Origin of the sequence: Herbidospora cretacea (genome assembly GCF_001570605.1) — a bacterium.
Classification (GTDB): domain Bacteria; phylum Actinomycetota; class Actinomycetes; order Streptosporangiales; family Streptosporangiaceae; genus Herbidospora; species Herbidospora cretacea.
This window is the reverse complement of record NZ_BBXG01000007.1, coordinates 56042-112910: the sequence shown is the minus strand read 5'-3', so window position 1 is coordinate 112910 and position 56869 is coordinate 56042. Positions and strand designations below refer to the sequence as shown.

At 70.2% G+C, this 56869-nt stretch carries 55 protein-coding genes (1 of these 55 only partly in view); 22 read left to right on the top strand and 33 right to left on the bottom strand.

Annotated features, from left to right (window positions below; translation table 11 throughout):
- From AW270_RS15000 to AW270_RS14985, 5 genes are all read right to left on the bottom strand, one after another.
- Positions 1-136, bottom strand: partial view of a response regulator transcription factor gene (locus AW270_RS15000; RefSeq protein WP_061294946.1) — the beginning only. Its footprint begins 470 nt before the window's first position; only the first 136 of its 606 coding nucleotides appear in the window; it begins with the start codon at positions 134-136; its stop codon lies beyond the left edge, outside the window.
- 7 nt (positions 137-143) lie between these two features.
- On the bottom strand, positions 144-713 hold the full coding sequence (locus AW270_RS41195; protein ID WP_245674719.1) for a sensor histidine kinase: 570 nt from the start codon (positions 711-713) through the stop codon (positions 144-146).
- 129 nt (positions 714-842) lie between these two features.
- Positions 843-1304, bottom strand: a complete 462-nt coding sequence (locus AW270_RS41190; protein WP_157521985.1) for a hypothetical protein — start codon at positions 1302-1304, stop codon at positions 843-845.
- 26 nt (positions 1305-1330) lie between these two features.
- Entirely contained in the window at positions 1331-2068 is a 738-nt protein-coding gene (locus tag AW270_RS14990) for an ABC transporter permease (RefSeq protein ID WP_061294945.1), read from the bottom strand.
- On the bottom strand, positions 2068-2982 hold the full coding sequence (locus tag AW270_RS14985; protein ID WP_061294944.1) for an ABC transporter ATP-binding protein: 915 nt from the start codon (positions 2980-2982) through the stop codon (positions 2068-2070). Before AW270_RS14985 ends, AW270_RS14990 begins: the two co-directional genes overlap by 1 nt.
- Before the next feature lie 172 nt (positions 2983-3154).
- Here AW270_RS14985 and AW270_RS38725 point away from each other — a divergent pair, with 172 nt between their 5' ends.
- The 3 genes from AW270_RS38725 (at position 3155) to AW270_RS14975 (ending at position 5025) form a co-directional block, all read left to right on the top strand.
- Entirely contained in the window at positions 3155-3319 is a 165-nt protein-coding gene (locus AW270_RS38725; RefSeq protein WP_157521983.1) for a hypothetical protein, read from the top strand.
- Positions 3320-3458: 139 nt separating this feature from the next.
- On the top strand, positions 3459-4430 hold the full coding sequence (locus tag AW270_RS14980) for a TolB-like translocation protein (RefSeq protein WP_157521981.1): 972 nt from the start codon (positions 3459-3461) through the stop codon (positions 4428-4430).
- A 19-nt stretch (positions 4431-4449) separates the two neighbouring features.
- Positions 4450-5025 (top strand): pyridoxamine 5'-phosphate oxidase family protein, encoded by a 576-nt coding sequence (locus AW270_RS14975; RefSeq protein WP_061294942.1) that lies wholly within the window; start codon positions 4450-4452, stop codon positions 5023-5025.
- Here the strand turns inward: AW270_RS14975 and AW270_RS14970 are convergent.
- The 7 genes from AW270_RS14970 to AW270_RS14940 all read right to left on the bottom strand — a co-directional run bounded on the left by AW270_RS14970 (position 5022) and on the right by AW270_RS14940 (position 12317).
- Positions 5022-5837, bottom strand: coding sequence for a M48 family metalloprotease (locus tag AW270_RS14970; RefSeq protein WP_061294941.1), 816 nt, complete (start codon positions 5835-5837; stop codon positions 5022-5024). The two genes, AW270_RS14975 and AW270_RS14970, sit on opposite strands and share 4 nt — an antisense overlap.
- Positions 5838-5903: 66 nt before the next feature.
- Entirely contained in the window at positions 5904-7319 is a 1416-nt protein-coding gene (locus AW270_RS14965; RefSeq protein WP_061294940.1) for an NADH-quinone oxidoreductase subunit N, read from the bottom strand.
- The gene (locus AW270_RS14960; RefSeq protein WP_061294939.1) at positions 7316-8797 is read right to left on the bottom strand and encodes a complex I subunit 4 family protein; all 1482 of its coding nucleotides are present in this window, start codon (positions 8795-8797) and stop codon (positions 7316-7318) included. The genes AW270_RS14965 and AW270_RS14960 overlap by 4 nt, the downstream gene beginning before the upstream one ends.
- Complete coding sequence (locus AW270_RS14955; RefSeq protein WP_063819220.1) at positions 8794-10620, bottom strand: NADH-quinone oxidoreductase subunit 5 family protein; 1827 nt, start codon at positions 10618-10620, stop codon at positions 8794-8796. Before AW270_RS14955 ends, AW270_RS14960 begins: the two co-directional genes overlap by 4 nt.
- A complete protein-coding gene (gene nuoK / locus AW270_RS14950) occupies positions 10617-10925 on the bottom strand; it encodes an NADH-quinone oxidoreductase subunit NuoK (RefSeq protein WP_061294938.1) in 309 nt (102 codons plus the stop codon). The genes AW270_RS14955 and nuoK overlap by 4 nt, the downstream gene beginning before the upstream one ends.
- Positions 10926-10929: 4 nt before the next feature.
- Positions 10930-11379, bottom strand: a complete 450-nt coding sequence (locus AW270_RS14945; RefSeq protein WP_157522128.1) for an NADH-quinone oxidoreductase subunit J family protein — start codon at positions 11377-11379, stop codon at positions 10930-10932.
- Between the two features lie 80 nt (positions 11380-11459).
- Entirely contained in the window at positions 11460-12317 is an 858-nt protein-coding gene (locus AW270_RS14940; RefSeq protein ID WP_245674718.1) for a NuoI/complex I 23 kDa subunit family protein, read from the bottom strand.
- Between the two features lie 141 nt (positions 12318-12458).
- Here AW270_RS14940 and AW270_RS14935 point away from each other — a divergent pair, with 141 nt between their 5' ends.
- Together AW270_RS14935 and AW270_RS14930 are read left to right on the top strand one after the other, a co-directional pair.
- Positions 12459-13079, top strand: coding sequence for a type II secretion system protein GspK (locus tag AW270_RS14935; RefSeq protein WP_061294935.1), 621 nt, complete (start codon positions 12459-12461; stop codon positions 13077-13079).
- Between the two features lie 39 nt (positions 13080-13118).
- The gene (locus AW270_RS14930) at positions 13119-14462 is read left to right on the top strand and encodes a serine/threonine-protein kinase (RefSeq protein WP_061294934.1); all 1344 of its coding nucleotides are present in this window, start codon (positions 13119-13121) and stop codon (positions 14460-14462) included.
- On the opposite strand, the gene nuoH is transcribed toward AW270_RS14930, so the two are convergent.
- The 4 genes from nuoH to AW270_RS14910 are packed head-to-tail and all read right to left on the bottom strand — an operon-like array spanning position 14459 to position 16798.
- On the bottom strand, positions 14459-15406 hold the full coding sequence (gene nuoH, locus AW270_RS14925) for an NADH-quinone oxidoreductase subunit NuoH (protein WP_061294933.1): 948 nt from the start codon (positions 15404-15406) through the stop codon (positions 14459-14461). The two genes, AW270_RS14930 and nuoH, sit on opposite strands and share 4 nt — an antisense overlap.
- Positions 15399-15929 carry an NADH-quinone oxidoreductase subunit C gene (locus tag AW270_RS14920; RefSeq protein ID WP_061294932.1) on the bottom strand — a complete coding sequence of 177 codons (531 nt, stop codon included), beginning with the start codon at positions 15927-15929 and terminating at the stop codon, positions 15399-15401. Before AW270_RS14920 ends, nuoH begins: the two co-directional genes overlap by 8 nt.
- The gene (locus AW270_RS14915) at positions 15926-16423 is read right to left on the bottom strand and encodes an NADH-quinone oxidoreductase subunit B (RefSeq protein WP_082801566.1); all 498 of its coding nucleotides are present in this window, start codon (positions 16421-16423) and stop codon (positions 15926-15928) included. The genes AW270_RS14920 and AW270_RS14915 overlap by 4 nt, the downstream gene beginning before the upstream one ends.
- A gap of 3 nt (positions 16424-16426) precedes the next feature.
- Positions 16427-16798 (bottom strand): NADH-quinone oxidoreductase subunit A, encoded by a 372-nt coding sequence (locus tag AW270_RS14910; protein ID WP_061294930.1) that lies wholly within the window; start codon positions 16796-16798, stop codon positions 16427-16429.
- Positions 16799-16895: 97 nt separating this feature from the next.
- Between AW270_RS14910 and AW270_RS14905 the strand changes: the two genes are divergently transcribed.
- The 4 genes from AW270_RS14905 to AW270_RS14895 all read left to right on the top strand — a co-directional run bounded on the left by AW270_RS14905 (position 16896) and on the right by AW270_RS14895 (position 21476).
- On the top strand, positions 16896-18341 hold the full coding sequence (locus tag AW270_RS14905) for a polysaccharide deacetylase family protein (protein ID WP_082801565.1): 1446 nt from the start codon (positions 16896-16898) through the stop codon (positions 18339-18341).
- Positions 18342-18369: 28 nt separating this feature from the next.
- Positions 18370-18453 (top strand): putative leader peptide, encoded by an 84-nt coding sequence (locus AW270_RS42120; protein ID WP_369408990.1) that lies wholly within the window; start codon positions 18370-18372, stop codon positions 18451-18453.
- A gap of 136 nt (positions 18454-18589) precedes the next feature.
- Positions 18590-20437 carry a 2-oxoacid:acceptor oxidoreductase subunit alpha gene (locus AW270_RS14900; RefSeq protein ID WP_061294928.1) on the top strand — a complete coding sequence of 616 codons (1848 nt, stop codon included), beginning with the start codon at positions 18590-18592 and terminating at the stop codon, positions 20435-20437.
- A complete protein-coding gene (locus AW270_RS14895) occupies positions 20430-21476 on the top strand; it encodes a 2-oxoacid:ferredoxin oxidoreductase subunit beta (protein WP_061294927.1) in 1047 nt (348 codons plus the stop codon). Before AW270_RS14900 ends, AW270_RS14895 begins: the two co-directional genes overlap by 8 nt.
- On the opposite strand, the gene rfbC is transcribed toward AW270_RS14895, so the two are convergent.
- From rfbC to AW270_RS14870, 5 genes are all read right to left on the bottom strand, one after another.
- Positions 21469-22065 (bottom strand): dTDP-4-dehydrorhamnose 3,5-epimerase, encoded by a 597-nt coding sequence (gene rfbC / locus AW270_RS14890; RefSeq protein ID WP_061294926.1) that lies wholly within the window; start codon positions 22063-22065, stop codon positions 21469-21471. The genes AW270_RS14895 and rfbC overlap by 8 nt on opposite strands.
- Positions 22066-22127: 62 nt before the next feature.
- On the bottom strand, positions 22128-26297 hold the full coding sequence (locus AW270_RS14885) for a LamG-like jellyroll fold domain-containing protein (RefSeq protein WP_061294925.1): 4170 nt from the start codon (positions 26295-26297) through the stop codon (positions 22128-22130).
- A gap of 118 nt (positions 26298-26415) precedes the next feature.
- Positions 26416-28092: a right-handed parallel beta-helix repeat-containing protein gene (locus tag AW270_RS14880; protein ID WP_061294924.1), complete on the bottom strand. Its 1677-nt coding sequence runs from the start codon at positions 28090-28092 to the stop codon at positions 26416-26418.
- Entirely contained in the window at positions 28089-29720 is a 1632-nt protein-coding gene (locus AW270_RS41780; RefSeq protein ID WP_061294923.1) for a hypothetical protein, read from the bottom strand. The genes AW270_RS14880 and AW270_RS41780 overlap by 4 nt, the downstream gene beginning before the upstream one ends.
- A gap of 10 nt (positions 29721-29730) precedes the next feature.
- Positions 29731-30942: an O-antigen ligase family protein gene (locus tag AW270_RS14870; RefSeq protein WP_061294922.1), complete on the bottom strand. Its 1212-nt coding sequence runs from the start codon at positions 30940-30942 to the stop codon at positions 29731-29733.
- Between the two features lie 160 nt (positions 30943-31102).
- On the opposite strand from AW270_RS14870, the gene AW270_RS14865 reads away from it, so the two are divergent.
- Positions 31103-31999, top strand: a complete 897-nt coding sequence (locus AW270_RS14865; RefSeq protein WP_061294921.1) for a sulfotransferase domain-containing protein — start codon at positions 31103-31105, stop codon at positions 31997-31999.
- Here the strand turns inward: AW270_RS14865 and AW270_RS14860 are convergent.
- Together AW270_RS14860 and AW270_RS14855 are read right to left on the bottom strand one after the other, a co-directional pair.
- Positions 31977-32834, bottom strand: a complete 858-nt coding sequence (locus AW270_RS14860) for a phosphotransferase (RefSeq protein WP_061294920.1) — start codon at positions 32832-32834, stop codon at positions 31977-31979. The two genes, AW270_RS14865 and AW270_RS14860, sit on opposite strands and share 23 nt — an antisense overlap.
- Positions 32831-33922: a DUF1972 domain-containing protein gene (locus tag AW270_RS14855; RefSeq protein ID WP_061294919.1), complete on the bottom strand. Its 1092-nt coding sequence runs from the start codon at positions 33920-33922 to the stop codon at positions 32831-32833. Before AW270_RS14855 ends, AW270_RS14860 begins: the two co-directional genes overlap by 4 nt.
- 72 nt (positions 33923-33994) lie before the next feature.
- Here AW270_RS14855 and AW270_RS14850 point away from each other — a divergent pair, with 72 nt between their 5' ends.
- The 6 genes from AW270_RS14850 to AW270_RS14825 all read left to right on the top strand — a co-directional run bounded on the left by AW270_RS14850 (position 33995) and on the right by AW270_RS14825 (position 41289).
- Positions 33995-35104: a glycosyltransferase gene (locus tag AW270_RS14850; RefSeq protein WP_061294918.1), complete on the top strand. Its 1110-nt coding sequence runs from the start codon at positions 33995-33997 to the stop codon at positions 35102-35104.
- 61 nt (positions 35105-35165) lie between these two features.
- On the top strand, positions 35166-36290 hold the full coding sequence (locus AW270_RS14845) for a GumC domain-containing protein (RefSeq protein ID WP_061294917.1): 1125 nt from the start codon (positions 35166-35168) through the stop codon (positions 36288-36290).
- On the top strand, positions 36290-37558 hold the full coding sequence (locus AW270_RS14840) for an MATE family efflux transporter (protein ID WP_061294916.1): 1269 nt from the start codon (positions 36290-36292) through the stop codon (positions 37556-37558). The genes AW270_RS14845 and AW270_RS14840 overlap by 1 nt, the downstream gene beginning before the upstream one ends.
- Complete coding sequence (locus AW270_RS14835; protein ID WP_157521979.1) at positions 37533-38549, top strand: YncE family protein; 1017 nt, start codon at positions 37533-37535, stop codon at positions 38547-38549. Before AW270_RS14840 ends, AW270_RS14835 begins: the two co-directional genes overlap by 26 nt.
- A gap of 19 nt (positions 38550-38568) precedes the next feature.
- Positions 38569-40188 carry a PQQ-binding-like beta-propeller repeat protein gene (locus AW270_RS14830; RefSeq protein WP_061294914.1) on the top strand — a complete coding sequence of 540 codons (1620 nt, stop codon included), beginning with the start codon at positions 38569-38571 and terminating at the stop codon, positions 40186-40188.
- A gap of 129 nt (positions 40189-40317) precedes the next feature.
- On the top strand, positions 40318-41289 hold the full coding sequence (locus AW270_RS14825; protein ID WP_061294913.1) for an FkbM family methyltransferase: 972 nt from the start codon (positions 40318-40320) through the stop codon (positions 41287-41289).
- On the opposite strand, the gene rfbD is transcribed toward AW270_RS14825, so the two are convergent.
- From rfbD to AW270_RS14805, 4 genes are read right to left on the bottom strand one after another with little or no spacing between them, the layout of a single operon-like run.
- Positions 41246-42085 carry a dTDP-4-dehydrorhamnose reductase gene (gene rfbD, locus AW270_RS14820; protein WP_061294912.1) on the bottom strand — a complete coding sequence of 280 codons (840 nt, stop codon included), beginning with the start codon at positions 42083-42085 and terminating at the stop codon, positions 41246-41248. The two genes, AW270_RS14825 and rfbD, sit on opposite strands and share 44 nt — an antisense overlap.
- Positions 42082-43023: a dTDP-glucose 4,6-dehydratase gene (gene rfbB / locus AW270_RS14815; protein WP_061294911.1), complete on the bottom strand. Its 942-nt coding sequence runs from the start codon at positions 43021-43023 to the stop codon at positions 42082-42084. The genes rfbD and rfbB overlap by 4 nt, the downstream gene beginning before the upstream one ends.
- Positions 43020-44087 carry a glucose-1-phosphate thymidylyltransferase gene (locus AW270_RS14810; RefSeq protein ID WP_061294910.1) on the bottom strand — a complete coding sequence of 356 codons (1068 nt, stop codon included), beginning with the start codon at positions 44085-44087 and terminating at the stop codon, positions 43020-43022. Before AW270_RS14810 ends, rfbB begins: the two co-directional genes overlap by 4 nt.
- Before the next feature lie 3 nt (positions 44088-44090).
- Complete coding sequence (locus AW270_RS14805) at positions 44091-45536, bottom strand: sugar transferase (RefSeq protein WP_061294909.1); 1446 nt, start codon at positions 45534-45536, stop codon at positions 44091-44093.
- 354 nt (positions 45537-45890) lie between these two features.
- Between AW270_RS14805 and AW270_RS14800 the strand changes: the two genes are divergently transcribed.
- Complete coding sequence (locus AW270_RS14800) at positions 45891-46826, top strand: LCP family protein (RefSeq protein WP_061294908.1); 936 nt, start codon at positions 45891-45893, stop codon at positions 46824-46826.
- Here AW270_RS14800 and AW270_RS14795 read toward each other — a convergent pair.
- Positions 46819-47721, bottom strand: a complete 903-nt coding sequence (locus tag AW270_RS14795) for an NmrA family NAD(P)-binding protein (protein WP_061294907.1) — start codon at positions 47719-47721, stop codon at positions 46819-46821. The genes AW270_RS14800 and AW270_RS14795 overlap by 8 nt on opposite strands.
- Positions 47722-47772: 51 nt before the next feature.
- On the opposite strand from AW270_RS14795, the gene AW270_RS14790 reads away from it, so the two are divergent.
- Positions 47773-47973: a hypothetical protein gene (locus AW270_RS14790; protein WP_061294906.1), complete on the top strand. Its 201-nt coding sequence runs from the start codon at positions 47773-47775 to the stop codon at positions 47971-47973.
- Here the strand turns inward: AW270_RS14790 and AW270_RS14785 are convergent.
- The 4 genes from AW270_RS14785 to AW270_RS14770 form a co-directional block, all read right to left on the bottom strand.
- The gene (locus tag AW270_RS14785) at positions 47958-49022 is read right to left on the bottom strand and encodes an aminoglycoside phosphotransferase/kinase family protein (RefSeq protein ID WP_061294905.1); all 1065 of its coding nucleotides are present in this window, start codon (positions 49020-49022) and stop codon (positions 47958-47960) included. The genes AW270_RS14790 and AW270_RS14785 overlap by 16 nt on opposite strands.
- A gap of 71 nt (positions 49023-49093) precedes the next feature.
- Positions 49094-49435, bottom strand: a complete 342-nt coding sequence (locus tag AW270_RS14780) for a hypothetical protein (protein WP_061294904.1) — start codon at positions 49433-49435, stop codon at positions 49094-49096.
- A 45-nt stretch (positions 49436-49480) separates the two neighbouring features.
- On the bottom strand, positions 49481-50089 hold the full coding sequence (locus AW270_RS14775) for a GntR family transcriptional regulator (RefSeq protein WP_061294903.1): 609 nt from the start codon (positions 50087-50089) through the stop codon (positions 49481-49483).
- Positions 50086-51048 (bottom strand): DMT family transporter, encoded by a 963-nt coding sequence (locus tag AW270_RS14770; protein WP_082801561.1) that lies wholly within the window; start codon positions 51046-51048, stop codon positions 50086-50088. The genes AW270_RS14775 and AW270_RS14770 overlap by 4 nt, the downstream gene beginning before the upstream one ends.
- A 221-nt stretch (positions 51049-51269) precedes the next feature.
- Between AW270_RS14770 and AW270_RS14765 the strand changes: the two genes are divergently transcribed.
- From AW270_RS14765 to AW270_RS14755, 3 genes are all read left to right on the top strand, one after another.
- Positions 51270-51644 (top strand): barstar family protein, encoded by a 375-nt coding sequence (locus tag AW270_RS14765; RefSeq protein ID WP_061294901.1) that lies wholly within the window; start codon positions 51270-51272, stop codon positions 51642-51644.
- A 660-nt stretch (positions 51645-52304) separates the two neighbouring features.
- Complete coding sequence (locus tag AW270_RS14760; protein WP_169807318.1) at positions 52305-54254, top strand: sensor histidine kinase; 1950 nt, start codon at positions 52305-52307, stop codon at positions 54252-54254.
- Complete coding sequence (locus tag AW270_RS14755; protein WP_061294899.1) at positions 54251-54592, top strand: DUF742 domain-containing protein; 342 nt, start codon at positions 54251-54253, stop codon at positions 54590-54592. The genes AW270_RS14760 and AW270_RS14755 overlap by 4 nt, the downstream gene beginning before the upstream one ends.
- Here the strand turns inward: AW270_RS14755 and AW270_RS14750 are convergent.
- Positions 54567-54932, bottom strand: coding sequence for a hypothetical protein (locus AW270_RS14750; RefSeq protein WP_061294898.1), 366 nt, complete (start codon positions 54930-54932; stop codon positions 54567-54569). The two genes, AW270_RS14755 and AW270_RS14750, sit on opposite strands and share 26 nt — an antisense overlap.
- A gap of 175 nt (positions 54933-55107) precedes the next feature.
- On the opposite strand from AW270_RS14750, the gene AW270_RS39530 reads away from it, so the two are divergent.
- A partial coding sequence (locus AW270_RS39530) for a right-handed parallel beta-helix repeat-containing protein (protein ID WP_061294897.1) occupies positions 55108-56869 on the top strand: 1762 nt, incomplete at its 3' end.

The following is a 56869-nucleotide window of genomic DNA, read 5'->3' as shown; positions in this document are numbered from 1 at the left end:
TCGCGCGGGCCGCGGCGAGGACCTCGTCACCGGAGCCGACCTGCGCCACCACGGTGATGTCCGGCTCCAGGTTGAGCATCGCCGCCAGCGCGCCGCGCACCAGTGCCTGGTCGTCGGCGAGAAGCACCCTGATCATCCCTGCATCATCCCTGTCGGCTCGGGACGGTGGCCCGTACGACGAATCCGCCCCGCTCGCGGGGACTCGCCTCCAATGTGCCCCCTGCGGCGCGTACGCGCTCGGCGAGCCCGCGCAGCCCGTTCCCCCACCGCCCGCCGGCGCCGGTCCCGTCGTCGCTCACCTCCAGCCAGTTTCCCCCCAGGCCGACGGTCACCTCCCTGGCTGAGGAGTGCCTGACCACGTTGGTCACCGCCTCGCGGAGCACGTGGCCGAAGACTTCATGCAGCTCAGGATGGACGTCGTCGACGGCACGGGGCATTCGCGCCCTGATTCCGGCGACACGCAGCGCCTCCTTCGCCGTGACCAGTTCTCCGGACAGCGTGACCTGCCGGTATCCGGAGACCGTGGCGCGCACGTCGGCCAGCGCCTGACTCGACAACCGCTCCACGTCGCCGGCCTCGCGGGCGGCCGTGCCGAGGTCACCGGAGACCTCCAGCAGCCGGCGCACCAGGCCGGCCTTCAGCCTGATGGTGGTGAGGCTGTGGCCGAGGATGTCGTGCAGGTCTCTGGCGAGGCGCTCCCTCTCCTGGTCCACCGCGAACGCGGCGATCTGGTCGCGGGTCCGCCGCAGTTCCTCGTTCGTGTCGACCAGCCAGGCCAGGAGGGTGATCGCGCTGCTGACCGCGCCGAGGATGACGATGTTGGTGAGTTGCTCGGCGAAACCTCAGGCCAGCAGCGCGCCCACGGCCAGACCGACGAGCGCCAGCGACGTGGCGACGGCGGCGACCTCGCGCCGGACCATCACCGCGATGACGCAGAGGGCGAACATCAGCACCCACGAGTTGTCCAGGCCCAGGAGGACGACGAGGGCGGCGCCCAGTCCCATGAGGATCAGGCACAGCACCGCCCGTATGATCCAGGCCTCCCACCGGCCGATCGCCACGAAGAGCAGATAGGCGATCGTGTACGCGACTCCCAACCCGATCGCCCAGGACTTCTCATGGGGGCCGAGTGAGGCGAGGGCGTGCAGCCAGGCCGGGAGCATGAGTGCGCTGAACAGCAGGGTCAGCCCCATGGAGAGCACGATGGCCCGCCCGCTCCAGAGCGACGACGCGGGCAGGAAGAGGGACTTCCCCCTCTCGCCGACGGACCTGCGCGGGGGGACGTGGTCATCGTTCTCGGCCACTTTCGACTCTCCCCCCGTCGAAAGACTCAACTCCGGCCGGAGTCATGACGGTAGCGCCACGTCACGGCACTCCCGAGCACCAGCGTCCATGCTACGAGGACGCCGCCCGCCGGCAGGACGTCCTGGTCCGGCAGCACCGCCGAACGGGCGATCTCGGTCAGCCAGTAGCTCGGTGTGAAGTGGCCGACGGAGGTGAACCACGCCGGAAGGGTGTCGAGGGGCATGAACATGCCCCCGAAGATCGCCAGCACCAGCATCCCGACGATCGTGACCTGCTGGACGTTGTCCTTGCCGGTCGTCTGGCCGATCAACAGTCCCAGCAGCGCGAAGGGCAGCCCGCCGAGCCAGACGAGGAGGAGCAGGACGAGCCAGGAGCCGGGCTCCAGCCGCACGCCTCTCACCAGGCCCGCGACGAGCGCGACCACCATCGGGGGGAACAGCGCGACGAGCATGCCCACCGCCCCCTTCCCCATGAGGTAGCCGACTCCCGAAAGCGGTGTCAGCCGGAGTTGCCGTTGCCAGCCCGCGGCCCGCTCGTTCACGACCGATGTGCCGATGAGCATCCCGGCCAGCAGCACACCCCAGGCGGTCATGGCCGGCAGGACGATGACCGGGGCCGGGTAGGGGCCGTCGCCCGGGATCTGCGTCTCGAAGATCAGCGTTTCGAGGAGGTAGAACGCGCCGGGGAACCCCACGACGAACAGGAGCGTGCCGGGCTGCCGCAGCGCCCTGCGGAGTTCCAGGGCCAGATATCCGGATTTCATCACTTCGCGCTCCCATCGGCCGTCAGCGCGAAGAAGACCTCGTCGAGACCGACACCGGCGACCTCGATGCCGTGCGCCTCCGGGAAGGCGGCCAGCAACGCGCGCAGGGTCTCGTCGGAATTCGAACTGACCACCTCCACCTTCTCGCCGAAGACCTCGGCCCGGTCCACCGAGGGCAGGGCGAGCACGGTCTCCCTGACGACGCCGGGGATGACGGCGCGCAGCGTGCGGCTCGCCGCCAGGGTCCGCACCTGGTCGATCGAGCCGTCGGCGACCACCACCCCCTTCTTCAGGAAGACGACCTTGTCGGCGTGCTCCTCGGCCTCCTCCAGGTGGTGGGTCGCGAAGATGACCGTGCGGCCCAGGGCGGTGAAACTCCGCATCGACTTCCAGAACTCGCGGCGCGTGGTCACGTCCATCCCGGCCGTCGGCTCGTCGAGCAGCAGAAGGTCGGGGTCGGAGACCATGGCGACGGCGAATCGCACCCGCTGCTTCTGACCGCCGGAGAGCTTGGTCGACCTCCGCCGCCGAAGGTCCTCGACCCCCGCCCTGCGGAGGGCCTCCTCGACGGTCAGCGGCTTGCGGTGCAGGGACGCCACCATGCCGACGATCTCACCGACCGTGGCGTCCTCCAGCAACGCGCCTTCCTGAAGCACCGCGCCGATGCGGCCCTCCTTGACGGCCTGGGCGGGTGATCGCCCGAACACGGCGACCTCGCCGCTGTCCGGTCTGGTCAGCCCGAGGATCATGTTGACCGTCGTGGATTTCCCCGCGCCGTTCGGTCCGAGGATGGTGACGACCTCCCCCGGAGCGATCGACAGATCGACGCCGTTGACGGCGTGGACGTCCCCGTATCTCTTGCGCAGGCCGACGGCGCGCAGGGCCGTCGGTTCGGTGGAAGGCGTGGTTCCCATGGAGTCAAGATTGGCCAGTGCGGGCCACCACCTGCGTAGTCTCTCTGTCACGAATCGTCCGTGACAGCTGTCATCGAAAGACCGTGACAGATTCTCTACGTTCCTCGCGATTCCGGCCGCCATTCTTCGAATTCAGACATCGTCTTCTTTCGAAAAGAATTGAGTGTGCGGCATGGCGAACAACTCTCGGCACATCACTTACATGACCGTCTGCTCGATTCTGGGCGGCGTGATCGGCGGCCTGGCGGGGATGTACTGGCTCCAGCCGCAGACCCTCATCCCGATCGGCGTCGTGGTCGGCCTCAGCATCGGCCTCGCCCTCGGCCGGAGGCGATAGTCCCGACCTCACGAGGCGGGGTGCCTCCCCTACTGGTTGTGGACCTGGCGCAGCATCTGGGTCATCTCATGCCGGATACCGATTCGCTGCCAACTTCCGCCCCGGTTCCCGCATCTACTCCGGTGACGAAAGGAAGCAGATGAAGACTCGCGCATTCGTGGCCGCCGCCCTGACGGCGCTCGCGGTCATGTCGCCGGCGACGGTCGCGGAGGCGCGGACGGGAGCCGCGGCCCGGTACGTCTGGCTCAAGTCGTGCCCGAAGAAGGACTACACGGTGCCCTGCGGCCAGTGGATGATCACTCGCCGGGACGGCACCACGACGCCGCTCGCCGACGCGCAGGTTCACCGGGTCACGGCGTCGGGGGGCGTCGACCGGGAGGGCGCGCTGCAGCCGGCGCTGAGCGGGGACGGCAGGCGGCTGGCCTATTTCACTGCGAAGACCAGGAAACTGGTCGTCCGCGACCTCACCACGGGGAAGGTGCAGGCGGTGAAGGCCACGCTGCCGAAGGGGATCACGATCAACGACGTGGACACCCTGCTGTCGAAGGACGGCAGGCACCTCGCGATCGACTACCTCGACGAGGCAGGCGCGCTGCCCACGAGGATCGTCGAGGTCGCGTCGGGGCGCTCCTACACGCTGCCGGCCGACGCGGCGCTCCACGGGTTCAGCGGCGACGGCTCCAAGGTCATGGTGACCAGCGCGTCCGACCAGAACACCACGCTGTTCTCCTCGGTCGACGCCGACGGCGTGCTGAACACGCAGGAGGTGCCGCAGGTCGTCGACGACAACTATCCGCTGGCCCTGGCCGACGACGGCCGCGGCATCGCGGTGTTCATCGACGGCCGCCGGCCGGCGCTGCGGATCTACGACCTGTCGTCCGACTCGGTCGGGCCGCCGGTCAGGCTGACGATGCCGAAGGGCGAGCGGGCCAACAGGCTGGCCTGGGACACCTCCGACCGGCTGCTGCTCTGGACGTACCGGAACAACGCAGACGACGTCGTTGTCGGCGGGAGCCTGCGGTCGATCGACGTGAACACCGGCGAGATGAAGAAGATCGACACGTGGACCCTGAAGTCCAACCTGTGGATATGGTGGCTGCCCGGCGAATGATGGGCGTTATCGTCCGGTCATGGGCAAACAATATGACGTGATCACCGACCGGCTGCGGACCTTCATCACCTCACAGCCGGTCTATTTCGTCGCCACCGCCCCCGAGTCCGGCGGGCATGTCAACGTGTCCCCCAAGGGCTACGCCGACACCTTCGCCGTCCTCGACGACACCACCGTCGCCTACCTCGACCTCGACGGCAGCGGCGTCGAGACCATCTCCCACCTGCGCGACAACGGCCGCGTCACGCTCATGTTCGCGGCGTTCTCCGGGCCGCCGAACATCGTCCGCCTGTACGGCACGGGCACCGTCGTCACCCCCCGCGACGCCGGGTTCGACGACCTGCTGAAGAACTTCGGCCCGCATCCGGCCGTCCGGTCGGTGATTGTGGTCAGGTGTGACCGCATCTCCGACTCCTGCGGCTACGCGGTGCCGTTCATGGAGTTCGAGCAGGATCGCACCCTCCTCGACCAGCACCACGAGCTCGACAGCTCGAAGAAGCGCCAGGCCGAGCGCTCCGGCGCGCCCCGCAACAGCATCGACGGCCTGTTCGGCCTGCACGCCGGGGAGACCGACCCGGCGAACCGGCGCAGCTAACGCAGCCGTTCGAGGTTGGCGACCCGCTCGGCGGTGGTCGGGCGGGTGGCGGACGGCCCGGCGAAGAACATGTGGCTGGCGCTGGCGATCCGCCCGTTGCGGGGCAGCGGGCGGGCCCTGTTGCTGGCGTCGATCCGGCGCAGCGCGGAGGCGAGGGCGAGCGGGTCGCCCGTCATCCGGGCCGAGGCCTCGTCGGCGGCGAACTCGCGGTCGGGCGGCAGCGCGAGCCTGACCAGCGCGGTCGTGATGGGCTGGAGGACCGCGCCGACGACCCGGGTCAGCGTGGCCGGGGTCTCGTCGTCGGTCCGCCGGACGCCGAAGATCGGGCCGAGGTAGCCCGACGTGGTGAACATCGTGGCCAGCGCGCCGGCGACCGAGGCGAGCAAGGTGTCATGGTTGTGCACGTGGGCCAGCTCGTGGCCGATCACCCCGCGCAGCTCACGTTCGTCGAGCAGCGCCAGCAACCCCTGGGTGACGATGACGGCGGACTTGCGGGGCGTGCGGCCGGTGGCGTAGGCGTTGGGCTGGGCCAGCGGGGAGACGTAGAGCCTGGGCATCGGGCGGCGGGCCTGGGTGCAGAGTTCGCGCACGATGCCGTAGAGGACGGCGTGTTCGACCTCCCCCACGGGCCGCGCGCGCAGCGCGGCCACGGCGAACCGGTCGGAGAAGAAGTAGGCCACCCAGACGGTGACGGCGGCCAGCGGCAGCCCCGCGACCAGCCCGGTGATCCCCCCGATCAGACCGGCCACCACGACGATCAGCACAGCCGACGCGCCCAGGATCCCGAGCGTCCGCGCCCCGTTGCTCCGCATCGCCCACCTCCTCCCACTCCCTCCCCTGACCAACGCGGGCGGCGGTTTGGGCGTTCCCGCCCCGACTCAGCCCAAGGTGGCCAAGACCAGTTGCGGCGCGATCGAGAAGGCCACCGCCACCACCGCGGCCACGCCCACCGCCATCCAGGCGGGCCCGGCCACGACGGGTCTCACCGCGTCGGCGGGGGTGAAGAGACGGGCCGTCCAGGCGATGTAGTAGTAGAGGCCGATCACCGTGTTGACCGCCATCACCACCGCCAGCCAGCCGAGGCCGCCCGCCACGACCTCACGGAACACGACCACCTTGGCGAACAGCCCGGCGAGGCCGGGAGGGAGCCCGGCCAGGCAGATGAGCGCGAAGCCCAGCGCCAGCCCGGCCCCCGGACGGCCGAAGGCCAGCCCCCGGTAACCGTCGAGCGTGTCGTGGGGCACGGCCATGACGACCGCGAACGCCGTCAGGTTCATGGCGGCGTAGAAGACCAAATAGGCGGTGGCCGCCTGGGTGTCAGTGGTCGCGACGGGCGCCAGCACGTATCCCGACTGCGCCACCGACGACCAGGCCAGCAGCCTGACGGGGTGGGTCTGCCGGAGCGCCAGCACGTTGCCCACGGTCATGGTCAGCGCGGCCAGGACCGCCACGATGGGCGTCCAGGTGGCCGACTCGCTCGGCAGGGCCTGGGTGAGCACGAGCATGAGCCCGGCGAACCCGGCCGCCTTCGACACGACCGACAGCAGCGCCGCGACCGGGATCGGCGCGCCCTGGTAGACGTCGCCCGCCCAGAAGTGGAACGGCACGGCGGCGATCTTGAACCCGAACCCGGCGATGACCATGACGGCCCCGACCGCCACGACCGGCCCGGCCCCCGGCCGCTCCGGCTGCGCGAGGGCCGCCGCGATCGCGTCGAGGTGGACGGCGCCCGTGACGCCGTAGAGGAGACTGACGCCGAACAGCATCACCGCCGTGGAGACGACGGAGACGACGAACAGCTTCAGGGCGGCCTCGGCTCCCAGCCCGTCGTAGCGGCGCAGCGCGGTCAGCGCGAACACCGGCAGCGAGACCAGTTCGAGCGCCACGACCAGCATGATGAGATCCCGCGAGGCGGGCAGCGTGACGGCGCCGGTGAGGGCCGCGAGCAGCAGGAAATACCACTCCCCGACCGGGATGTCACCGTCGGCGAGCTGCGCCGTCGACAGCAGGACCACCACGATCCCGGCCCCGACGGCCAGCCCCGCGAACACCACGGTGAGGGGGTCGACGACGTAGGAACATCCGACGGACGGGACGCAGAACGTCTCCTTCACGCCCCGCTGGGCCACCACCACCGAGAACGCCGCCACCAGCGCGGCCAGGGTGACACCGCCGAGAGCGGTGCGGATCCCCCGCCGGGCGGGCAGGAAGGCGTCGAGCAGCAGCACGAGCCCGGCGGTCAGCGCCAGGATCAGAGGCGCGGCGATCGCCCCGTAGTCGATCGACTGGGTCACGGCACCCCCAGAAGCGTCTGTACAGCAGGTGTGGTCAGCCCGAGCAGCGCCGACGGCCACACCCCGAAGACCAGGATGAGCACCACCAGCGGCACCCAGGCGGTCAGCTCGACCCGGGTGGCGTCGTGGATCGACGGCCCAGGCCCGCCCCACGGGCCGTGCGTGAGCCGCGACAGCATGACCAGGAAATAGGCCGCCGTCAGCACCGCCCCGAGCCCGCCGATCACCATGAACGTGACGAACAGCGGCCGGGACAGCCCGGCGGCCGGTTCGTAGGCGCCCTGGAGGGCGAGCATCTCGCCCCAGAACCCCGCCAGGCCGGGCAGCCCGAGCGAGGCGACGCAGGCGAAGGTCAGCAGCGACCCGACATAGGGCAGCCGCCCGAGCAGCCCCGACCCGAGCTGATCGAGGTCCGATGTGCGGTAGCGCTCCTTCACCGCACCCACCAAGAAGAACAGCAGGCCGGTGATCAGCCCGTGGGCGACGTTGCCGTAGAGGGCGGCGTTGATCCCGACCGGCGTGAGCGTCGCGAAGCCGAGCAGCACGAACCCCATGTGCCCCACGGACGAGTAGGCGATCAGCCGCTTCAGATCCCGCTGCGCCAGGCAGGCCAGCGCGCCGTAGACGATCCCGACGACGGCCAGCGCGCCCAGCCACGGCGCGACGGCGGCGGCCCCCTCGGGCAGGACCGGGATGGCCACCCGGGCGAACCCGTAGGTGCCCATCTTCAGCAGCACCCCCGCGAGCAGCACCGATCCCACGGTCGGGGCCTCGGTGTGGGCGTCGGGCAGCCAGGTGTGCAGCGGCCACATCGGCGTCTTGACGGCCAGCCCGAGCCCGATCGCCACGAACGCGAGGATCTGCGCCGACCGGCTCATCGGGTGTTCGGCCGCGAGGCGCACCATGTCGAGCGTGCCGGTCTGCGCCCAGACGTAGAGCAGCCCGACGAGCAGCACCGCCGACCCGAGCAGCGTGTAGAGGATGAACTTGTACGCCGCCCGCCGCCGCCCCTCGCCACCCCAGCCGGCGATGACGAAGTACATGGGGATCAGCACGACCTCGAAGAACACGAAGAACAGCAGCAGGTCGAGCGAGAGGAACGTGCCGATCATGCCGAGTTCCAGCACGAGCAGCGCGAAGACCAGCTCCCTGGCCCGCTCGGGCTCGTGACCGGCCAGGTAGATCAGGCACAGCAGGGTCAGCAGCGCTGTCAGCACGACGAGCGGCAGCGAGATCCCGTCGATCCCGAGATGGAACCGCACCCCGAGCCACGGGATCCACGCGAAGTCGACGGTCCCCTGGATGGTCCCGGCGTCGGAGTAGTCGAACGCGGAGGCTGCCGCGACGGCGACCGCGAACACCGCCCCGGACACCGTCAGCCCGAACCGCACCGCCACCCTGCCGAGCGGCCCCGGGACGAGCAGCGCCGCGGCCCCCAGCAGGGGAACCACGAGCAGCGCGACCAGCAGAACGCTCATCCGAGCACCACCGCCCCGACCGCGATCAGCAGCACCCCGGCGAGCACGCCGGTCACGTAGAGCTGCGCGTTGCCGTTCTGGAGGTGCCGGGTCAGGCCCGAGAGGCCGACGGTCGCCCGGCCGGAGCCGCGCACCGCCCCGTCGACCACCTCGTCGTCGGTCCGCACGACGCCCCGGGCCAGCGCGAGCACCGGGCGGACGAGCACCGCCGCGTACAGCCGGTCGACGTAGAAGGCCTGCTCGCACGGGTCGCGGAACGCGCCCAGCAGCCGGGCCGGGTCGCGTTCGGGGGAGCCGCGCCAGATCACGTAGACGAACGCCACCCCCAGCAGGGCCACGACCAGCGCCGTCACCGCCGGGGCGAGGTGGAACTCGCCGGCGTCGGTGAAGCCGAGGAGCAGGGCGGGGACGGCCAGGATGCCCATCGGCCACAGCATCGTCGCCGGGGCCTCGCGGCCGTCGAAGACGTGGGCGGTGCCGGGGACGGGCTCGGGGAGGGCCTGGATCTTGCCGGTGCCGAAGAAGGTCATCAGCCACGCCCGGGTCGCGTAGGCGCCGGTCACGCCGACGGTGAGCAGGGCCGAGCCGTAGAGGAGGAGCTGGATGGGGCTGTCCGAGCGCTCCAGGCCGTAGAGGACGGCGTCCTTGCTGAAGAAGCCGCTGGCCGGGGGCAGGCCGATCAGGGCGGCGTAGCCGACGGTCATGGTCCAGAACGTGACCGGCATCGCGCGGCGCAGGCCGCCCATGTGGTGGAGCAGGTTGGAGCCCACGTGGTGGATGACCGCGCCCGCGCACAGGAACAGCAGGGCCTTGAAGGCGCCGTGGGTGACCAGGTGGAAGACGGCCGCGTCGCGCGCGCCACCGGCCAGGGCGGCGGCCATGTAGGCGAGCTGGCTGATCGTCGAGTAGGCCAGGACCCGTTTCAGGTCGTTTTGGGCGAAGGCCGCCAGCGCCGCGCCGAGCATGCCGATCGCCGCGACCACACCGAGCACGTCGAGGGTGGGCTGCGGGAACAGCACGTAGAGGCGGGCCACCACGAAGATGCCCGCCGCCACCATCGTCGCGGCGTGGATCAGGGCGCTGATCGGGGTCGGGCCGGCCATCGCGTCGGGCAGCCAGGTGTGCAGCGGCACCTGCGCGCTCTTGCCCGCCACACCCGCCAGCAGCAGGAGCGTCGCCAGGACCAGGGTCGGGGTGGGGATGTCGGCGGCCAGGACGTCGGAGATCCGGAACGACCCGGCCGCGAAGCCCAGCACGAAGATGCCGAACAGGAAGCCGACGTCACCCAGCCGCGTCACCAGGAAGGCCTTGATCGCGGCGCGCGAGTTGGCCCGCTCCTCCCACCAGTGCCCCACCAGGAGGTAGGAGCACAGGCCCATGATCTCCCAGCCGACATAGAGGACCATGAGGTCGGCGGCGAACACGACCAGCAGCATCGCGCTGGTGAACAGGCTGATGAAGGCGCTGAAGGAGGGATAGCGGATCTCGCCCCGCATGTATCCCACTGAGTAGACCTGCACCGCCAGCGCCACCACGCCGACGAGCATCGCCGTCAGCACCGACAGTTCGGCGACCTCCAGGCCGACGGTGATCGCGACCCCGCCGGTGTCGATCACGGTCAGCACGTTGGTGGACGGCGTGTTCTCCCAGACCAGCCACCCGGTGAGCCCCGCCGACAGGGCGGTCGGCACCACCCCGAACAGGCCCGCGCGTTTGTTGGCGGCCAGGTTCCCCGCCGGGTCGCGGCCATGGGGATGGCGCGAGAGCAGCAGCCCGAGCACGGCCCCCGCGAACGGCAGGACCACGATGAGCGAGACGATCACGGCTCCCCCAGATCGCGCAGCCGGTCGAGCTCGATCGCCCGCCGGGTCCGGAAGACGGCCAGCACGATGGCCAGCCCGATCCCGACCTCGGCGGCGGCGATGACGATCACGAACAGGGTCAGGACCTGGCCCGAGTGGAGGGCGTCGCGCAGCCAGACGTCGAAGGCGATCAGGTTGAGGTTGACCGCGTTGAGCATGAGCTCGACCGACATCAGCACGAGGATGGTGTTGCGCCGGGCGAGGACGCCGTACACGCCGATGGAGAACAGGAGCGCGGCCACGACGGCGGGATAGACGACGTGCACCCCCTCACCCCCGGCCCTTGATGTCGGTACGCGACAGCACGATCGCCCCGATCAGCGCCGCCAGCAGCAGGACCGACAGCGCCTCGAACGGCAGCACCCAGTTGCGGAAGATGCTCGCCCCGAGCGTCTCCGCCGACCCCGCCCCCGGCTGGAGCTCGGCGTATGCGTGCTGGAACCCGCCCACGACGACGCCGACCAGCACCCCGGCCGTGGCGACCGCGACGACCCCCGCGACCACCCGGTTACCGGAGTCGAGATCGTCGCTGCGCCCGATGGGCGCCCGCGTCAGCATGATCCCGAACAGCAGCAGCACCACCACGGCGCCCACGTAGATCAGCACCTGCACCCACGCGACGAACTCCGCCGTCAGCACGAGATAACACCCCGCCAGCGCCCCGAAACAGACGACCAGCCACAGCGCGGCGTGCACCAGCTGCCGCGTCGTCACCACCATCAACGCCGAGCCGACGGCGACCAGCCCGAGCAGCAGGAACACCACCTCAAGCGCGGACGGCGGCCAGAAGCCGGCACTCGTCACGGCCCCTCCTCATCGGGCCGCTCCCCGCCCTCCGGATTCGGGCGCTCGGGCGGTTTCGCAGGTCCCTGATCCGGCAACCGCCCCGGCGGGCGGATCGAGCGCACATCGCGCGGTACCCGGGGCTTCGGCGACTCGGGTGCCACGGGCTCGTCGGCGGGCTGGTCCGGCAGCCGCCCAGGTGGGCGGATCGAGCGCACATCACGTGGAGGGGCGGGCGGAGGTTCCTCGTCACCGGACGCCCGGTCAGGCAGCCGGCCCGGCGGGCGGATGGCTCGCACGTCACGCGCCGGACGCGCCTTGGTCTCCTCGGAAGCCGCCGTGGCCTCGGGCGCCGGGCGTGCCTTGGTCGGCTCCGAGGGCTCAGGCTTGGCCGCGCCGGGTGCTGCCGGGCCACGGGCGGGCCGGCGGGCGGCCGCCACCTCCTTGGGGGGCTCGGCGTTCGGTTCGTGCCTCGGGGGCACGGGCACGCTCGGGACCCATTCGGCCAGGCGCTCCTTCTCGTGGAGCAGGTTGCGGATGTCGCCCTCGGCGTATTCGAACTCGGGCGCCCAGAACAGGGCGTCGAACGGGCAGACCTCGATGCAGATCCCGCAGTACATGCACAGCGAGAAGTCGATCGCGAAGCGGTCGAGCACGTTCCGCTGCCGGGGACGGCCGCCCTCGGGGGCCGGGAGGGTCTCCTTGTGGGAGTCGATGTAGATGCACCAGTCAGGGCACTCCCGCGCGCAGAGCATGCAGGACGTGCAGTTCTCCTCGACCAGCGCGATCACGCCGCGGGATCGGGGCGGGAGGTCCGGCCGGACCTCGGGATATTGCTGCGTCACCGACCGCGTGAGCATGTGTCGCAGCGTCACGGCCAAGCCCTTGGCCAGGCCTGTTCCTGGTATGCGCGCCACGATCAACCATCATGACGCACGATGAGGTCCTCGTGAATGTGACGACCCGGCCCTTTCGGTTTTCTCCAGGTCGAGACAGAAAGTCCGTATCCTTCGCATATGGACCAGGTGCCGCGCTCGGCGGCTCGCGGATTTCTGTGGGCGGTGGCGCCCCTGGTCACCATTGGTTTCGCGACGCCGTTCACCTTCCTGTGGGCGGCTTTCTGGCGGCGTAGCTGGTGGCTGGCCCTATCCGGGCTTCTGTACGCCACCTCGATGGCCGCCTGGCTCCTCATCGGCAACGCGACGGGGACGCCCTCCGGGGGCTGGGCCGTGGCGATGGTGCTGGCCCTGTTCGTGTCGTGGCTGGGCGGAACGCTCCACGCGTTCATGGTCCGCAGGAAGGTGTTCGGGCCGGCGTGCCCGTTCGAGCGAGCGCGGCTGAAGCGGCAGGAGGCGCGGGCGATCGCGCGGCGCAATCCCGGCCGGGCGCGGCGGCTGGGAGTGGGCCGGCCCGATCTGGGGCGGCGGTTCGACGACGGCGGGCTGGTCGACATGAACCACGCGCCCGCGGTGGTGCTCAGGACCGTTCCCGGGATGACGCCCGACCTGGTCGAACGGGTGCTGGAGGCGCGCAGCCGGACGGTGACGTTCACCTCGGCGGAGGACCTGTCGGATCTCCTGGAACTGCCGGGAACGATGAATGACGAGCTCTCCGAATACGGCGTCTATCTCCCGTAATAGAGGCGCTTAGCGTTGGAAGTACGTATTGTTCGCGCTGTGCATCCGTACTGGCAACCGCCGCAGCAACCGCAGAAGCCCGCCACGAACACGGCGGTCTCCTGGGTGTGGGCGCTGGTTCCGCTGCTGACCTGCGGGTTCGGCACACCGTTCGTGATCGGGTACGCCGCCGCCAGGAAGCGCAGCCCGTGGCTGATCGTCGCCACCGGTTTCTACGCGCTGAACTTCGTCGTGTTCCTCATCGCCATCGCCAGCTACGAGGACGTCGAGATGTGGCCCGTGTGGCTCGACACGACGACGACGATCGGGCTCTGCCTGAACTGGTTCGGCGGGCTCGCCCACACGCTGATCATCCGCCGCGGCGTCTTCGAGCCGGGTCACGCCTGGCAGCCCGTGCAGCAGCCGCAGTTCCAGGCCCCCCGGCCGATGAACATGACGCCGCCGCCGCAGCAGCAGGGCTACCCACCCCAGCACCAGCCCCAGCGGCCGCCGCACCCCCCGATGCAGCGGCCGACCTACGTCCAGCCGCCGATGAACATGCCGCCGCCCCGGCCGTTCACCCAGCCGACGCACCCCTCGACGATGGGGCCGCAGCCGCGCGGCAGCCAGGGGCCGCAGTTCCTCGGGCCCTACCGGGTGGTCGGCGACCTCGGGCAGGGTGGCCAGGGGGCCGTCTACCTGTGCGTCGACCAGCGGGGGCAGAAGGTCGCCGTCAAGGTGCTGCACGCCCACATCGCCAAGGACAAGGACGCCCAGGCGCGGTTCCTGCGCGAGGTCGACGCGGCCCGCCGGGTCGCGCCGTTCTCCACGGCCCGGGTGCTGGACGTCAACATCACCGACGACCTGGCCTATGTCGTGTCGGAGTACGTCGACGGCGTCTCGCTGGAGCAGCTCGTCAAGGACAAGGGCCCGCGCAACGAAGACGGCCTGACCCGGCTGGCGCTGGCGACGTCGGGCGCGCTGGCGGCGATCCACAAGGCCGGGATCGTGCACCGCGACTTCAAGCCGAGCAACGTGCTGATCGGCTCCGACGGGCCCCGGGTGATCGACTTCGGCATCGCCAAGGCGCTCGACCAGGTCAACGCGACCGCGAGCCAGGTCATGGGCACCCCCGCCTACATGTCGCCCGAGCAGGTCGGCGGCCGTCCTGTCGGGCCGGAGACCGACGTCTTCGCGTGGGCGGCCACGATGGTGTTCGCGGCGTCGGGCAAGAACGCGTTCGGCGAGGACACCATCCCGGCGATCCTCAACCGGATCATCAACCACCAGCCCGACCTGATGCGGCTGCCGCCCTCGTTACGGGACCTGGCCGCGTCGTGCCTGGACAAGGACCCGCACAACCGGCCCACGGCCTCCGACATCATGCTGCGGATCGTCCACTAAAGGACCTTCACCACCCCGGTCAGCGCGAGCTGCACCAGCGCCAGCGGCACCAGGCCGACCCAGGCGAGCCGCTGGAGCTGGTCTTCGCGCATCCGGGGGAAGCTGACCCGGACCCAGATGACGACGAACGCCAGCGCGAAGATCTTGATGAGCGTCCAGACCGGGCCGGGCAGCAGCGGCCCCTGCCAGCCGCCGAGGTAGAGCACCGTCGTCAGCGCCGACAGGACCACGATCCCGGCGTATTCGGTCAGCATGAACAGGGCGAACCGCATGCCGGTGTATTCGGTCATCGGGCCCATGATGATCTCCGACTCGGCGATCGGCATGTCGAACGGCGGGCGGCGCAGCTCGGCCAGCCCCGCGACGAAGAACACCACCGCGCCGATCGCCTGCCAGGCCAGCCACCAGGGCTCCCACGCCTCGACGATCCCCTGGAGCGACAGGGTCCCGGCGGCCATGGCCACGCTGGAGGCGGCCAGGACCAAGGGCAGCTCGTACGACATGAGCTGCGCCGCCGACCGCATCCCGCCCAGGACGGAGTACTTGTTGCCGGACGACCACCCGGCCATGATCGAGCCCAGCACGCCGACGCCCATCACGGCCAGCACGAAGAAGATCCCGGCGTCGAGGTCGACCCCGAGCAGGCCGGGCCCGACCGGGATCACCACCAGCACGACCAGGTAGGGCACCAGGGCGACGGCGGGGGCCAGTTTGAAGACCGTCCGGTCGGCCGCCGCCGGGATGACGTCCTCCTTCTGCATGAACTTCACGCCGTCGGCGATGAGCTGGGCCCAGCCGTGGAAGCCGCCGGCGTACATGGGGCCGAGGCGGCTCTGCATGTGGGCCATGGCCTTGTGCTCCATCTGGCCGACGATCAGCGGCAGCACCAGGAACGCCCCGACGATCACGACCAGCCGGATCGCGACCTCCAGCAGCTCAGGCATCGCGCCCCCAGTCGGCCGGCACCCCTGGCGGCAGCATCTTGCGGCGCGAGGGCGCGCCCGTGCCCGACTCGCCGGGCTCCTTCGCGCCGGGCCAGGTCTTGGCCACCCGGGCGGCCAGGACGAAGCTCTTGCGCAGCGGGTGGCCCTCGAAGCCGTCGGGCAGCAGCAGGGGCCTGAGGTCGGGGTGGCCCTCGAAGACCACGCCGAACATCTCGAACGTCTCCCGCTCGTGCCAGTCGGCTCCCCGGAACACGCCGACCGCCGAGGGGAGCACGGGATCGGTCAGCGGCACGTGGGTGCGTACCAGCAGACGCTCGTGTCTACGCTGGTCGGCGAGGTGGGCGACGACGGCGAAGCCCTCGGGCGGGTCGTCGACGCCGGTGAGCCAGTCGAAGAAGTCGAGCCCGTGGTCGCGGCAGAAGGTCAGCACCTCCAGCCAGTCGCCGGGGCCGACGTCGGCGGTCGTCTCGCCGAACGACTCGGAGATCACGACCCGGGAACCGAACCCGCTGAAGTCGATCACGTCATGCCCTCCCCCGCGATCTTCTCCTGCAGCTTCATGATGCCGTGGAGCAGCGCCTCGGGCCGGGGCGGGCAGCCGGGCACGTAGACGTCGACCGGGATGATCTGGTCGACGCCCTTGGTGACGCAGTAGGAGTCCCAGTAGGGGCCGCCGGTGTTGGAGCAGGCCCCGAACGAGATGACGTACTTGGGGTCGGGCATCTGCTCGTAGAGGCGCAGCACGGCCGGGGCCATCTTGTCGGTGACCGTGCCCGAGACGATCATCAGGTCGGCCTGGCGGGGGCCGTTGGCGAACGGGATCACGCCGAAGCGGATGAAGTCGTGGCGGCTCGCCGAGGTGGCGATGAACTCGATCGCGCAGCAGGCCAGGCCGAAGTTGAAGACCCACAACGAGTAGCGGCGGCCCCAGTTGAGCACGAACTTCATCGGCTTGGGCGCCAGCCGGGCGGCCGGTCCGGCCGGGGGCCGGAACGACGGAGCAGGAAGATCAACCATGGGTCACGTCCAAGTGAGCACGCGCTTGCGCCACGCGTAGACGATGCCGAGCGCGATGAACGCCAGGAACACGAACATCTCGACGAGGGTGGTCATGCCGAAGCCCGGGGCGGCGAAGACGGTCGCCCACGGGAAGAGGAACACCGCGTCGACGGCGAACACGACATAAAGATAGGTGAAGACGTAGTACCTGACCTGCGACTGGGCCCAGCCGTCGCCGACGGGGTCGACGCCGCACTCGTAGGTCGTCAGCTTGGCCTCGGTCGGGTGGTCGGGGCGCAGCAGCCGGTTGACCAGCAGCGCCCCTGCGAAGATCGCCGCCCCGACGGCCAGCAGCACGGCCACGACCGCGTACGACCCGAAGTATCCGTCCACCCCCTGATAATCGCGCACCTGAACGCCGAACCAAAGAAGCTCACGGACACTGCCAAGTCACAGCAAACCGCTCCGTAGCGCCCATAATCTGGCGTTCATGCCCGTTTTGCGATTCACCGGAGGAATCGCGCTCCTCGCCGCCGCGGCCTGCGCGTGCGGAGTGGCCTTCAACTCCCCCGCCGACGAGGTGCCGCCGTCGTCGGAGCCGACGGTCCTGACCTTCGTCGACCCCGCCGCCGTCCCCGGCCTCCAGATAAAGACCATCTACAAAGAAACGGGCAAGTCCAACGTCTACGCCACCTACCCCGAGATCCCCGGCGCGACGCCCCTCAGCGACCAGGTCAGGGCGGAGCTGACCGCCGAGGCCAAGGCGTTCACCGCGCAGGCCGCCAAGGGCAAGGCCGGCCTGCCCAAGGCCGAGATCAACGTCGACTGGCAGCTCACCGCCGTGTCCCCCGGGGCCACCGGCGTCCGCCTGCGGACGGGCCGCTACGAGGGCGCGGCCTGGGCCAACGAGACCAGGACCCTCTGGTACGACGGCACCCGCGTCGTCGGTTCCGACCTGCTGGTCAAGGACCTCGCCGGGCTCGCCCGGGCCGTCGGCGCCCGGCTGGCCGACGACGCCGACGTCGACCACGCGGCGATCAAGCCGGACGCCCGGCTGTTCGACTCGCTCGACTTCAACTCGCGCGGCGATCTGGTCGTGGAGTTCGACGACTACGAGATCGGGCCGGGCGCCCTCGGCCGGGTGGCCACCTCGATCCCCAAGAAGGACGCCGAGCCGCTGCTGTCGGACTTCGGCCGCGCCGTGCAGCGGGCCGTCGAGTCGGCCCGGCCGACCACCCCGCCCGAGCTGCGGGACGGCCCCGAGGCCACGGCCCCGGCGGTGCCGGGCAAGGTCGACTGCCGGGTCGCGCGCTGCGTCGCCCTGACGTTCGACGAAGGGCCGGGGCCGTACACCGACCGGATCCTGACCGCGCTCGGCAGCGCCCGCGCCACCTTCTTCACCACCGGCGCCAGCGCGGCCGCCCGCCCCGACCTGCTGCGGAGGATGGCCGCCGACGGGCACCTGGTCGGCAACCACAGCTGGTCGCACCGCGACCTGACGACCCTGCCGGACAACCGGATCTACGAGCAGCTCTCCCGCGCCCAGGACACCATCGCCCAGGTCACCGGCAGCCTGCCCAACCTGATGCGGCCTCCCTACGGGGCCGTCAACCCCGACGTCGCCAAGATCGCCGGCGAGCTCAAGCTGAGCGTGGTCACCTGGGACGTCGACGGCGGCGACGCCGAGGACACCACGGCGGCCGACATCGTCAAGCGCGTCGTCTCCGGCGTGAAGCCCGGTTCGATCGTGCTCCTGCACGACCTGGGCCCCGCCACCCCCGAGGCGATCCCGCAGATCCTCAAGGAACTGCGGTCGCGCGGATACGTTTTTGTCACCGTTCCCGAGTTGTACGGAACACGCCCGATGCAGCCAGGCCGAACCTACGAATCGGCCGTGGACAGCGTCGTCTCGCGCTTTGGGCGGTCGCTACCGTGAATCGATCGGGGACATATAGTTAGGCACCGTGACCCGAATCATCCTCTTCGCTCGCCGGCACGTCGACCTGTGCCGCATCGCGTCGGGCCTGTGTCCAGCCCTTCCCGACTGACGAACCGAACCCCTACGAGCGACGTAGGTCACAACCCCTGCGCATTCGTATCTGCGCGGCAAAGGGATCTAGCATTGAATTCACACATGTGCCACGAGCAGACCTTGTCCTGGTCTGTCGAGGAGGACTGAGCGCTGTGACCAAGCAGGTGCAGCAACTCGACCGCGTGATCATCCGGTTCGCGGGCGACTCCGGCGACGGTATGCAGCTGACCGGCGACCGCTTCACGGCGGAGACCGCGTCGTTCGGCAACGACCTGTCGACGCTGCCCAACTTCCCGGCCGAGATCCGCGCCCCGGCAGGCACCCTGCCCGGAGTGTCGAGCTTCCAGCTCCACTTCGCCGACCACGACATCCTCACCCCGGGCGACGCGCCCAACGTCCTCGTGGCGATGAACCCGGCCGCCCTCAAGGCGAACCTGTCCGACCTGCCGCGCGGCGCCGACATCATCGCCAACGCCGACGAGTTCACCAAGCGGAACCTGCAGAAGGTCGGCTACGACACCAACCCGCTCGAAGACGAGAGCCTGGCCGAGTGGCGGCTCCACTCGGTGCCGCTGACCTCGCTGACGGTCAAGGCGCTCGAAGAGTTCGACATCTCCAAGAAGGACGCCGAGCGCGCGAAGAACATGTTCGCCCTCGGCCTGCTCTCGTGGCTCTACGGCCGCCCGGTCGAGGCGACCATCAAGTTCATCGAGACCAAGTTCGCCAAGAAGCCCGAGATCGCCAAGTCCAACGTGACCGCCTTCAACGCGGGCTACAACTACGGCGAGACGACCGAGGCGTTCTCGGTCTCCTACGAGATCAAGCCCGCCCCGCTGAGCGCCGGCGTCTACCGGAACATCTCGGGCAACCAGGCGCTGGCCCTCGGGCTGGTCGCGGCGTCGGTCCAGTCGAAGCTGCCGCTGTTCCTGGGCTCCTACCCGATCACCCCGGCCTCCGACATCCTCCACGAGCTGTCGAAGCACAAGCGGTTCGGCATCCGGACCTTCCAGGCCGAAGACGAGATCGCCGGCGTCGGCGCCGCCCTGGGCGCGGCCTTCGGCGGCGCGCTCGGCGTGACCACCACGTCGGGCCCGGGTGTGGCGCTCAAGGCCGAGACGGTCGGCCTCGCGGTCACCACCGAGCTGCCGCTGATCGTGGTCGACGTGCAGCGCGCCGGTCCCTCGACCGGCATGCCGACCAAGACCGAGCAGACCGACCTGCTGATGGCGCTGTTCGGCCGCAACGGCGAGTCGCCGGTGCCGGTGATCGCCCCGGCGACGCCGAGCGACTGTTTCGACGCCGCGGTCGAGGCCGCCCGGATCGCGATCAAATACCGCACCCCGGTGATGCTGCTCTCCGACGGCTACCTGGCCAACGGCTCCGAGCCGTGGAAGGTCCCGTCCCAGGCCGAGCTGCCCGACATCTCGGTGCCCTACACGACCGAGCCCAACGGCGACGACGGCGAGACGTTCCTGCCGTTCAAGCGCGACGCCGAGACGCTGGCCCGCCCGTGGGCGATCCCCGGCACCCCCGGCCTCGAACACCGCATCGGCGGCATCGAGAAGGCCGACGGCACCGGCAACATCTCCTACGACCCGAACAACCACGACCTCATGGTCCGGCTGCGCCAGGCCAAGATCGACGGCATCGACGTGCCCGACGTCGAGGTCGACGACCCCGACGGCGACGCGCGGGTGCTGGTGCTCGGCTGGGGTTCGACCTACGGCCCGATCGCCGCGGCGATCCGCCGGGTCCGCCGGGGCGGCGGGAAGGTCGCGCAGGCCCACATCCGCCACCTCAACCCGTTCCCGAAGAACATCGGCGAGGTGCTGAAGAGCTACGACAAGGTCCTCCTGCCGGAGATCAACCTGGGTCAGCTCGCGCTGCTGCTGCGGGCGAAGTTCCTGGTCGACATCATCAGCTACAACCGCGTGCGCGGACTTCCGTTCAAGGCCGAGGAGCTGGCCGGAGTGATCCAGGAAGTGATCGACAGTGAGTGAATCCCTGAACGGCAAGGGCCTGGCGCTGGTGCCGAAGGCCGAGGGCAAGCAGACCCTGAAGGACTTCAAGTCCGACCAGGAGGTGCGCTGGTGCCCCGGGTGCGGTGACTACGCGATCCTGGCGGCCGTGCAGTCGTTCATGCCCGAGCTCGGGATCAAGCGCGAGAACACCGTGTTCGTGTCGGGCATCGGCTGCTCCTCGCGGTTCCCCTACTACATGAACACCTACGGGTTCCACTCGATCCACGGCCGCGCCCCGGCCATCGCGACCGGTCTGGCGGCCTCGCGCCCCGACCTGTCGGTGTGGGTGATCACCGGTGACGGCGACGCCCTGTCGATCGGCGGCAACCATCTGATCCACGCGCTGCGCCGCAACGTCAACCTGAACATCCTGCTGTTCAACAACCGGATCTACGGTCTGACCAAGGGCCAGTACAGCCCCACCTCGGAGATCGGCAAGGTCACCAAGTCGACGCCGATGGGCTCGCTCGACAAGCCGTTCAACCCGATCTCGCTGGCCGTCGGCGCCGAGGCCGGGTTCGTCGCCCGGACCATCGACTCCGACCGCAAGCACCTTCATTCGGTGCTGCGCGAGGCCGCCGCCCACCAGGGCACCTCGCTGGTCGAGATCTACCAGAACTGCAACATCTTCAACGACAACGCGTTCGAGGACCTCAAGGACCCCGAGAAGCGTGACGTGATCACGCTGCGCCTGGAGCACGGCCAGCCGATCGCCAACGCGACCCAGGCCGTGAAGCTCGCGCCGACCGGTGGTCTGGAGGTCGTGGCGCGTGACTCGATCGCCGAGTCGGAGATCCTCGTCCACGACGTGCACAACCCCGACCCGTCGCTCGCGTTCGCGCTGAGCCGGCTCGACGAGCCGGCCTTCCAGCACGTGCCGATCGGCGTCTTCCGGTCGGTCGACCGGCCCTCCTACGACAGCCTGATGAGCGAGCAGCTCGACCTGGCCGTGGCCCAGCGCGGCCACGGCGACCTCGACGAACTGCTCCAGGGCGGCGACACCTGGAAGATCAACTAGAAGATCGGCCCAGGGTCTCGTAGAAGGCCGTACACGCGTCGAAATCGGGAAGCAGGCCCTCGTCGAGGGCCTGCTTCATCGATGGCGCCTGTACGTCTTTTTCGGACAGCACCGGGTCGGAGACCTGCCAATCGATGCCGAGCGCCGGGTCGAGCGGGTTGATGCCCCGCTCCCGGGCCGGCGCGTAGGGCTCGGAGCACAGGTAGAAGACGGTCGCGTCGGTCAGGGCGGCGAAGCCGTGGCCGAGGCCCTCGGAGACGTAGACGCTCCGGAAGTCCTCCGAGTCGAGGATCACCGAGACGTGCTCCCCGAAGGTCGGCGAGCCCACCCGGAGGTCGACGATCACGTCCAGGATCCGGCCCGACACACAGGTCACGTATTTCGCCTGGCTGGGTGGCACGTCGGCGTAGTGGACACCCCGGATCACGCCCTTGGCCGAGACCGAGGTGTTGGTCTGGGACAGGCGCAGACCATGGCCGGTGGCCTCGGACAGCTCGGCGGCCCGGAACGACTCCATGAACGTGCCGCGATCGTCGCGGAACAGCCTCGGGGTGTAGAGGTAGGCGCCCTTGATCGGCAGTTCTTCCATGAGGACTCTCCTTACATGACAGATGCCCCGCCGGTCTTCACCGGCGGGGCATCGGCTGTCTCTTAGGCGACGGTCACGGGCTGGACCACGACCGAGGTCCGTCCGTCAGCGCCCGTCACGGTCAGGGTGATGTTGTAGGTGCCCGGAGCGGCGTACGTGTGGGACGCCGTCTGGCCGGTGCTGGGCGCACCGCCGTCACCGTAGCTCCACGTGTAGCTCGCGATGGCCGACGAACCGGCGGTCGAGGCCGAGGCGTCGACGTCGCAGGTCAGGCCGGTGCACGTCGGGGTGAACGCGGCCGTCGGGGCGGCGGCCAGGTTGCTCGCGGCGAGGTCGTCGACCGTCAGGGTGATCGGCGCGTTCGTCGCGGTGCCCGACAGGTAGGCGCCGATGCCCACGCCGCCCGCGACCTGCATGTTCGCGGTGGCGTCGGTGGTGGTCGCCTGCCAGCCGGCGGGCTCGGTCCCGGCGGCGTTCCAGACCTTGCCGGAGATCGTCGTCGGGTTGGTGCCGGTGACCAGCACCCGCATGTTCAGCACCAGGCCCGGCGTGTAGGTCAGGCCGGGGACGGTGGTCTCCGAGGTGATCAGGGTGTCGGTGCTCCCGGCGGTGCGGATCAGCGACAGGCCGACGCCCGAGGGGAGCAGCCGGGCCCGGACCTTGTACTCGCCGACGCCTGCGACGCGGCGGCCGGAGGCGAACAGGTAGGTGCCGTTGCCCGTGCCGACCTTGTCCGACGCGATCGAGAACGACAGGTCGGAGGTCGTGCTGGACACGCCGTCGAGGTAGGCGCGCGGGTTGGCCGCCGTCGCCGGGAGGGCGAGCTTGGCCGCGTTGCCGTCGACGGAGAAGTTGCCGGCGCCGCCGACGAGCGTCCACGGGCCGCCGGTCTGGGCGGTGCCGAGCGAACCGTTGAGGGTCCGGCCGAACGTGTCGTTGGCGATGATCGACGGCGGGTTGGCGGCCGGTCGGGGCACGACCACGCCGGAGCTCTCGGCGGTGGCGTCGTCGTTGTCGGTGACGGTCAGGGTGACGGGGTAGTCACCGGCGGCCGGGTAGGTGTGACTCGGGGTCGCGCCGGTGCCGGTCTGGCCGTCGCCGAAGTCCCAGGCGTAGCCGTCGATCGAGCCGTCGGGGTCGCTCGACGCGGACGCGTCGAAGGTGCATCCGAGGTCGGTGCAGCTGGAGGTGAACGACGCCGTCGGCGGCTGGTTGGCCGGGCCGGTGCCGGTGCCCTCCTGGTAGTGCTGGGCGACCTCGGCCGGGGTGAGGACCTTGGCGTAGATCGCGCCCTCGTCGAGGAACCCGTTGAGGTTGTCGGAGGTGGGGCGGTTGGGCCAGGAGTTCAGGTTGTCGCCGCCGAAGCGCCAGTAACCCGAGTAGCTCTCGGCGCCGGTCTGCGCGTTGGTGCCCACCAGGGCCCCGTCGACGTAGAGCTTCATGCCGTCGGCGCCCTGCGTCGCCACGAGGTGGTGCCACTGGTTGTTGTTGTACGTGGCCGTCGTGGTGATCAGGTTGAAGGCGCCGGTGTACGTGCCGTAGACCAGGCGGCCGTCGTTGCGCATGTAGACGTGGCGGTCGTAGTTGGCGCTGGTGCCGGTGGCGGTGTTGCCGAAGCCGACGATCTTGCCGCCCTGGTTGGAGTTGCTGCGGAACCAGACCTCGGCCGAGTAGGTCGTCGGGTTGCTCATCGAGTTGGCCGAGAAGGCCCGCCCGCCGTTCTGCACCCGGACCGCCCGGTTGGTCGAGCCGACGATCGCGCCCGTCTGGTTGTAGGTGACGCCCGTGCCGGTGAACGAGCCGTTGACGCCGGTGGTGCTGGCGTCGATCGCCGCCGGGCCGTTGGCCTCGTTGAACCGGAAGTAGGTGACCGGCTCGTCGTCGTAGACCACGCGGCCGTAGTCGTCGGCCGGGCGCGGCGGGATCGGGCTGGTGCGGCCCGAGGCGACGAAGTGGGCGTCGACCTTGGCCGGCGTCAGGGCCGCCGGGTAGATGGCGACGTCGTCGATCTGGCCGTTGAGGTAGTTGCTCGTCGGGCGGTTGGGCCAGCCGTTGAGGTTGTCGCCGCCGATGCGCCAGTAGCCGTTGTAGACCTGGGCGCCCGTCACCGAGGCGTCCTGGCCGACGCGGCGGCCGTCGACGTAGAGGGCGATGCCGCCGCTGCCCTGGGTCGCCACGATGTGGTGCCACTGGCCGTCGTTGAAGCCGGGGGCGCTGTTCACCGTGCGGACCGCGTTGGGGTAGACGCCGAAGTAGACGCGGCCCGAGTTGTCCATGTAGACGTGACGGTCGTAGCTGCCGGACTCACCGGTGGCGGAGGCGCCGTACCCGACGATCTTGCCGCCCTGGTTCGAGGTGGTCTTGACCCAGGCCTCGATCGAGAAGGCGGGGGTGGTGGCGACCGTGCTGTTGGTCTTCACCAGGCCGGTGCCGGTGCCGTTGAAGCTGGCCGCGGCGTCGGCGTCGCCGTTGATCGCGCCGGGGGTCGCCTGGGAGGTGCCCGCGTCACGGGTGGCGTCGGTGAAGGCGGCGTAGTCGAAGGCGGTCGTGCCGGACGCCTCGCCGAGACGCCAGTAGGCGCTCGCGCCGTCGTCGATCACGGCTTCGGCGTAGGCGCTCAGCGCCCCGGCCGAGGAGATCGTCACCGGGTCGGAGGTGCCGCTGCCGACGGCGTTGCCCTGCGGGTCGACGGCGCGGACCCGGTAGGTGTGGACGGAACCGGGCGCGAGGCCCTCGTCGATGAAGCCGGCCGACGGGAGGGTCCAGAAGTTGGAGTCGACCTCGACCTCGCCGATCGGGGTCGTGCCGCCGTCGCGGAGGATCTGGTACTTGAGCTTCGCGTGGTCGCGGTCCCAGGTGGTCTTCCAGCTGAGCCGGGCGGTGCCGGCGTTGAGCGAGACCGCGGTCGGGGTGAGGTCGGCCGTCGGGATCGGGCCCGAGGTCTTGGGCGCGTTGGCCTTGACCGCGAAACGGGTCAGGCCCTGCTGGGCGCCGCCGTTGATCGAGGTGAACTCGCCGCCCAGGACCAGGTAGTCGCCGTTGCCCGTCAGGGCCCAGCCGCCCTGGTTCATGCCGGTGTAGGAACCGGCGTTGACCTGCGGGAACCAGTGGAGCAGGGTCGGCGTGGGCTGACCGGTGTACTGGCTGTTGTTCGAGGGCGGCATCGGGTCGGTGCCGGTCGGCTCGATCGTGGTGGCCAGGGCGCGCTGCCAGCGGGTCGGCGAGACCTCGGGGAAGCCCTTCAGCGACTCGCAGTCGTGGGCGTGGCCGACGCTGTAGAGGACGCTGTTCATCGGGAAGACGCTGTAGCTGGCGCCGTAGCAGTTGTCGAGCCAGATCAGGTCGCCGGTGTTGGGCTCGACCGCGAACCGGCCGTCGAACCAGTGCCAGCCCTCGCCGTCGGCGGCGGCGTAGATGTTGGTGCCGTCGGTGGCCAGGTCGTAGGTCATGGAGTAGTCGTTGCCGATCCGGGCCGGGATCGGGTTGCTGCTCCACGGCAGCGAGTCGCCGGTGACCGGGTCGACCGCGCCGATGCCCACCCGGGGGACATTGTTGAGCTGCTGGAACTTGCCGCCCACGATGACCCGGCTCTGGTCGGGCGACATGATCAGCGCGAAGACCTCGTCGTCGGTGTCGGGCGCCCACGGCTGGTTGGCGCCGTTGCTCCGGTTGACCGCGGCCAGGCGGTTGCGGCTCTGGCCGTTGACGTTGAAGAAGTTGCCGCCGATGTAGACGGTCGAGCTGCTGACCGTGATCGCGCGGACCACGTTGCCGACCGAGGGCGCCCACGACTCCAGGTTGCCCGTGGCGACGTCGAAGGCCGCGACCCGGTTGCGGGTCTGGCCGTTGACCTGGGTGAAGTCCCCACCGATGTAGATCTTCGTCTTGTCGGGCGAGACGGCGATGGTGCGGGCCTGCGCGTTGAGGGTCGGCGCGAAGGAGGTGACGTTGCCCGTGGTGATGTTGAAGGCCAGGATGTTCGACCGCACCACCTCGGCCGCGTTCCCGGGGGCGGTGCCCGGCGGCCGGGCGCGGGTGAAGCTGCCGACCGCGTAGACCGTGTTGCCGACGGTGGCCATCTTCCAGACGACGCCGTTGATCTGCCAGGTGGGCAGGGCGTCGGCGGTGACCGTCTCGGTGACGCCCGGAGGCGGGTCGATGTCGGCTCGGGCGGGAAGGGGGACCGTCGCGAGCGACGCCCCCAATAATGTCGCGGCCAGGAAGGCGGCCACTCGCGATGATCGAATTACCACGGGCACCTACATCTCAGGAGATCGTTCTCACACCGCTGCAAGCGTAATGGAACGGTTTAATCCAGCAAGGAGTAACCCGTGGGTCACAAAGTAACGATTAAAGTTCGCTGTCAGGGGCCCCCGCTTTAACTTCCGCTTCATCCGGGAGCCCGAACAATCGGGCGACCGAGGAAGGCAGCGGCGCGCCATCGGGCAAACCGCCATATTCAGGCGATTCGGTACCGTGGCTTTCCTGACCGGCCGAACGCCGGAAGTCGTCGAGCGTCGCCACTCCGGCCTCGGCCCTGGTCCAGTCGGCCCAGTCGGCGATCGGGCCCGATCCGCGCCGGTAGTAGACGTTGTGGTCGAAGTCGGCCATGTCGGCGGCGCTCTTGCGCCGGGTGAGGTCGCGGACCGCGACGAGGGGTTCGACGGTCGCGGCGGAAATGACGTTGTTGCGCACCTCGACACCGCTCACATTCCAGCTCACTCCCGGCACGAGTTGCTGCCGCGCCCCGTCGATGACATAGATCTGGCGGCCTTTGTTGTCGGCCACGGTGTTGTTCCAGATCCGCACGTCACTCGACTCGTTCACATAGATGCCGTGGGAGCCGTTGCCGGTCGAGACGTTTCCGGCGATGAGGGCCCCCGCCGAGATCTCGAAATGGATGCCGTGGTGGGCGTTGTTCCGCGCCATGTTGCGGGCGACCAGGGCGCCGACGATCGACTCGTCGAGCCAGATGCCGGGCCCCCGGTTGTTCTCCATGAGGTTGCCGACGAGCGTCATGCGCCGCGACTCGGTGATCTTCAGGCCGCCGGAGACGGGGGTCATCATGAAGCGTTCCACGTTGTTGCCGCGGCTGACGTTGCCGACGATCGTGGCGTCGTCGGACTTGTGCCCGCCGAGGCCGACCTGGCCGTTGCCCTCGAACAGGTTGTGCCGGACGGTGATCCGCGCGCCCTTCAGCGACAGGCCGGTCACCGACGTGTCGGCGAAGACGCTGTTCTCGATCGTCATGTCGTCGGCGAACGCCTTGACGGCGGCGATCCTGGCCAGGGAGGTGGCGTAGCGGCGTACCCCCACGCCTTTCAGGGCCGACCCGTGGGCGCCCTCGAAGTAGAGGGCCTCGTCGAGGGTGGTGGCGCGGACGTCGTGGCCGGTGGGGTCGTCGCCGACGAAGAGCTGGCGGGTCTGGTAGTCGACGAAGAAGGTGCCGGGGCCGACCTCGCCGGCGCCGCGCACCTGGGCGAGCCGCCGGCCGTCGAAGAAGACCTGGTCGGGCCAGTTGGCCATCGGGTACTGGGGGTCGACCATGTGCCAGTCCTCACCGCCGCCCGCGGTGAAGTCGGTGTTGTCGAACTGGACGTTCCAGTCGTCGCGCCGCCACCGGGGGCCGTCGGCGGTCCAGCCGGTGACCGGCTCGCTGCCGTCGAACCAGACGACCTCGCCGGGGTGGTTCTGGATGGTCAGCTTCTTGCGGAAGATCTCGACCTTCTCGTGGTAGACGCCCGCGCGCAGCACGATCGTCGCGCCCGCCGGGGCGGTCTCCACCGCGTGGCCCAGGGTCCGCCAGGGCCGGTCGCGGTCGCCGGGCGAGCCGTCGTCACCGGTCGTCGCGACGAAGAACGCGCCGTCGGGGACGGCGTAGTCGGTCTGGCCCAGCGGGACCGGCCCGGCCGTCTTCCACGACGGCTGGGCCGGCTCGACACTGCCGGGCCGCATGAGCGCGGCCCAGATCAGGACGCCCGCCGCCACGAGGGCCAGGGCCCCCGCGGCGGCGAGCCCCCGTCTCACAGAACCGTCACCGACGCGCTGGTCGGGCTGGAGACGCGGTTGTTGTACGGGTCGATCGCGCGCACCCGGTAGGTGTGCGAAGCGCCGGGGGTGAGCCCGGTGTCCTGGCACGACAGGTTCGGCAGGTTCCAGAACACCGAGAACGACTCGGCGGTGCAGGCGATCTGGCCGTCGTTGCGCAGCACCTCGTAGCGGACCTTGCGGTTGTCCAGGTCCCACGTGGCGCCCCAGCGGATGGTCACCTTGCCGCCGCCGTTGGCCTGGAGGGTCGGCGCGCCGAAGCCGGCCTGGATGGGGCCGCCGACGTCGGGCTTGGTCTCGTGGAAGGTCCAGCGGGTGAGGCCCTGCTGCGCCACGTCGTTGACCTCGGTGAAGTCACCGCCGGCCCACAGGTAGGTGCCGTCGTTGGCCATCGCCCACGGGCCCTGGACCCAGGGGTAGGTGGTGCCGGGGGCCGAGTTGGGGAACCAGTGGAGGATGGTCTGCTTGCCGCCCTGGGCGGTGCCGGCCGGCTCGGCGAGGTAGCGGCGGTGGGGCTTGGTCTCAGGGAAGCCGTCGGCGCCGTAGTAGGACTGCATGTTGCAGCGGTGGGCGTGGCTGCCGCTGTAGAGGACGCCGCCCATCACCGAGACGGCCTGGGTCGCGCCGAGGCAGTTGTTGATCCAGATGCGCGAGCCGTTGTCGGGGTTGAAGGCCAGGCGGCCGTCGAAGGTGCCCTCGCCGTTGGCGCTGGCGTACATGCGGGTGCCGTCGGAGACGATGTCGGTCACCCACGAACGGCTGGTGGAGCTGTTGGCGGGGATGTCGTTGCTGTTGAACGTGCCCTTGGAGCCGTCGCTGACGTTGACGGCCGACAGGCCGTGCTGCTTGATCCCGTTGATGCGGTCGAAGTCGCCGCCGACGATGAGGCGGTTGCCGGCCGGGGTCAGCATCATCGCGTTGACGCGCTTGTCGGCCGTCGGCGCCCAGGAGGTGAGGGCGGCGGTGGAGGCGTCGAAGGCGGCCAGGCGGGTGCGGGTCTCGCCGCTCACGGTGGTGAAGTGGCCGCCCGCGTAGACGGTCGTGTCGGACACCGCGATGGCGCGGACCCGGTTGTTGAACACGGGCTTGAAGTCGGGGTCGAGGGCCCCGGTGGCGGTGTCGAAGGCCGCCATGCGGTCGCGCCGCGAGCTGTCGATCTTGTTGAAGTCGCCGGCGACGTAGATCTTCGAGCCGTCGGGCGAGGCCTTGATCTCCCAGACCGCGTCGCACCGGTAGGTGTCGGTGGAGATCTTGTCGCACTCGTTCTGCGCCGTGTCGCTGGTGAACGTCGGGGAGAACGCCACCGGGTTCCACGGCAGCAGGTCGCCGGTGGCGGTGTCGAACGCGGCCAGCCCGACCCGCTCCACCTCGCCCGCGCCCCCCTTGGGGACGCCCGGCGGCCGGACGTTGTCGAAGTTGCCTCCGACGTAGGTGACGCCGCCTGCGATCTCGATCGTCAGCACGACGCCGTCGGTCTGCCAGGTCGGCAGGGCGTCGGCGGTGACCGTCGCGGGCTCACTCCCGGTCGGCGCCGTGTCGGCCATGGCCGCGGGGACGGGGGTCACCGCTAACGCGGTGAGCAGCCCCAATATCAGGGTCTTGCGCATTGGGTCCCCTTCAGGGCACAGGTGAGGTCACATCGGCCCCACGCGTATCGTGACGCTCCTCGCGTCTCACTGGTTTACGTGTGATAACACATGTCCACGCCACGATGAGGAACATCCAGATGGAAGCGACGTTCGCCGCGCCCGCCATCTGGTCGGCCGTCAGGCCGTCGACCACCAGGAAGGTCATCAGGCCGAGCAGCATCGCCGCCTCGACCCGCACCTCCCTGGCCCTGGTGAACGACAGGTTCACCGTCAGGACGACCACCAGGAGCAGGCAGAAGATCGCCGCTCCCACGAGCCCGCCCTCGACGACGACGTTGACGAAGATGTTGTGGCCTCCGCCGAGCCCGAGGGCGTCGAGGAACAGCCCGCGCGCCGACGACATGCCGTTGCCGAACACCGGACGGTTCATCACCGCCTGGTAGGCGAAGGTCCACAGGTCGGTACGGGAGTTGAGGCTCTCCAACTGTTCGACGGTCTCGCCACGGGTGGCGAACTCGATGAGCTTGTCGCCGTACAGCAGCGGCAGGAGCACCACGAGGGGCACCCCGACCATGATCAGTTCGGCCCGGCCACGGGCCCCGCGGGCGGTGAGCAGGAACGCCGCCACCCCCGCGAGGATGCCGATGGCCGCCCCGCGCGTGCCGGTGGCGACCAGCGCCGCGCCCGCGACGGCCGCCGAACCGGCGTAGACCGGCCACGGGTAGCGCCTCGGCAGCCCGCCCGGCGTCAGGAACGCCAGGCACAGCAGCAGCGCCACGCCCAGGAACATCCCGGCCGTGACCGGGTGGACGTAGAGCCAGTTGAAGCGGTCCTGCGTGTTCGGCGTGCGTTTGAGCGGGATCGCCAGCCCGAACGCCACCGAGACCATCACCAGGCCGACGAAGAAGTGGGCCAGCCGGTAGAGGTCGTCGCGCGTCGCCCGGGTCGCGATCACGTGACAGACGATCGCGGTGACCAGCAACTGCGAGGCGCGGACGGCGGCGAACGGCGGGAACGGGGTCCACAGCACCGACAGGGCGCAGTAGGCCGCGAACAGCCAGGCCAGGATCAGCGCGGCCGGGGCCGCCTGACGCGGGGCCCGCAGGCCGAACCGCCGGTAGAGGTAGAGGGCGCAGAGCCCGTAGACCCCGATCTCCAGCAGCACGGTGGCGTCGATGCCGCCGCCGACGGCTTCGCCGACGTCACGCGAGCGCAATTTGTAGTCGCTCGCGAGAATCATTCCGAGAGGCACGAGAGTGGGCCACCACTGCGTCCGAAGCCGCCGGTGGCGCGCACCTTTCACGCCGGTCCCCCCGAATCGCCGCTCTGCCTGGTGACGTGTGCCAGCATACGAGCGGTTAATAACTTTTCACTATGGACCGGTTGAAAGGAAGACGTTGATGAAGCTCCCGAAACCCGTGATGAACGCGGGCCGCGCCGCCATCCGGGGATGGGGCATGGCGACCGCGGATTTCCGGCCCGATCCCGACTTCCTGCTGATCGGGGCCAAGCGCGGCGGGTCGACGTCGTTCTACTTCGCGCTGCTCGAACATCCCCGGGTGATCCCGCTCTTCCCGGCGGCCGGGCTGCTGCCGAAGGCCAACCACACCAAGGGCGTCCACTACTTCGACTCCAACTACGCGCGCGGGATGCGGTGGTACCGGTCGCACCTGCCGAGCCGGTTCAGCCGGGCCAGGGCGGAGCGCAGAGCGGGCGGCCCGGTGGTGGCCGGTGAGGGCTCGCCCTACTACCTGCACCACCCGCTGGCCGCCGGGCGGGCGGCCGGGAACGTGCCAACGGCACGCATCCTGCTCGTCTTACGCGACCCGGTGGAGCGCGCGTTCTCCCACTACCGCGAGCGGGTGAGGGCCGGGGCGGAGACCCTGACCTTCGAGGAGGCGCTGGCCGCCGAGGAGACCCGGACCGCCGGGGAGGAGGCGAGGATCGTCGCCGATCCGGCGTACCTGTCCTACGCCCACGAGCAGCAGTCCTACGTCGCCCAGAGCGAGTACGCGCGCGGCCTGGAGCGCTGGTTCGCGCACTTCCCGCGCGACCGCTTCCACATCCTGACCAGCGAGGACTTCTACCGCGACCCGCAGGCGGCCTGCGACGGGGCGGCCGAGTTCCTCGGGCTGCCGCCCGCGCCGCTGCCCAAGGCGGGCCAGGTCTGGAACGCCGCCGCACCGGGTGACATCCCGGCCGACGTGCGCAAGCGGCTCGCCCGCCACTTCGCCCCGCACAACCGGCGACTGGAGGAGATGCTCGGCCGCCGGCTCACCGACTGGGCGGACGGCTGAGCACTTCGAGCGCGGCCAGCATGCCGCCGTTGAGCGGGAGGTCGTCGTGGCGCTTGGAGATGACGGCCTCCCAGTGGGCGGCCGCCTCGGCGTAGCCGGTGGGCACCGGGTCGACCCCGAACAGGGTCGTCTCGGCGGCCCGGAAGTAGACCTCGTCGGCGCCCGGGGGCGCCCAGGCGGCGTCCTCCCAGTCGATCAGCCACGGCACCCTGCCCCGGGTGCGGCGCAGGTTCCACGGGGTGAGGTCGCCGTGCATCGGCAGCCAGTGGCCGGGGGTGCCGGGCGGTTTGGGCAGGTCGGCGAGCAGGCGCTGGATGCGGGCGGTCAGGTCGACGACGTCGACCTTGCGGGCCGGCCGGGCCGGGACCGGCTCCATCGCCGACATCACCAGCCACGAGTGGCCCTCGCCCAGCACGACCGGCGCGCGGAAGCCGTCGCCGCCGTCGAGCAGCCGCAGCACCCCGGCCTCCCGTTCCAGGCCCTCGCGGACCTTCAGGAAGCCGACCGGTCGGCCGTCCCTGAGGAGCAGGGCGGCGGCGCCGGGGCGGGTCGACTGCGGGCGCAGGTAGAGCGCCACCCCGTCGACCCGGCCGACCGCCTCGGCGACCTCCGCCAGCAGGGCGTCCCAGCCGTCGACCGGGGGTTCCCACTTCTCGCGGCGGCCCGGCAGCAGCCACGGCCCGGCGATGCGCACCGCCCGGTGGAGCGTCCGCTGGGCCAGCAGCGGCAGCGGCTTGGAGAAGGTGAGCAGGGACAGCCCGGCGGCGGCCGACCGGGCGTCGCCGACCGGGATCCAGACGTTGGCCCGGCCCGGCGGGTAGCGCACGAAACTCATCCGCGCAGGTCCAGGCAGAGGCGTTCGTAGCGGGCGGCGACGTCGTCCCAGGTGTAGGAGGTGCGGGCGCGTTCGCGGGCCAGGTGGCCGCGGTGGCGGGCGGCGGCCGGGTCGTCCTCGGCCTCCTCGATGACGCGGGCGAGGTCGTCGGGGCCGCCGAAGAACGCGCCCGACTCGCCCAGGACCTCGCGGTTGAAGACGACGTCGTAGGCGATGGTCGAGGCGCCCGCGCCCATGGCGCGCAGCAGCGAGGGGTTGGTGCCGCCGACGGAGTGGCCGTGGAGGTAGGTGGCGCACCCGGCGTAGAGGGCGTCGAGCAGGTCCTGGTTCCAGACGGCGCCGACCAGCTTCACCCGGTCGTCGGTGGCGGCCAGGTCGTTGATCTTCTTGACGTAGTCCTCGGCGTAGGGGGCCGAGCCGACCACGACCAGCGGCAGTTTGGCCTTGCTCCGCACGTAGCCCTCGACGATCACGTCGACGTGGTTCTCCGGCTCGAACCGGGCCACCACCAGGTGGTATCCGCCGGGTTCGTAGCCCTCGGCCTTCAGCAGGCCCTCGTCGCACCGCTCCTGGATGGGGGCGCCATAGGGGATCATCACGCTGTCGGCCTGGTATTTGTCCCGGTAGTAGTCCTGGATGGCGACCGCGTCGGCGATGATCTGCTTCGACCACCGGACCGACAGCTTCTCCACCGCCAGGTAGTAGCGCTGCCCTGCACCGTTCCATTTGGCGCGCTTCCACTCCAGGCCGTCGACATGGGTGGCCACGGGGATGCGGGCGAGCTTGAGGAACGGCAGTAAGGGCGCGTTCGCCGCGTTGAACACCAGGGCGACGTCGGTGCGGTGGAAGAGCACGTGGCCGACCGACAGGCCGGTGTGGCTGAGCGTCTCCATGATCTTGTGCTTGACGGCGGGCAGGTGGACGAGCGTCATCCCCTTGTAGGCGGGGATCGGCTCCACCGCCCCCCGGCAGTAGACCCGGACGTCGTGCCCGGCGTCGGCCAGGCGTGCCCCGATCTCCTCGACGGCGGTCTCGAAGCCCCCGTAACGGGCCGGTACCCCGCGAGTACCGATCATGGCGATGCGCATGCGTCCCCTTCGTTGGATGACAAGATGAACATCCAACCGTAAACGGTAACCAAACATTTGGATGCGGCAATCATGGTTCGAGTGGTGATGGCCCACCCTTCGCCCGATCTCTACGGGTCCGACCGCATGCTGGTGGAATCGGTCCGAGCCCTGTCCGAATTGGCCGAAATAACGGTCACTCTGCCTGCTGATGGCCCTTTGTGCGCTCTCATCCGGGAAGCGGGGGCCGAGGTGGAGATCCTGCCCGTGCCGGTGCTCCGCAAGGCCTACCTGAAGCCGGTCGGCCTGCTCAGGCTCGCCGCCACCCTGGCCGCCCGCCTCCCGCGCATGGTGTCCTACCTGCGCGAGAACCGCCCTTCGGTCCTGTACGTCAACACGGTCACCATCCCCTGGTGGCTGCTGGCCGGGCGGCTCGCCGGGGTGCCGAAGGTCGTGTGCCACGTCCACGAGGCGGAGGAGAGCGTCCCCGGGCCGATCAGGCGGGCGCTGGCCCTGCCGTTGCGGCTGGCCCACTCGATCATCGCGATCAGCCAGAGCGTGCGCGACCGGATCGTGGCCGACGGAGCCCCTGACGGCCGAACGGCCGTCATCCACAACGGCGTCGCCGGTCCCCCGCCCACCGACCCCCGCCCCGACCACGAGGGCCACCTCGTCCTGGTCGGCCGGCTGTCGCCGCGCAAGGGCAACGACGTGGCGGTCGAGGCGGCGAACATCCTGGTCAGCCGGGGTGTGCCGGTGAAGCTGACCCTGGCCGGGACGATCTTCCCCGGCTACGAGTGGTACGAGGCCGAGCTCCGCGCCAAAGCAGGTCCCGAGGTGACCTTCGCCGGGTTCGCCGACCCGGTGTGGCCACTTCTGGACACCGCTGACGTCGTGCTGGTGCCCTCCAGGGTGGAGCCCTTCGGCCTGGTCGCCGTCGAGGGCATGCTGGCCCGCCGTCCGGTGATCGCCAGTGACGTCCAGGGGCTGGCCGAGATCGTGCGCGACAAGGAGAACGGCCTGCTCGTCGCGCCGGGGGACGCGGTCGCGCTCGCCGACGCCGTGGAAATTTTGCTTAACGACTGGACCGCCGCGAAGGCCCTCGCGAACAGGGGTTTCGACGATGCGATGTCCCGGTTCAGCCTATTGCGTTACACAGCGGCAATGAGGCAGGCGATTCTCGGCCCTGAGGCTGATGTCTAAACTGTGAATCAACCACTTCTTTACCGTGTAGAGGAATGCACAGCGGGGAGAACAGGCATTCGTGGCCACAGACCAACGTGACGAGACCCCGGAGGTCGGCCTTCTTGAGGCCGTGTGGCGCTATCGGTGGTCGTCCGTCGCGCTGATCCTCGCCACCGCCGTCATGGCGGGGGCGGCGACCTTCTTCGTCTTCGGCAACGTCGAGGCGACCGCCCGGTTCGCGGTGGTCGACCCGCGCAGCACCACCTATCTGCGCATGGGCGTCTCGTCCGACAGCAGCTACATCGCCTACACCGCCCAGCGGGCGGCGTTCGCCCAGTCGGCGGGCGTGCTCGACCGGGCCAGGCAACTGCTGGAGAACGAGCAGAAGGTCGTGGTCGACCTCGAGACGCTGCGCCAGAGCGTCACGGCGTCGCCCGGCACGGCCGGCGGCATCGTCGTGGTCACCTCGACGGCCAAGACCGACAAGCTGGCCGCCCAGATGTCCAACTCGGTCGTGGCGGCCTACCAGATCCTCACCGAGGCCGACGCGCAGCGCGACCAGGAGAAACTCCTCAAGAGCGTGCGGACCACCCGCGAACGCGTGCAGGCCGACCTGAAACGGGCCCCCGACGGCAGCGCCACCGAGTCGTCGCTGACCGAGGCGCTGGTGCAGCTCCAGCTCAAGGAGTCGGAGGCGACGATCGACCTCGCCCAGTTCGGCGGCGGGGTCAGGTTCGTCGACCAGGCCAACCCGCTGAAGGTCACCCCGAGCAAGGTGCCGACCAACATCGCGATCGGCCTCGCGGTCGGCACCCTGCTGGCGATCGTCATCGCGTTCCTGCGCGCCACCAACCCGATCGGCACCGTCCGCCAGGCCACCACCCCGACCGGTCAGCGCCACAAGCCCCCCCAGCCCCGGCGCCCGCTGCTGCCCCGGCCGGAGATCAACGGCTCGGCCCCGGTCAAGGCCGAATACGACGACCGCCCGACGGCCGCCTTCGAACGCATCAGCCTGCCCGCCAAACCGGCCGAGTCGCCCTCCGCATCTGCCACCGACAAGCCCGACCGGCCCGTTCCGCCGCCGATCCGGAGCTGGCCCGAGCCGCCCGCGAAGACCCCGGCCGCCCGGCCGCCGGTGGCCGACGACCCGCCTGACGACGACTCCGAGCCCGTGGTGACCATCGACACCGGCGCCGCCAACTGATGGCCCGGTCCCTGCGCAGGCTGGTCGCCCGAGCGGGCGGATCGGTCACCTCCCAGGCCGTCACGGCCGGCGGCAGCGTCGTCTTACAGCTCATCGCGGTGCGGTTCCTCGGGCCCGAGGCGTTCGGCGCCTACGCGATCATGATGGCCGTCCTCGTCGCGGTCACCACCGTCTACTCCTCGTGGGTGGGCGACTCGCTCAACGTGTTGGACCGTTTCAATCCGCGGATCCGGGCCGCGTTGTGCGCCTCGATCCTCGGGCTGACGGCGGCCGGGACCCTCGTCGGGGTGGCGTTCGCGCTGCTGCTCGACCTGGCCGACGCGGCGGGCGTCGCGGCGTTCGCGCTGCTCACGGTCCTCTGGCTGCCGCAGGAGAGCGCGCGGCGGCTGCTCAACGCGCGGCTGGAGTTCGGCCGGCTGGTGCTCAACGACCTCGTCTACGTCGGCACGACGCTGGCGATCCTGGCCGGGCTCTGGGCCGGGGGCACGCCGTTCACGCTGACGTGGATCCTGGGCGCGATGTGCGCGGGGCAGGTCCTCTCGCTGGCGCTGACGCTCCTGCTGCTGCCGTCGGCGGAATACCGGCTGCCGTGGCCGCGCCTGGCCGGGCTCCGCGAGGTGACCGCGTTCGCCGCCTGGCGGTCGGCGCAGGCGTCGCTGCGGCCGGTCGCGCTGCTGGTCATGCGGGTGGCGATCGACACGTTCGCCGGGCGGACCGTGCTGGCCGCCGTCGAGGCGGGGCGGCTGCTGCTGTCGCCGGCGCTGACGGTCGTGCAGGGCGCGGGGTCCTATCTGCTGCCGACGTTCGTGCGGCGGCGCGACGCCGGGGTGCCGATCCGGCCGCGCAACGCGCTCACCGCGTCGGTGGTGCTCATCGCCGGCACGCTCGCCTGCGGCGTGGTGGCCCTCGCGGTCCTCGGGTGGGCCGGCCCGCTCATCACCGGGGGCGCGTTCACCCTCGACGCGGTCACCGTGGGCGGCTGGATCGCCTATACGGTCAGCTTCTCGGCGACGCTGCCGCTGTCGATGATGGCCGCCGCCTACACCCTGTCCCGCCTGGTGTTCCTGGTGCGGGCGGCCGAGACCGGCATCGGCCTGACGGCCATGCTGATCATGCTCGTGGCCGCTCCCGACCTGGCTCACCTGGCCCCCTACTGCATCGGATTCGGCGGCCTGGCCTCGGGCTTCCTCCTCTGGTGGCACCTGCGCAAGACCTCCCTCCCGTCACGGAATGAGACCCCCCATGCGACGACCCACGCTGCTGAGTAGCGCCCTCCTGGCGCTCGCACTGACGGGGGCGGTTCCCGCTCACGCGGAGCCCGCGCCCCCCGCGCAGGTGAAGGCGGCGTGGAAGAAGGACCGGGTCGTCGCCGACCCGAAGATCACCGAATCCAGCGGCCTGTACGCCTCCCCGCTCCACCCCGGCGTCGTCTGGACCCACAACGACGGCGCCGGGCCGGCCACCCTCTACGCCATCGGCCCCGACGGCTCGACCAGGGCGACGGTCACCATCGAGGGCGCCGCGGCCGTCGACACCGAGGCCATGGGCGGCTTCGTCGACCAGCGCGGCAACGCCCTGATCTACCTGGCCGACACCGGCGACAACGACAAGACCCGCACGGCCGGGGTGACCCTGTTCGTCTTCCCCGAGCCGAAGACGCTGGCCGACACGACGGTGACCGCCGAGCGCTATCCGATCGTCTACCCCGACGGCCCGCAGGACTCCGAGGCGGTCCTGGTCAACCCGTCCAACGGCAACCTCTACTTCGTCAGCAAGACCACGAGCGGCGGCGCCGTCTACGCCGCCCCCGCGTCGCTGATGCCGGGCGTGCCCAACCGGCTGGAGAAGCTGGTGCCGGTCCCCCACGTCATCTCCGACGGGCTGATCGGCTACGACGGCCGCATGTACCTGCGCGGCCTGGCCAAGATCCGCATCTTCTCCGGGGTGACCGGCCAGGTGGTCCAGACGGTCGACGCGCCCAAGCAGCCGCAGGGCGAGTCGATGGCGCTCAGCGCCGACGGCACGACGCTGCTGGTCGGCAGCGAGGGCGAGAAGAGCGAGATCTACTCGTGGGCGCTGCCGGAGGACCTGGTCACCGGCCCGATCCGCAAGCCGGGGCCGCAGCCCGACCCGAACGCGATCCAGCAGAGCGGCAAGGCGAAGGAACCGTCGCGGCTGCCGCAGCTCATGCTCGGCGGGGCGGCCGGGCTGATGGTCCTGATAGGACTCGGGGCGATCGTGCGTCGACTGAGGCGGTAATCAGGTTCATACTCCGGCCATGCGGAGGAAGTTCCTGACCGTCCTGTCCCTGGTGATTCTTCTGACCGGTCTGTTCACCGCCCCTGCGTGGGCGGCCGACTATTCGGGCCAGCCCCGGGCCAACTGGCTGCCCAACGGGCGGGTGCTGGCCATCGTCCACACCGGCGACCGGGTGGTGATCGCGGGTGAGTTCACCAGCCTGCGCCACTCGACGACCGGCGAGACCGTGGGCCGCCAGCGCGTCGCCCTGCTCGACGCCGCCTCGGGCGACCTGATCCGATCGTGGTCGCCCGCCGTGAACGGCGCGGTGCAGGTCCTGGCCGTGGGGAACGGGCGGGTGTTCCTCGGCGGCGACTTCACCACCGTCGCGGGCCAGACCCGGACCCGGCTGGCCGCCGTCGACCTGGCGTCCGGCGGCGTGGTGGGCGGCTGGAGCCCGGCGGCCAACAGCACGGTGCGCGGGCTGGCCGTGATCGGCGACACGCTCTACGCGGGCGGCGCGTTCAGCCAGGTGGCCGGGCAGAACCGGAACAGGCTGGCGGCCGTCGACGTGAACAGCGGCGCGCTGCGCGGCTGGAACCCCGGCGCCAACAACACGATCATGACCATGGCGCCCGCGCCGAACGGCGGCAGCGTGCTGGTCGGCGGCCAGTTCCGCAGCCTCGGCGGCGCGACGCGGCTGTTCCTGGGCTCGGTCGACCTGGGCGGCTCGGTGACGAGCTGGAACCCGCCGGCCAGCTGCGACGTGCCGAGCAACCAGTGCTGGGTGCTCGACCTGGCCGCAGACGACGGCAACGTCTACGCCGCCATCGCCGGCGTCGGCGGGCGGCTGGCCGCCTACCGGCTGAGCGACGGCTCGCGGCGCTGGGAGCGCACCGCCGACGGAGACGTGGAGTCGGTCGCGGTCCGGGGCTCCTACGTGTACGCCGCCGGCCACTTCTGCCCCGACTTCGCCGGGTTCCAGCGGTGTGACTTCGCGGCCGTCGACGCCGGGACGGGAGCGGTCGACACCGACTTCGCCCCCACGGCCAACGGCCAGGTGTTCGCGTTGAACGCCGGACCCGACGCGCTCCGCGCGGGCGGCGGCTACAGCCAGCTCAACGACGTGGCCCGGCCCAACTACACCGAGTTCCCGCTGATCCCGCCCTCCGGCGACGTCACGCTCGTCCCGGGCGGATCGACGTGGCGCTACCTCGACGACGGCAGCGACCAGGGCACGGCCTGGCGCGCGGCCGGGTTCAACGACGCGGGCTGGCCGCAGGGCGCCGCGCAGTTCGGCTTCGGCGACGGCGACGAACGCCAGGTGGTCGCGGCAGGCCGCATCACCTACTACTTCCGCGCCACCTTCGGCGTCGCCGCCACCTTCGGCCAGCTCACCATGGGCGTGATCAGGGACGACGGCGCGGTGGTCTACCTGAACGGCCAGGAGGTCTGGCGGAACAACCTCCCCACCGGCACGATCACCGCCGCCACCCGGGCCCTGTCCACCATCTCGGGCACGGCCGAGTCGCAGTGGACCGACGTGTCCCTGTCACCCGGCCTGCTCCAGCAGGGACAGAACACGATCACCGTGGAGATCCACCAGGACCGGCCCGACTCCAGCGACATCAGTTTCGACCTGCGCCTGCGGGCGCGCTGACGACGGGGCGGACCCGCCCTGGAGGGAGGGGCGGGTCCGTTTTCTCACCCAAGAAATTGGGCCCCCATTTACGCCATGTGCACCTTTAGTCTGGGGCCGATCCATTTTGCCCCTAAACGAGAGAAGTCCATGGCCGAGAAGCTCTCGCCCGTCCTGCGGGCCCGCGTCAAAGCCCGGGAGTTGCTCTCCCGCGCGCTCATCGTGGTCCCGCCCGGAGTGACGATGAGGACCCGTTCGGGTTTCCACTCCTCCTCCGGGGTCTCGCGCACCCTGCTCGGCCACGCGGTGAAGGTGCTGCGGCACCGGCCGCTCGGTTTCACCCAGGACTTCGCGCTGCCCGACAACCCGCGCATCCGGCTGGCCGCCGTGGAGTCCCGGCTGGTGCGCATCCTGTTCTGGTACGGCGAACGCGGCTACGAGGGCATGGAGACGGCCTGCTGGCGCGACCTGTGCGCCAAGGCCACCGGCATCCTGGAGCTGGGCGCCAACATCGGCTACTACACCGTCCAGGGCGCCGACGCGGCCCGGGAGGTGCCCTACGTCGCGGTCGAGGCCAACCCGGAGGCGGCCGACATCGTGTCGCGCAACGCCGACCTCAACGGGCTCGCCAACGTGAAGGTGATCCAGGCCGCCGTGGTCCCCGACGACGCCCCGGCCACGCTGGAGCTGTCGCTGCCCGACCAGGAGAGCTACGTCGCCCCGACCGGGGCCTACCTGTCGGAGGGCGGCGAGGGCATCAGCGGCCGCCCGGCCAACCGCACGATCACCGTCCCGACGGTGCGCATGTCGGACCTGGTCGACGGGGTCGACCTGATCAAACTCGACATCGAGGGCTACGAGGCCAACGTGCTGCGCGCGGTCTGGCCGCAGCTGCTGGCCAACCGGCCGACGATCGTCGTGGAGGTGCTCCGGAACGTTCCCGCGCTCCGCCAGGTGCTCCGCGACCTGCGCGCGGAGAACTACGAGGTGCACGCCATCGGCGACGACGCGCTCCACGTCATCACCGACGCCGAACTCGCCTCCGAGGAGCCGCTGCCGCGCTACGGCTCCCGGGACGTCATCGTGGTTCCGGCCGAGAAAGCCCCGGAGAAAGCTCCATAGCCCAGGCGTCGTGGAGGGCCTCTCGCCAGTCGCGCATCGGCTTGAGGCCCGCCGACCCCCACGCACCGTGGGCCAGAACGCTGTTCTTCGGACGCGGCGCCGGGCGGGGGAACTCGGCCGAGGTGATCGGCCGGACCCGCTCCGGGTCGGCGCCCAGCAGGCGGAAGACCTCCCGCGCCAGGCCGTGCCAGGTGGTCGCGCCGGAGTTGGTGGCGTGGAAGACCCCCCGGGCGCCCGATCCGGCCAGGTCGACGATCCGGCGGGCCAGATCGCGGGTCCAGGTGGGCTGGCCGTGCTGGTCGGCGACGACGTTCACGACCTCGTGGGACTGTTCGAGGCGGGTCATCGTGGCGACGAAGTTGGGGCCGTGGGCGCCGTACAGCCAGGCGGTTCTGACGACCGTTCCGCCGTGGCTCAGGACGGCCCGCTCACCGGCGAGCTTGGTGCGGCCGTAGGCGTTGACGGGGGCGGTCGGCGCGTCCTCCGGCCAGGGGTCGGTGCCCTCGCCGGAGAAGACGTAGTCGGTCGAGAGGTGGATGAGTCTGCGGCCGGCCGCCTTCGCGAGAAGAACGGGCGCGTTGATCCTCAGCGCCTCTTCCTCATGTGTCTCCGCGTCGTCGACGGCCGTCCAGGCGGCGCAGTTCACCACCACGTCGGCCTCGCGCACGGCTTCGGTGACCTGGGCCTCGTCGGTGATGTCGAGCTCGGCCCGGGTGGGCGCCCAGACCTCGCCGAGGACGCTCGCCAGGTCCTTCGCCAGCATGCCCCCGCCGCCGGTGACGAGCCAGCGCGTCACGCCCAGCCCCGCAGCGGCTTCCACCACGACGGGTGGTCGCGGTACCAGGCGACCGTGTCGGCCAGGCCTTCGGCGAAGGTCCAGCGGGGAGCGTAACCGAGCGCTCTGAGCCGTGAGTCGTCGAGGCTGTAGCGGCGGTCGTGGCCCTTGCGGTCCTCGACGTACTCGACGCTGTCCCAGGTCGCGCCGCACGCGGTGAGCAGGTGGTCGGTCAGCTCGCGGTTGGACATCTCCGCCGTCCCGGCGATGTGGTAGACCTCGCCGGGCTCGCCGCGCTCGGCCACCAGGCGGATGCCCTGGCAGTGGTCGTCGACGTGGACCCAGTCGCGGACGTTGCCGCCGTCGCCGTAGAGCGGGACCTTCCGCCCTTCGAGCAGGTTCGTCACGAACAGCGGGACGACCTTCTCGGGGAACTGGTAGGGGCCGTAGTTGTTGCCGCAGCGGCTGATCGAGACGTTGAGCCCGTGGGTCACCGCGTAGGCGCGCGCGATCATGTCGCCGCCGGCCTTGGCCGCCGAGTAGGGCGAACGCGGGTTCACCGCCGCGCTCTCGTCCCAGGAGCCGGTCTCGATGGTGCCGTACACCTCGTCGGTGGAGACCTGCACGACGCGGGGCACCCCGGCGTCGAGGCAGGCCTGCATGAGGGTCTGGGTGCCGAGCACGTTGGTCCGGACGAAGTCGGCCGCGCCGTCGATCGACCGGTCGACGTGGCTCTCGGCGGCGAAGTTCACCACCAGGTCGTGGCCCGGCACGACCTGCGCCAGCAGGTCGGGGTCGCAGATGTCGCCGTGGACGAAGTCGTGGTCGACGCCGTCGAGGTTGGCGCGGTTGCCGGCATAAGTCAGCTTGTCTATGACAGTGATCTTCGCGTCGGGCAGGGTGCGCACGAAATGGGAGCCGATGAACCCGGCCCCCCCGGTGACCAGGACACGTGTCATGCGGAGATCTGCACCTTACTGTGGTCGCCGAGCACCAGCCGGTGGGCTCGGGGGGTGTTGGGGGCCGGGGTGACCTCGACGTCGTGGCCGATCAGCGACGCCTCGACCCGGCGCACGCCGGTGATGGACGAGCGGGCCAGCAGGATCGAATATTCGATCTCGCTGTCGGCGATGACGCAGCCGGCCGCCACCGAGGTGAACGGCCCGACGTAGGAGTCGCGCACGAGCGCGCCCGGCCCGACGACGACCGGGCCGACGATGCGCGACCTGGTCACGACCGCGCCCTCCTCGACGACCACCCGCCCGATGAGCTCGGAGGCGGCGTCGACCTCACCCCGTACCGCCGGGGTGAGGGACTCCAGGACGAGGCGGTTGACCTCCAGCATGTCGGCGACGTTGCCGGTGTCCTTCCAGTAGCCGGAGATGATCGTCGACTCGACGCGGCGGCCGTCGTCGATGAGCCACTGGATCGCGTCGGTGATCTCCAGTTCGCCGCGCGCCGACGGCTTGAGCTCGGCCACGGCCTCGTGCACGGCGGCGGTGAACAGGTAGACGCCGACCAGCGCGAGATCGCTCTTGGGCTGCCGCGGCTTCTCTTCGAGGGCCACCACCCGGCCCTGGTCGTCGAGCTCGGCCACGCCGAACTGGGTCGGGTCGGGGACCTGCGTGAGCATGATCTGCGCGGCCGGGCGGTCGTGTCCGAAGCGGGTGACCAGCGAGCGGATGCCGCCGACGATGAAGTTGTCGCCCAGGTACATGACGAAGTCGTCGTCGCCCAGGTAGTCGCGCGCGATCTTCACCGCGTGGGCCAGCCCGAGCGGCGCGTCCTGCCGCAGGTAGGTGACGTTGACGCCGAGCCGGGAGCCGTCGCCGACGGCCGCCTCGATCTCGGCGTGGGTGTCGCCGACGACGATCCCGACGTCACGGATGCCCGCGTCGGCGATGGCCTCCAGGCCGTAGAAGAGCACCGGCTTGTTGGCCACCGGTACGAGCTGCTTGGCGGAGGTGTGCGTGATGGGCCGCAGGCGGGTGCCCGAGCCCCCCGCCAGAACCAGGGCCTTCATGTGTCAGTACGCTCCCCGTCCGCCGACCACGGCCGACCACGTCTTCCAGAGAATGAGCACGTCCAGGGTGAGCGACCAGTTCTCGACGTAACGCAGGTCGAGCCGGACCGACTCCTCCCACGTCAGGTCGGACCGTCCGCTGACCTGCCACAGGCCCGTCATGCCGGGCTTGACCAGCAGCCGCCGCCGTACGTCGGTGCCGTACTGCTCGACCTCTTCCGGCAGCGGCGGGCGCGGTCCCACGAGGGACATCTCGCCCTTGACCACGTTGATGAGCTGGGTCAGCTCGTCGAGGGAGTAGCGCCGGAGCCACGAACCGAGCGGGGTGACCCTTGGATCGTTCCGTAACTTGAACAGGACGCCGTTGCCGTCGTCGTCGAAAGCCCTCAGGGTGATCTTCCGGCGTTCGGCGTCGGCGGTCATCGTGCGGAACTTGTAGACGGTGAACTCCTCGCCGTGCTTGCCGACGCGGGCCTGCCGGAACAGCGCCGGCCCGGGGCTGCTGATCCGGATCGCCGTCGCGATGGCCAGCATGAACGGCAGCAGCACGACCAGCGCCAGCGTCGCCATCACCCGGTCGAACACGCCCTTCACGACTTGGCGGATGCCCTTGATGTCGGGGTGTTCGACGTGGAGCAGCGCGAGCCCGGCGACCGGCCGGATGTTGATGCGCGGCCCGGCCACCTCCATGAGCGCGGTCGCGACGAGCAGTTCGGTGCCCCGGTCCTCCAGCTGCCAGGCCAGCCGCCGCAGCGCGTGGCCGTCGAGTTCGGGACAGGCGAGCACGGCCACGCTGTCGGCCTGCGCCGCCGCGACCACCTCAGGGACGTTCCCGAAGTCGCCCAGCACCGGGAAGCCGTCGACCTGCGCGGGCAGCCGCCCCGCCTGGTCGGGCGGCACGCACGCCGCCACGAGCCGCATGCCGTGGTGGCGTTCGCGGGAGAACTGGGCGTGCAGGTCGAGCACCGACGTCCAGTGGCCGACCGCGACCACCCGCCGGAGGCACTCCCCGTTCCGCCTGCGGTGGTGGAGCCGTTTCCGCAGGCCGTAGCGCACGCCCAAGGAGAGCAGAGCGCAGATGGGGATGCCCGCCATGACGTAGGAGCGGGCGATCGACGTCTGGGTGGAGTAGGCCGAGATGGCGACGACCGACGCCAGAATGCCCGCCGAGTGGATGACCTTGCGATATTCGTCGGCGCCGTCGCCGATGTTGCGCCGGTCGTAGCCACCGACGAGCGCCAGGGTCAGCGGCCACGCCGTGGTGATCGCCAGGCCCAGGGCGATCTCCACGGGATGGGCCAGCCCGAGCGCGAACCGTACGAGAAGGACCCCCTGAATCGCCACGGCCCCGCTGAAGGAGTCCATGCCGACAGCGGCGCGTATGTAGCGCCGTGACCAGCCGGGATCGTTGATCCCGGAGCGAACCACCTCTTCGACAGCAACATCCATGTCGCAGATGCGCCTTTCCCCATCCTTTTGTGTACCTGACGGACGCCCCACGTGTACCGCTGGTTTACCGAACTCACTAACTGATCTTGTTGACCATGAGGGCGTGGGAACGGTGGAACGATCGTAAGATCGCCGCAACATAGAGGGAAAGTTCATCGGAACGTCCACATATGGCCACTTATACTTCAGGCGCAGCTCTGGACAGTTGTGACCGTACACGTATCGACCAGTATGTTTTCGGCAAACCCGCAGCTCCGCACCCCCCGGACAGGCCACGTGACCCAAACCACAGACGAGCCGGCACCGAAAAAGCGTTCTACACGGAAACGTAACATTCTCATCATTTCCTTACTGGTGCTGTCAGTACCGGCCGCCGCCCTGTTCACCATCGCCATGGAGCGGCAGTACACCTACGACCGCAACATCACCCGGATCGACGACGTCTTCCCGGCCGAGCCGGAGCGCCCTGCGAAGCCCGTGGGCGAGGCCCTGAACTGGCTTCTCATCGGATCCGACGCCCGTCCGGGCGAGAAGGGCGCGCACCGCGCCGACTCGATCATGCTGGTGCACCTGCCCGCCGACCGGCAGAAGGTCTACTTCGTCGGGATTCCGCGCGACTCCTATGTCCCGATCCCGAACCGCGGTCCTGACAAGATCAATGCCGCGTACGCGTACGGCGGCCCCAAGCTGCTCATCTCGACGGTGGAGAAACTCACCGGAGTGCGAATTGATCATTTCGCCTCACTCGATTTCACCGGCTTCGTGGCGATGAGCAAGGCGATCGGCGGCGTGGAGGTGGAGGTCTCGAAGGAGACCTACGACTCGGCGAACAAGATCACCTGGCCGCAGGGGACCGTCCACCTGGAGGGCGAGAAGGCGCTGCTGTTCGTCCGCCAGCGCTACGGCCTGCCGGGCGGCGACTTCGACCGGATCAAACGGCAGCAGGCGTTCCTGCGGGCGGTCGCCGACAAGCTGATCAACGGCGGCGTGGTGACCGACCCCTTCGCCCTCAACGACTTCCTCGGCGCGCTGACCAAGTCGATCAGCGTCGACTCGGGCGTCTCGATCGGCACGCTGCGGGACCTGGCGATCGAGCTGCGCGACATCCGGGGCCACAGCCTGGTGGCCTCGACCGTGCCGCTGGCCGGGACCGACACCGTCAAGGGCGCGAGCATCGTCCGCCTCGACGACAAGGCGGCCAAGGTCATGTACGCGGCCATCCGCGACGACAAGCTCGATCAGTACTTCGACGACCACGGCGGCACGTCGAACACCAAGCAGGTCAACTGAGATAGACGTCGCGATGCGCCGCCACGAACACGGCGACGGTCTGGGCCGGCGTGCCGGTCACCCGGAAGACGTCGTCGGTGGCCCGGTCGTAGCGGTTCTCGTGGTGCAGCCTGGCCATGGTCGCGATGTGCTGCCGGGTGTGCGCCGGCAGACCCGTCTTGGGCAGGACGTCGTCGATCCAGGCGTCCAGCGAGACGTCCCGGTAGGCGACCGGCCGGCCGAGCGCCTGCGCGAACTCCTCGGCCATGCCGTTCATGTCGAGCGTGCGCGGGCCGGTGAGCTGGTAGACCTCGCCGAGATGCGGGGTGGGGTCGCGGAGGATCACCGCGACCACCCGGGCGACGTCGTCGGTGGCGATCGGGGACGTTCGCCCGGCGCCGAAGGGCAGCGCGATCGTCCCGTCTTCCCGGATCGACCGGGCGGCCAGCGTGGTGAACAGCGGGTTGTCGAGGAAGACGGTCGGCCTGACGTGGGTCACCGGCAGCCCCGACCAGTCGAAGACCCGCTCGGCCAGGTAGTGGAGGCGCTGCTGGTGGGACTCGGCCGTGCTGGTGGCGGTCATCTGGGACACCGTCATCTGCGACAGGTCGACCAGCCCGTCGAGCTCGCCCATGTCCTTGGCCACCGAGGCCACCACGGCGGCGGCGAGCAGGTGGTCGGGCGAGACGCTCAGCCCGAAGTACATGCGCGAGACGCCCCTGAGCGCCTCGGCGACGGTCTCCGGCTCGGTCAGATCACCGATGACGACCTCGGTCCCCTGCGCCCGGAGCTCCTCGGCCCGCGCGTCGTCATGGCGGACCATGGCCCTGACCGGCACGTCCATCCCCCGCAACCGCTCCAGGACCTTCCGCCCGAGCCCCCGCGCCCCCGGCACGAGCACCAGCTTCCCGGCCACCGCACACCTCCGTCGTCACTCTGAGTGATCATACGAAAGCGAGCTTCCGACATGACGAACGCACTGTGCCCCAGATGCGGAGAGGGCCCCCTGGTCCCGATCGCCTACGGCTATCCCCACTTCACCGAGGAACTCAAGCAGGCCCTGGCCGAGCGCCGCCTCGTCCTCGGCGGCTGCGCGGTCCAGGACGAGAAATGGGCCTGCCCCGCCTGCGACACCCGCTACCGCGAGATCCCTCAGGGGGCGGCGTAGACGCCGCCTTCCGACAGGACGTGGATGATGGCGGGGTAGATGGCCGGGTTCCAGGCCGAGCCGTCCAGGCGCTCCCGGTACGCGCGGAGCGCCGTCTCCAGGAGGAAGAGCCAGGCCACCAGGGGGCGGGCCTCCCGGGGGACGCCGAGTTCGCCCAGCAGGCGGACGGCCGCGTCGCCGGCCGCCGACGACGCCTCGTGGAGGGGCAGCCCGCGGGTGACCAGGGCGTCGTGGAAGTGCCAGTGGAGGATGTCGAAGCCCAACGGCACGTCGGGGGCGCTGAGGCCCCAGCCGTCCAGGCGGGGGCGGCCCCTCGACCACAGGACGTTCTCCGGGACCAGGTCGCCGTGCCAGCGGCCGAAGGTGAGCGGGACGTCGCCGTAGCAGCGCTCCAGGCGGTCGGCCAGGCGGTCGGTGACGGCGGCCAGGCGGGGGGCCTCGCGGAGGGCGGCGATCTCGGCGCGGAGGCGCTTCCAGTAGGCCGCCTCGTAGAGGACCACGCGGCTGCGGGGGCTGCTGAAGGCGATGTCCCTGATGATCTGGGGTGAGGGGGCCGGGTCGCCCTGGCGGTGGGGGCGGCCGGTCCAGCTCGTCACGGTCACCGGGTGGCCCTGCCACTCCGCCTCGGCGAGCAGGCTCGGGACCAGCCGGTTGCCGAGCAGGGCCGCGACGGTCACCGCCTCGTTGACCGCCAGGACGCTCGTCGAGGTGTTCCAGCCGACCGTGGCGCGGGCCACCGCGCGGCCCCGGGAGTAGAGCCAGACGTACGGGCGGTCTGGGCGCAGCCCGAAGGCGGCGCGCAGCGGGCCGCGCCCGAGCAGGCCGCTCAGCCACGAGACGAGCAGGGCCTGGCCGGGGTCGGCGCCCTCGCGGACGCTGACGACCAGCGGGTACAGGGCGAAGACGCCCTGGGGGCGCAGGCGGTCGCCGGTGAACGAGTAGCGCTCGGCCTCGCGGTAGCCCGGGGGGATCTCCCCTGTGGTCACGCGGACGGCGTCGCCGGACGGTTCCCAGACTCGCGCGATCAGGCTGCGCAGATCGACGTTCATGATCTGAATCCAAACCCAGGTGACAACAGACGCTCTTTGTCACTCTATGTCGGAATCAGACGTGATCTTGGCTAGTCGTATTCCAAATCCGGGATCGGATGAGGCGGATCGGGGCTGCGCCACACGACGACGTAGCCGTCGTCGGCGTTCTCGACGGCCCACGAGAGGCGTTCGAGATCGAAGTCGGGGAGGTAGCGGAGGCGGGCCAGGAAGGTCGCGTCGGTGGCCGAGCGGGGCACCACGCAGTTGTCGCCCGCACGGTCCTCCAGGACGATGAGCACGTCGGACTCGGTGACGCCACCGACTCTTACCTCGACGACGTCCTCCCATGCCAGCGCCTCGACGGAACCGTCGGCGTAGTGGCGGGTGACGCCTTCCTCGGTGACGTACACGTAGGTATCCGGCACGTGCATGGGCGCGATTGTGTCGGGCTTTCAGGGGCGCGGCAAGGCCGTGGGTCAGATGCGCCAGACGAGGTGCTCGCGGGCCGCCTCCGCCGCCTCCCGCGATGTTCCGGCCTCCAGCCGTTCGAGCAAGTCGCGGTGTTCGGTCACCATCTCGTCCCGCTGCGGGTACGCCTCCCGCAGGCGCACCACCCCGAGCCGGGTCTCGGCCGAGAGGGACAGGTAGAGGCGGAGCAGCCGGGGGCTGCCGGCGGCGCGGGCGAGGGCCTCGTGGAGGGCCATGTGCTGGGCCACGATCCCGGCCCAGGGGGCGTCGTCGGGGAGCGCGGCCATGGCGTCGAGGGCCCGGCGCGCCTCCTCCACCCGCCGTCCCGCCACCGCCGCGCCGACCAGGTCCTCCAGCGGGCGGCGTACGTAAAGCAGGTCGTCGAGGTCGGCCGAGGTGAAATCGGGGACGTAGGCGGACTTGTTCCGCTCGCGCCGCAGGATGCCCTCGTGGACGAGCGCGGCGATGGCCTCGCGGACGGTCGGGCGGGCCACGCCGTAGGTCGCCGAGATCTCCTGCTCGGGGAACTGGGTCCCGGCGGGGACGTCACCCGACAGGATGCGGGTGCGCAGGGCGTCCGCGAGGGCTTCCACGGTGGAGACGGGGCGCAGCTTCACGCCGGAGAGCCTACTTTTTCCGGCCGGGCCACCACGATCAGACTGAGCGCCAGCAGCCCCAGACCGGCCCACGACGCCGGGCTCAGCGTCTCACCCAACACCGCTACGCCCAGGACGGCGGCGACCGCCGGTTCGGCCAGGGCCAGGGTGCTGGCGGTGGCGACGGGGGTGCCGCGCAGGCCCCGGCCGTAGAGGAGATAGGACAGGGCCGTCGTGGCCAGGCCCAGGTAGAGGATGGTCACCAGGCCGGCCGGGTCGGTGATCCAGGAGAGGTCGCCGGTCAGGAGGACGGGCAGCATGATCAGGGCCGAGACGCCGAACATGACGGCCATCACGCTGTCGCTGGGGTTGCCCGCGACGATGGCGCGGGCGGCGATGACGGCGTACGAGGCGTAGATGAAACCGCCGACCAGCGCCAGGCCGACGCCGAGCGGGTCGACGGTGCCGCCGCCGGGCCGCAGCAGGACCGCGCAGCCGAGGATCGCCGCGGCGGTCCCCCACATCCACTGGCGGGAGGGCGCCCGCCGGTCGAGGGCCCACGACAGCAGGCCGGTGAAAACGGGCCCGCTGCCGATGAGGATGACGGTGCCGATCGCGACACCGGTCATGCCCACCGCGACGAAGAAACAGAGCTGGTAGAGGGCCACGCACAGCCCGCCCAGCAGCAGCACCGGGCTGGGCCGAAACCACGCCCCCGGCCTGAGCAGCACGAATCCGGCCAGAGCCGTGCCGCCGATGACCAGCCGGGCGGCGGCCAGCGCGACCGCCCCCGCCGCCGCGAAGGTCCCCGCGGTCCCCGCGGTCCCCCACAGAACGGCGGCCAGCACGACGAGAAGCGCCGGCTGCGAACGGACCAACCCCGGCCGCGGCCCGCCCCCCGAACCCGCCTGCGGCGTGCGCCCGGAAGCGACCTGCGGCGGCTGGGGCTCGCTGGGGGAACCTGTCTCTGCGATGCGCATGCGTCAGATTGTCTGACAACCAGACACTCGCTGGCAAGTCATTTACTCGCAACTGACCTTTATGACCACGAGTAAGAATCTGACGAGATTCATTGACTAAGCAGGCCAGAGCTGATGACAATGCACCGAAAGATCGGTCCATAAGCCAATTTGAATAGATGTTTTTACCCGGAAGATTCCGTGGCACGTGGGAAGAGCCGTCCTGAGGGAAGACCGCAACCATGCCGAGTAGGTTTGTACGAGCTCCCCGTACCGTCGGGGTCGCCACCGCCATAGCCGAGGCCAAGGAGCGCGGGGCCACCCCCCACCTCCTCGACGGCGCCGAGATGACCACCTCCGCGGCGGCCTTCGAGGCCATCTCCCGCGCGCTGGAGTTTCCCGAAGGTTTCGGACACCATCTCGACGCGCTCTACGACCACCTGACCGACCTGTCATGGCTGTCGCCGGGCGAGCACGTCCTCATCTGGTCGAAGCCGTCGGTCCTGCGGAAGATCGACGCGACCGCTTACGACGGCCTCGGCTCCGCGCTGTCGGACGCCGCCACCGACGGCACCAAGGGCGACGCCACCCTGACCGTGATCATGCTCGACAACTGATCCACCCCGGGCTCCGCCCGGCCCGCCGACGCCGGCGAAAACCGGCGACGGCCGGACACCGGTCTGCCTGCGGGCGTCGCCGCCCGGCGAGGGCCGCGCGCCGACGCGCCACGCGTCTCCGCGCGTTCGCCAGACGGCCATCCGGGGGTCACCGCTGACCACATGCGTCAACCCCAGAGTCCGAAACAGCGCTTTCGGATGGTGTGCTACCTCACATCCGCGATCGGCGCGCTACGCAGCGGAGTGTGACCATGCCGGACGCCGACTTAGATAGATTAGTTATCAAAGCAGGTAGCCATCGGACCCGAACGCGACTCTGTGTCATCGGCAGGCGGAACCTTATTCCGCCGCCCCACCCAACAAAGTCGCGAATCGGTGTCAAACCCGAATAGCCCCCATTTCGTTGCGAACGCCACCTAGTTCCACAGCTCACGCGTTGCTATTGTTTCGCCACTATTAACGCATGTGTTCGCCCTCTGTTGAGGTCTCATGGCTGGCCGCAAACGCTCCATCCGGTTCAAGATCTTCGCGGTCTTGCTCGCTCCCGTGACCGCTCTGACGGTCATCTGGGCATTGACCGCAGCAATCACCCTCACTTCCGGTAGGGAATACCTCCGGGTCGGGACGGTCTACGAGCACATCGTTCTGCCCTCCCGGTCGGTGCTGACCGAGTTACAGCACGAACGCCTCATGTCGGTCACCTTCCTCGGCGGGACCTCCGCCTTCCACGCCGACCTCGACACCCAGCAGAAGCGCACCGACGAGGTCGCGGCCGGCCTGGCCGGGCACGCCGTCTCCGGGCGCGACGCGGCTCCGCCCGCCCTCTGGGACCGCGTGCAGGAACTGCTCCGGCAGCTCGACCGGCTCGACACGCTGCGCACCCAGGTGGAGAGCCGCCAGATCGGGCGGCTCGACGCGCTCACGCAGTACAGCGAGATCGCCGAGGTCGCCTGGCAGGTGTACGACCGCATGATGATCGCCCCCGACCTCGACCTGATCGACCAGACGAAGGCGGTCGTGCTGATCGGGCGGGCCCGCGAGATCGTCAGCCAGCAGTCGGCGCTGCTCGCCGGGACCCTGGGCACCGGCCGGATGAGCCAGCGCGAGCAGGAGACCTTCGTCGAGATGGCCTCCAAGCGCTCCCTGCTCTACAGCCTCGGCTTCAGTGGCCTCGAAGGGGCCATGCGCGACCCCTACGTGAAGCTGAACGGGACACCGGCCTACCTCGACTTCGTGAAGCTCGAAGGGGCGGTCCGCGACAAGGTCAGGCCCGAGGCGCAGCTGCCGCCGGAGGCGGGCCGCTGGCAGGCCACCACCGAGACGCTGTCGATCACCCTCGACAAACTGGGCGGCCAGGCCACCACCGAGATCGGCAACCGGATGCGGCCGGCCGTCATGACCGTGCTGATCCGCCTCGGCGTGCTCGCCGTCGTCGGGCTGCTCGCCGTCGTGGTCACACTGCTGGTCTCGGTCCGGTTCGGCCGCCGGATCTCCGCCGAGCTGGGCGCCCTGCAGAAGGCCGCCGTCGACCTGTCGGACCGGCGGCTGCCCGACATCGTGCGGCGGCTCAGCCGGGGAGACGACGTCGACGTCGTCAGCGAGACCCCGCCCGTCGAGGTGCCCGGCAACACCGCCGAGGTCGCCACGGTGACCAACGCGTTCACCTCGGTGCAGTCGACCGCCGTCCAAGCGGCGGTCGGCCAGGCGAAGCTCCGGCAGGGCGTCAACAAGGTGTTCCTCAACCTGGCCCGCAGAAACCAATCGCTGTTGCACCGGCAGCTCGGCATCCTCGACGGCCTGGAGCGGCAGGTCGAGGACCCGAACCTGCTGGAGCAGCTGTTCGGCCTCGACCACCTGACCACCCGCATGCGCCGCCACGCCGAGGGCCTGATCATCCTGTCGGGCGCGGCCCCGGGCCGGGGCTGGCGGGAACCGGTCGCCCTGTTCGACGTCGTCCGCGCCTCCGTCGAGGAGGTCGAGGACTACCTGCGCGTCGACGTCAACGTGCCGCACCACGCCAAGCTGGTCGGCCCGGCCGTCACCGACGCCATCCACCTGATCGCCGAGCTCGTCGAGAACGCCACGATCTTCTCGCCGCCGCACACCCGGGTCGCCGTCCACGGCGACCTGGCGGCGCGCGGGTTCGTCCTGGAGATCGAGGACCGCGGGCTGGGCCTGAGTTCCGAGGAGATGACCGCCATCAACGCGCGGCTGGCCGACCCGCCCGAGTTCGACCTGGCCGACAGCGACCGGCTCGGCCTGTTCGTCGTCGGGCAGCTCGCCAAGCGGCACGACATCACGGTCAACCTGCGGCCCTCGCCGTACGGCGGCACGACGGCCATCGTGCTGATCCCGGCCGAACTGGTGGTCGTGCCCGACGCGGCCGAGATCGCGGCGGCCGAGCTGCCGCTGCCCCGGCCGTCCGCGCCGGTGCTGGCCCCCGTCTCCGGCAAGCACGGCGCGCCCTCGGGCAGCGAGGCCGGGGTCAACCTGCCCCGGCGGGTCAAGCAGACCAACATGGCCCCCCAGCTGCGCGAGGAGCCGGCCAAGCCCGACCTGTTCTCCTCGTTCCAGGCCGGCTGGCGTCGAGCGGAGGACGAAGACCGGTGAGCGAAGAACCACCTCTGCTCCGCCCGTACACGCTCACCCGGGGACGGACCCGGCCCACCGGGCCGGAGTTCGAGCTGATGACGATCATCCGGGCGGTCCCGGGGGCGTCGCTGGCCGGGCTCACGCCCGAGGAGCTGCGGATCGTCCGGGCCGGCACGACGCCGTCGTCGGTCGCCGACGTCGCCTCCGACGTGGGCCTGTCGCTGAACGTCGTCCGCATCCTGCTGAGCGGTCTGCGCGACCGCAACATCATCACCGCCCGGCCGCAGGCCACCGTGGCCCAGCTGCCCGAGGAGCGGATCCTGCGCGAGGTCATCCAGGGTTTGCGAGCCCTGTGACGGCCTCGTCGAGGTGCCGGCGCGCCGGTTCGAGCACCTGCTCGGTGTAGAGACCGATCAGGTGCTCCGGCGCTTCGGGTAAGTGAAGTAACTCCTCGCCGTCAAGGTCGACCGTCCCCTCGACGTGCCAGGCCTGGCCGCGCGGGACGAGCCGCACCTCACAGACCAGTTCCCGGCCGTCGGGGAGCATGAAGGAGACGCCGAGGCGGACCCGGCCGACCAGATCGGTGATGGGCGACCAGCGGCGGATGTCGGGGTGGAAGTCGAGGTAAAGGTCACGACCGGCCTCGGAAAAAGCGCTGGCTGAGGCCATCACGGCCCGGAGAAGATCGTCGCGCACGGCTCGGTTATTCCTCGTTAATACAGGCATTAGCTGTGACCTGAGGGGCTCAGGCCGTTTTTGTAACTTCTGTGTACACGATCACGGTCCTCTCGGTATGAAAGGCCCTATGCCTCTTCGTTATAGAAGATTCGTCGTCTGTTCGCTTGCCGTAGGCAGCGCGATCGGAATCGACATGGCCACCCAGGCGATCGCGGCCCCGCCCGCGGCCAACGCGGTGCACGTGTCGGCCACCCTCGGGAACGACGCCAACCCCGGAACGGAGAGCGCGCCGCTGCGCACCGTCGGCGCCGCGCTCAAGCGGGCCAAGGGCGGGGTGATGACGACGATCGTCGTACGCGGTGGCGAATACCGGGAATCCCTGGGCAGCATCGCCAAGCCGGTGACGATCCAGTCGGCCCCCGGGGAACAGGCCTGGTTCAAGGGCAGCACCGAGATCGCACCCGGCAGGTTCACCCGCGACGGCGCCGCCTGGCGGCTCGACGGCTGGAACCCCGACATCTGCCGCAGCGCATGTGTCTACCCGCCCGACATCACCACGGGCAACGTCATCGGCGGCGACCCCGAGATGGCCTTCTACGGCGGCAAGCCCCTCCAGCAGGTGGCCTCGCGGGCGGCCGTCGTCCCGGGCACCTTCTTCTGGGACGGCCGCGGGACGATCTACCTCGGCAGCGACCCCGCCAAGGCCCGGGTGGAGCTGGCCTCCGTCAACTACGCCGTCCACTTCCTGCCCGGCGCGGAGAACTCCGTGCTCCGGGGCCTCGGCTTCACCCACTACGCCACCAGCCAGGACTACCGCAAGAAGCCGGCCGCGATCATCTCGCAGGCCAAGGGCGTGGTCCTGGAGGACAACGCGGTCACCCTCAACGCCGCCGCCGGGGTGTCGGTGCTGGCGAGCGACATGCGGCTGGCCGGGAACACGATCACCGCCAACGGCTTCACCGGCGTCAGCTCCCACAAGGCCGGCAACCTGACCATGTACGGGAACGTCGTCTCGGGCAACAACACCGAGAAGATCGGCCTGGTGGCGGTCTCCAGCCTCGCCGGGGCCGGGATGAAGGCGACGTTCCTCGTCAACGCCAACATCCGCGACAACGTGTTCGACGGCAACCAGGGCGCCGGGTTCTGGTGCGATCTGTCGTGCGAGAACGTGAAGCTGGTCCGGAACGTGGCCCGGGGCAACGCCAAGCACGGCATGTACTACGAGGTGTCCTCGCGCGCGCTGATCGCCTCCAACCTGCTCGCCGGGAACGGGCAGTTCGGCCTCAAGATCAGCGGGTCCAACAAGGTCCGCGTCTACAACAACACCCTGGCCGACAACGCCTCGCCGATCCAGGTCGCCGAGGACCCCCGTCCGCACCTGGACCGCTGCAACGCCGACAACTGTCCCGCTCCCGACGCGCTGGCGCGCGGGGTGACCTGGGACACCGCCGAGGTGACCCTGATCAACAACATCTTCTCCGGCCGGTCGGGCGGCGGCGCCCTCGTGGACACCGTCGACGCCAACAGCGCGTCGTCGGGCAAGCGGGTCGGCGCGGCGAAGATGATCCCCGCCGGGCAGATGGACAACAACGGCTACTACCGCCCGACGACGGCCTCCCAGGTGGCGAAGTGGGCGGTCCCAGCCGGGAACGACCAGGCCTTCACCAGCCTGACCCAGCTCAGGTCGACCGGCCGCGAGAGCAACGCGCACTACCAGGAGGGCGCGGAGGCCTACTTCAGCGGGACCGACTACCGGCTGAAGCCGGGCTCGTCCGCCGCCTCGGCAGGCGCGCCGCTGCCCGCCGACGTGGCCGAGGCGATCGGCGTGGACGCGGGCAGGAAGGTCGCGCTGGGCGCGCTGCGCGGCCCGTCCGTGGAGACGACCCCGCCGCCGCCCACCCCGACCACGAACCCGACCCCGACCGTCACCCCCACGCCGACCCCCACGCCGACCC

Excerpts from the sequence above, each read along its gene's own strand:
- AW270_RS14990 (WP_061294945.1), bottom strand. The coding sequence starts at position 2,068 with ATGAAATCCGGATATCTGGCCCTGGAACTCCGCAGGGCGCTGCGGCAG.
- AW270_RS14985 (WP_061294944.1), bottom strand. The coding sequence starts at position 2,982 with ATGGGAACCACGCCTTCCACCGAACCGACGGCCCTGCGCGCCGTCGGC.
- AW270_RS38725 (WP_157521983.1), top strand. The coding sequence starts at position 3,155 with ATGGCGAACAACTCTCGGCACATCACTTACATGACCGTCTGCTCGATT.
- AW270_RS14980 (WP_157521981.1), top strand. The coding sequence starts at position 3,459 with ATGAAGACTCGCGCATTCGTGGCCGCCGCCCTGACGGCGCTCGCGGTC.
- AW270_RS14975 (WP_061294942.1), top strand. The coding sequence starts at position 4,450 with ATGGGCAAACAATATGACGTGATCACCGACCGGCTGCGGACCTTCATC.
- AW270_RS14970 (WP_061294941.1), bottom strand. The coding sequence starts at position 5,837 with ATGCGGAGCAACGGGGCGCGGACGCTCGGGATCCTGGGCGCGTCGGCT.
- AW270_RS14960 (WP_061294939.1), bottom strand. The coding sequence starts at position 8,797 with ATGAGCGTTCTGCTGGTCGCGCTGCTCGTGGTTCCCCTGCTGGGGGCC.
- AW270_RS14945 (WP_157522128.1), bottom strand. The coding sequence starts at position 11,379 with ATGGTGGTGACGACGCGGCAGCTGGTGCACGCCGCGCTGTGGCTGGTC.
- AW270_RS14935 (WP_061294935.1), top strand. The coding sequence starts at position 12,459 with ATGGACCAGGTGCCGCGCTCGGCGGCTCGCGGATTTCTGTGGGCGGTG.
- nuoH (WP_061294933.1), bottom strand. The coding sequence starts at position 15,406 with ATGCCTGAGCTGCTGGAGGTCGCGATCCGGCTGGTCGTGATCGTCGGG.
- AW270_RS14915 (WP_082801566.1), bottom strand. The coding sequence starts at position 16,423 with ATGGTTGATCTTCCTGCTCCGTCGTTCCGGCCCCCGGCCGGACCGGCC.
- AW270_RS14905 (WP_082801565.1), top strand. The coding sequence starts at position 16,896 with ATGCCCGTTTTGCGATTCACCGGAGGAATCGCGCTCCTCGCCGCCGCG.
- rfbC (WP_061294926.1), bottom strand. The coding sequence starts at position 22,065 with ATGGAAGAACTGCCGATCAAGGGCGCCTACCTCTACACCCCGAGGCTG.
- AW270_RS41780 (WP_061294923.1), bottom strand. The coding sequence starts at position 29,720 with ATGCGCAAGACCCTGATATTGGGGCTGCTCACCGCGTTAGCGGTGACC.
- AW270_RS14870 (WP_061294922.1), bottom strand. The coding sequence starts at position 30,942 with ATGATTCTCGCGAGCGACTACAAATTGCGCTCGCGTGACGTCGGCGAA.
- AW270_RS14865 (WP_061294921.1), top strand. The coding sequence starts at position 31,103 with ATGAAGCTCCCGAAACCCGTGATGAACGCGGGCCGCGCCGCCATCCGG.
- AW270_RS14860 (WP_061294920.1), bottom strand. The coding sequence starts at position 32,834 with ATGAGTTTCGTGCGCTACCCGCCGGGCCGGGCCAACGTCTGGATCCCG.
- AW270_RS14855 (WP_061294919.1), bottom strand. The coding sequence starts at position 33,922 with ATGCGCATCGCCATGATCGGTACTCGCGGGGTACCGGCCCGTTACGGG.
- AW270_RS14850 (WP_061294918.1), top strand. The coding sequence starts at position 33,995 with ATGGTTCGAGTGGTGATGGCCCACCCTTCGCCCGATCTCTACGGGTCC.
- AW270_RS14840 (WP_061294916.1), top strand. The coding sequence starts at position 36,290 with ATGGCCCGGTCCCTGCGCAGGCTGGTCGCCCGAGCGGGCGGATCGGTC.
- AW270_RS14835 (WP_157521979.1), top strand. The coding sequence starts at position 37,533 with ATGCGACGACCCACGCTGCTGAGTAGCGCCCTCCTGGCGCTCGCACTG.
- AW270_RS14830 (WP_061294914.1), top strand. The coding sequence starts at position 38,569 with ATGCGGAGGAAGTTCCTGACCGTCCTGTCCCTGGTGATTCTTCTGACC.
- AW270_RS14825 (WP_061294913.1), top strand. The coding sequence starts at position 40,318 with ATGGCCGAGAAGCTCTCGCCCGTCCTGCGGGCCCGCGTCAAAGCCCGG.
- rfbB (WP_061294911.1), bottom strand. The coding sequence starts at position 43,023 with ATGACACGTGTCCTGGTCACCGGGGGGGCCGGGTTCATCGGCTCCCAT.
- AW270_RS14810 (WP_061294910.1), bottom strand. The coding sequence starts at position 44,087 with ATGAAGGCCCTGGTTCTGGCGGGGGGCTCGGGCACCCGCCTGCGGCCC.
- AW270_RS14805 (WP_061294909.1), bottom strand. The coding sequence starts at position 45,536 with ATGGATGTTGCTGTCGAAGAGGTGGTTCGCTCCGGGATCAACGATCCC.
- AW270_RS14790 (WP_061294906.1), top strand. The coding sequence starts at position 47,773 with ATGACGAACGCACTGTGCCCCAGATGCGGAGAGGGCCCCCTGGTCCCG.
- AW270_RS14785 (WP_061294905.1), bottom strand. The coding sequence starts at position 49,022 with ATGAACGTCGATCTGCGCAGCCTGATCGCGCGAGTCTGGGAACCGTCC.
- AW270_RS14780 (WP_061294904.1), bottom strand. The coding sequence starts at position 49,435 with ATGCACGTGCCGGATACCTACGTGTACGTCACCGAGGAAGGCGTCACC.
- AW270_RS14770 (WP_082801561.1), bottom strand. The coding sequence starts at position 51,048 with ATGCGCATCGCAGAGACAGGTTCCCCCAGCGAGCCCCAGCCGCCGCAG.
- AW270_RS14765 (WP_061294901.1), top strand. The coding sequence starts at position 51,270 with ATGCCGAGTAGGTTTGTACGAGCTCCCCGTACCGTCGGGGTCGCCACC.